The following is a 53,229-nucleotide window of genomic DNA, read 5'->3' as shown; positions in this document are numbered from 1 at the left end:
TCGACGCCGCGCTCGAAGTCGAAGCCGGCGATCCCACAGCCGATCGCGGGGAGGACGACCGACTCACAGTTCAGCGCGTCTGCCTCCGCGAGCGCGTTCCGCGTCGCGTCGCGGATGCTCCGGGCCGTCGACTGCCCGCCCGGCGGCATCGCGGCGGCGTGGATCACGTACTCGGCGTCGAGGTCGTAGGCCTCGGTCGTCGCCACGCCCCCGAGGTCGACCGGGCCTTTGGCGACGGCCTCGTCGGGCAGCCCCGATCCGGCGGCCCGCTTGAGCGCGCCTGCCACGCCCGAGCCCATCCGCAGGCTCGTGTTCGCGGCGTTGACCAGTGCGTCGGCCGATTGCTGGGCGATGTCGCCCTGGATGACCTCGAACTCCATGTATGGAGGCTGGATACGGGGACAAAAAGAGCTACTGGCGATCCTGTGACGCCCTCTCACGAAACCCCGAACCCGCTCCAGTCCCTCCCAACAACCATGGACCTGTTGCGTATGGACTGGCGTGACGTGGGGTTTCTGCACTGGGCGGTCGACCCCGGGACGGTCGCGGCGACGCTGCCCGACCGGCTGTCGGTCGACACCTACGACGGCGAGGCCTACCTCGGTGTCGTCCCCTTCCGGATGGCCGATATCCGACCCCGGGGGAGCCCCATCGGACGCTCGTTCGGCGAACTGAACCTCCGGACCTACGTCGAGGCCGACGGGGTCCCGGGCGTGTACTTCTACAACCTCGACGCCGACGACGCGCTCGGTGTCGGCGTCGCCCGGCGGCTGTTCCAGTTGCCCTACTACCGCGCCCGGATGCGGGTCGATCGGCGGGACGGGGCGGTACGGTTCCGAAGCCGACGGACCCACGACGGCGTCGCCCCCGCCCGGTTCGACGCCACCTACGAGCCGGACGGTCCCGCGGCGACGCCCGAACCGGGCTCGCTGCCCGCCTTCCTCGTCGAGCGGTACCGGTTCTACGCCGACAGCGACGCCGGCCGGCTCTACTACGCCGACATCGACCACGAGACCTGGCCGCTCCGGCCCGGACGCGCGACGGTCGAGCGGAACGATCTCTTTTCGGCGAACGGCTTCGAGGCACCCGGCGGCGACCCTCTCGTCCACGTCAGCGACGGGATCGAGGTCACCGCCGGCCGGCTCCATCGGCTCTGAGGCCGGCAGACTGATTGCCGGGCGCCACCCAGATCGACCGTGTTCTCGCTCACCCCGCTGTCGGCGACGCTCGGGCCGGTGTCGTTCTGTCACTGGCCGGTCGACCGAGCGAGCGTCGCCGGGAGCGTGCCCGAGTGGGCCGCGGTCGAGACGGCCGACGACACCGCCTGGGTGACGGCGGTCGGCTACACCGTCGAGTCGGTCCGGGCGTTCGGCCGGTCCGTCGGCGGCCCGACGGAGGTCGTGACCGTCCAGGTCCCCGTCCGGGGGCCGACGGACCAGCGGGGGGCCTACCCGCTCGCGGTCTTTTGCCAGCGTGGCTCTCTCTCGAACGCGCTCTCGCTGTTTTCGTTCCCGATCGAACCGTCGGCCGTCGATCGGTCGACCGTGGACGGGCGGCTCCGACGGACTGTCACCGTCGGCGGCCGACACCTGCTGACCGCCGAGCACGACACCGATCTCGACGCCGCGGCGACCGCGCCGCCGGACTCACTGTCGGGCTTTCTGGCCGACCGCGAGCGGTACTTCCTCGACAGTTCCCCGGGCGGACCGCTGGTCTGTAGCGTCGGCCAGCCGACCTGGAAGCTCCGGGCCGGAGCGGGGACCTGCCGACAGCAACTCCTGTCGTGGCTGGGACTTCCGACCCCCGAGACCGACCCGCTCGTCCACGCCAGTCCCGGCGGCTCGATCACCCTCGCACCGCCGGTGCCGGCGCAGTTTGACTGAGCAACGGACGGGTACAACTATTACTCCGTGGTCAGTTTATCGGATATGGTTGAGCGCGAACGGGCGAGTCTGTGGGCGGGCGTCGTCTCGGTGGTAGTGACGAACGCCGCCATCCTCTCGGCGGCGCTCGCGTCGCCGGGGTTCCGCTGGACCGGACACGCGCTCTCGAACCTCGGACAGCCCGGCCACGCCGTCGCGACGCCGCTGACGACGCTGCTGTTCGACGGCGGCCTCGTCGTCGGTGGACTGCTCGGCCTGGGCTTCGCGTACGCGCTCTGGACCGGTAGCGGGACGGTCGGGAAGGCCGCAGTCCCCGCGTTCGTCGCGGCGATGGTCGCGATGGCCGGGATCGGCGTCTTCCCGCAGTCCCAGCCACTGCACGCCCCGGTCGCCATCGGGTTCTACCTGCTGTCGATGGTGACGATGGCCCTGTCCGGTGTCGGCGGAGTCGTCGCCGGGGAGCGGCGGTACGCCGCCGTCACGCTCGCGCTGACCGCGCTCCACGTCGGCGTCTGGTACGGCTGGGTCACGGGCGGCCCGGTGTTCCGGGCGGGGCTGGCGATTCCGGAGGCCGTCGGCGCGGCCATCGTCGCCGGCTGGATCGGTCTGGTCGCGACGACACACCGGCTGTCACTGCGGCCACACACGGGCGAGTCGGCATCTGGTTCCGGCCCGCGACAGTGAACGCTAAGTTCGTGGCGCGGTATCGGGAAACACTGCCATGGTTGCCATCGAGACGACGGGCCTCGCCCGGCGGTTCGGCGACGTGACGGCGCTGGCGGACCTCACGCTGACCGTCGAGGAGGGCGCGCTGTTCGGGCTGCTCGGCCCGAACGGCTCCGGAAAGACCACGACGATCGAACTGCTGACCGGCCAGCGCGAGCCCAGCGACGGGAGCGCCCGGGTCGTCGGGGAGGACCCCGCCACCGATCCGCTCGCCGTCCGGCGGGCGATCGGTATCCTCCCCGAGCGCGAGGACCCGCCCAGTTTTCTCACACCCCGAGAGTACCTCACGTTCGTCGGCGAGGTCCGCGAGGTCGACGACATCGAGGCCCGGATCGAGGAGTGGGCCGAGCGCCTGGAGTTCGGCGGCGTGCTCGACGCTCTCTCGACCGGGCTCTCGGAGGGCGAACGACAGCGGGTGATGCTGGCGGCCGCGTTCCTCCACGATCCCGACCTCGTGTTCATCGACGAGCCGCTCGTCAACCTCGACCCGATCATGCAAGAGCAGGTCAAACAGCAGCTGGCGGCCTACTGCGAGGCGGGCAACACCGTCTTCCTCTCGACACACTACGTCGACGTGGCGGCCGAACTCTGTACCCACGTCGCGATCCTCGACGGCGGTCGACTCGTCGCCGAGTGTGACCCCCGCGGGATGTCCGAGGACGAACTGCTGGACTACTTCATCGCGGAGGTGGGCGCCCGGCCGGAGGCCACCGCATGACCGCCACCGTCTTCCGCTGGATGGTGCGCGAGGAGTGGCGCCTCCACAGCGACCTCTTCGGCGGCGGCCGCTTCGGCGCGTTCCCGGTCGCGATCGCGGCGCTGACGGGACTGGCGACGTGGCTGCTGGGTGCGACGGGCACCGACGCCGAAACGGTCGCCGGCGGGCTGGTCGCGCTGGTGGCCTTCTTCGGGCTCCAGGTCGGCACCATCGGCCTCGTCGGCCGCGACGCTCTACGGGACGTGCTCGGTGACGTGACCCTGCTGGTCTTCTCCGCGCGGACGCTCCCGCTCTCCTTTCGTCGCCTGCTCGCGACCTTTCTGGTGAAAGATGTCTGCTACTACGCCGCGCTCGTGTTGACGCCCGCCGTGGCCGGGTACGGCGTCGTCGCGGTCCTCGAAGGCGGGAGCGTCGCCGGCGTCGCGCTCCTGTGGGTCGCCGTCGTCGCGGCCTTCGCCTTCGGTGCGTCGCTCAGCCTGACACTCATCGCCGTCGCCGGCCGGGCGAAGACGGCGCTGCCCGCGGTGCTGGCGGTCGGCACCGTCGCAGTGCTTGCGGGCGGCCTCGACCCGGTGGCGTACACGCCCTACGCGCTCTACGCCGATCCCGGCCCGGCGACGCTCCTCCGCGGACTCATCCCGACGGCGCTGCTCGCGGTCGTCGGCGTCCTGCTGTTCGATCCGAGCCCCGACGGCGGAGGCGGCGGCTCCCGCCTGTTCGACGGCCTGTTCACTGCCGTGGACGATCCACTCGCCCGCCGGTCGCTGCTGGCCGTCGCCCGGTCTTCGGGGTCGGTGTCGAAGGTCGCGTTCTCGATGGGCGTCCTCGTCGTGGTGACGGCGCTGCTGTTGCGCCAGGTGACACTGGCGACGGGGATCGAGCCACACTCGGGCATCGCCTTCGGGACGTTGCTGGGACTTGGCGCGTTTACGACCTACAGCTGGGTCACGCAGTTCGACGAGCCACGGGAGTACCTGCGGTTCCCGGTCGCGTACGGTCGCGTCTTTCGCTCGCTCCGGCGGGCCTACCTCGCGCTGTCGCTTTCGACCGGCGTCGCGTATCTGGCGGCCGCGTCGGTCTGGTTCCCGGTCGAACGGCTCGCCGTCGGCGTCCTCGTCCTCCCGGGCGTGGCGGTGTACGTCTTCGGCGTGACGGCCTTCGTCACCGGGCTCTCGCCCAACGAGTTGCTGTTCGACACGCCGCTCTTCCTGGCGTTCGGCGCGGCGCTTGCGGCGCTGGCGATCCCGCTGCTCGTCGCCGCCCTGGCCGTCACTGTCGCGCCGACGTGGGTTCCCGTCGGCTCGGTGGCGCTCGCGACGGTCGCGGGCGCGGTCGGTCTGTGGCTGACCCGCCGGGCCGGACCCCGCTGGGATCGGCGGCTCCGGGGTGCGTGACTCGGCGGCGATCCCGCGTGAGACGGACTTTTGCCTGCCTAGTCCCAAGGTCCGGTGATGACACTCCGGGGCGTCGTACTCGACCTCGATGGGACGGTGTATCACGGCGACAACGTGTTGCCCGGCGTGGACGGACTCGTCGAGACCGTCCGGGCGCGTGACTGCTCGCTCTGTTTCTTCTCGAACAACCCGATCCACGACGGCGACGACTACGTCCAGCGGCTCCGGGGGCTCGGCGTCGACGCGCGCCCCGGCGAGGCCTGTTCGTCGGGCGTGGTCACGAGCGAGTATCTCCACGCCGAACACGCCGGTGACGACGTGTTCGTCATCGGCAGCGACGCGGTCCGCGACCAGGTCCGTGAGACCGCGGCGGACCTGATCGAGGAGCCGGCGGCCGCGGACGTGTTGCTCGCCTCCTGGACCGACGAGTTCCGGTATCGGGACCTGGTCGACGCCCTTCGGGTCGTCGGGGACGACACGACGTTTCTAGGGACCGACCCCGACCGGACGTTCCCCGACGAGAACGGCGACCCCGTCCCGGGGTCGGGGGCGATCATCCGGGCGGTCGCCGGCGTTCTCGACCGCGACCCCGACCGGATCCTCGGGAAACCCTCGGAGGTGGCCGTCGCGGCGGCGCTGGAGCGACTCGGCTGTCCCGCCGAGGACTGTCTCGTCGTCGGCGACCGCCTGGAGACGGACATCCGGATGGGCGAGCAAAGCGGCATGACCACCGTGCTGGTGACCACGGGAGTCTCCGATCGCGCCGATGTCGAACACAGCGACAGCCGGCCGGACTACGTCGTCGATTCCCTGGCGGCGATCACACCGATCGTCGAGGACCTGGCCGGGGTCTGACACTACTGACTCCAGTCGCCTCGACTACACGTTTATGCCGGAGCCCCGCGTAGGCGTGTGTGGTGATACCGATGGGTAAGAACATCCTGATGATCGTCGGCGACTTCGGCGAGGACTACGAGATCATGGTACCGTTCCAGACACTCCAGACAGTGGGCCACGAGGTCCACGCGGTCTGTCCGGAGAGGGAGGCCGGCGACACGATCAAGACGGCGATCCACGACTTCCGCGGCGACCAGACGTATCTGGAAGAGCGGGGACACAACTTCGAACTGAACGCGACGATGGCCGACATCGACCCGGCCGACTACGACGCGCTGGTCGTTCCCGGCGGGCGCGCCCCGGAGTACCTCCGTACGTACGAGTCGGTCATCGAGACGGTCCAGCACTTCTTCGAGGCGGACAAACCCGTCGCGGCGCTGTGCCACGGGCCACAGATCCTGGCCGCCGCGGGCGTGCTGGACGGCTACGAGATGACTTCGTATCCCGCCGTCCGGGCGGAGTGTGAAGCCGCCGGCTGTTCGTGGGTCGACGAGGTGACGACCGACGGGAACCTCGTCACCGGGCAGGCCTGGCCGGACCATCCCGAATGGGTCGCACAGTTCATGGAGCTGCTGGGCGACGAAGTGAGCCACGGCGACGCGGCCATCGCGGCCGACGACTGACGGAGCCTCCACCGGTCGACCGACTGCGCGGGCAGCGCCGGCCGCGAACGCGGGCCCTCGACACCGCCACAGGCGGGGGCTGGAACGGCCACGCCTTCGAATAAACTTACAACAATTTGTGAGTGGCCGAAAAACGAACAGTTTATGGGATCGGTCTCGTTAGTGCTAAGCGAATCATGGCCGACAAAGCGGACCTTCGCGAGCAGTTCACCGAGGCGTTCCAGGACGCAGACTACCCCATCTCCAGCCCGATGGACCTCGTACCGGCGCTGCCGGCCGGTCCGTCGACGAAGTTCGAGTCCGGGGATTTCTCGATGACTGCGATGGAACTCAACACCAAACTCGACGGGGAGTTCCCCTACGACAGCGTCGACGACTTCGTCGACGACGTGATGGCCTCGCTCGAAGACCAGGACCTCATCTGAGCGGCGTCGCCGTCGCCGCGACGGCAGTCACTGCGAGCACACCCAGCCCCAGCAGGAGATAGTTCGCCAGCGTGTTGTCCGCCCGGACGATGTCGAGCGTGTGGGTCCGGCCCGAGAGCGGCCACAGCGGCGCGATCCCGGCCGGCGTGATGATATCCGCGAGCAGATGTGAGAGGATACCGGTCGTTCCGACGAGGCCGCCGAACGCCGCGAGGACCAGCGCCGAGTGGGCCGCCGTCGAGGCACCGACCGCCCAGCCGAGCCCGGCGAACACACCACCGACGACACCGGCAAACAGGAACGTGTGGGTGACTCCCCGGTGGCTCACGAGCGGGAGTTGCTGGTCGTAGTCGGGCACGGGCGCGAGCCCCAGCGAGAGCGCGCCGCCCAGCACGGCGAGGTCCGGGAGGTCGGCGAGCACCAGTCCGAACCCGAGCGGCGCGTACACGAGCAGCGCCGACCCGTAGTGACCGAGTCGATACATGCCCGACAGGAGCGTCCCGAGTGGCTTGAAACTGGCGTCCCCGTCGTTTATCAGCGGGCCACCCGAAGAACGCCCATGGCAGTCACGTCGGTCGTCGAGACGCTGGTGGGGACGTTCGGACCGTTCTTGATCCCGGCGACGCTGTTCGTCTTCGGTGCGATCGGGTATTTCGCCCTCTGGTTCGTCACCCGCTTCCAGCGAGAGACGTACGCCGCCGACGAGTGAGCGCGATACCCGACAGCCGTTCTTTCGTTCCAAGACACTTTTCAATTAGACCCGTCTAATCATTCGTATGTTGAGTGCGAAGATGGAGGACTATCTGAAAGCGATCTACCGCCTCGAACGGGACGACGGGGCGCCGGTCGCCACCTCCACGATCGCCGAGACGGTGGGCGTGACTCCGCCAACGGCGACGAGTATGATCGAGAAACTGACCGACCGGGGGTTTCTCGAACGCGAGAAGTACAAGGGCGTCACCCTGACGCCGGAGGGTGAGACGATCGCACTGGAGGTCATTCGTCACCACCGGCTGCTGGAGACGTTTCTGACCGAGGAACTGGGCTACGACTGGGCGACGGTCCACGAGGAAGCCGAGATCCTGGAACACCACATCAGCGAGGAGTTCGAGCAGCGGGTCGCCGAGGCGCTCGACGATCCCGATGTCGACCCCCACGGCGATCCGATCCCCAACGACGCCCTGGAGCCGATCGAGGACGTGCCCGCGTCGATGCTCTCCGACCACACCGAGGGCGTCCGGCTGGAGGTCGCCCGCGTGCGGGACCGCGAACCGGACGAACTCACCTACCTCGACGAGGTCGGGATCACGCCCGGAACGGTCCTCACGATCGAGGAGGTGGCGCCGATCGGGCTGGTCACTGTCTCGCTCGACTCCGGCGAGTCGGTCTCGCTGCCCGACGGGATCGCCGACGCGATCCAGGTCCGGCCCCCCGAGGACGAACGCGCCGGAAACGGAGTGAGCAAGGTGTGAGCGAGGCCACGTGGCTGACGGTCGTCTTCGTCGCCGCTGGCACCCAACTCGCCGTGTTACCGGGCGAGAAGGTCCAGTTCATCATCGCCGGCCTCTCGACGCGGTTCAACCCCTACCTCGTCGTCGCCGCCGCGGGGACGGCCTTCGCCGGCTGGACGGCCGTCGAGATTTGGCTGGGGAGTACGGTCCTTCAGGTCCTCCCGGGAATCGTCCTGGACGCACTGACCGCGGTGTTGTTCCTGGTGTTTGCCTATCTGCTCGTTCGGACAGCACCGGGGAAAGACGCCGACCAACCCTCGCCGTCCAGCGCGATCCGGACCGACGGCGGCGAACTCGACGTTCGCGTCCCGGTCCTCGACTGGAAGGTCCCGAACGCGCTCGGCGGCTTTCTCCCGATCTTCGCGATGATGGCCTTGGGCGAGTTCGGCGACAAGACCCAGCTCGTCACCGTCTCGCTGGCCGCCCAGTACGCCGCCTACCCGACGGCGATCTGGAGCGGCGAGATGCTGGCGATCATCCCGGTCAGCCTCGCGAACGCCCTCTTTTTCCACCGGTTCTCACACTCGTTCGACCTCCGGAAGGCCCACTTCGCGGGTGCAGCGCTGTTCCTGTTTTTCGCCGTGGACTTCGGGCTGAAGGTGACGATCGGCGTCTCCGTGTGGGAACAGTTGGTGACGACCGCGGCGAGTGCGATCCCGGTCTGAGCGGCCGACGAAACGCCTTTCTCCGGGCTGTGACATTGTTGGCCCATGCGAGGCCTCGACGACACCGACCGCGAGATCCTCGATCTCCTGCTGGCGGACGCGCGCCGCCCGTACAGCGACATCGCCGACCAGGTCGGACTCTCGGCGCCGGCCGTCTCCGATCGGGTCGACAGACTCCGTGAGATGGGGATCGTCCGCGGGTTCACACTCGACGTGGATCGTTCGCTGCTCCGGACCGGGGTCCCCGTCCTGCTCGATATCGACGCGGCGCCCGGCCGGGGCGAGGCGATCGCCGCCGGCCTGGCCGACACCGACGCCGTCGAACACACCTTTCGGACGGCGGACGACCGCGTGCTCGTGACGGCGACGGTCCGGGGGACCGAGGTGGGTGCGTTGCTGGAGCGGGCGATCGAGAACGTGAGCGACGTGGCCGACTACGAGGTCCGGCTACTGGCCGACAGCGAGTGGCGGCCCGACCTTGCGGGCCCGGAGTTCGCGCCCGACTGCGCCGAGTGTGGCAACACCGTCGACGAGGAGGGCGTCGAAGAGAGCCTCGACGGCGACTCCTACTACTTCTGCTGTGAGTCCTGTGCGGACCGGTTCGTCGAGCAGTACGAGTCGCTGAAAGACGGGATCTAGCTCGCGACCAGTTTCGATTCGAATATCCTGGCCTAAAATTCACCCCAATCTCGAAACTTCGTTGTCGATTCGACCTTCGAATCATAGGCACAAACCGCATCAACCGGGAGGGCGTACTAGCACACGAGATGACGACTCGAACGGCCCGGCTGGAGCTGACGGGCATGAGCTGTGCGAACTGTTCGGCGACCATCGAGGAGCGGGTCGGCGAACTGGAGGGGGTCAGTCACGTCGACGCCAACTACGCCACCGACGAGGGGTCGGTCGAGTACGACCCCAACCGGGTGACGCTCGCCGAGATATTCGCTGCCGTCGAGGACGCGGGCTACGGCGTCGTCACGGAGACGGTTACCATCGGCATCACCGACATGTCCTGTGCCAACTGCGCGGAAATCAACGCCGAGGCTCTGGAGTCGACGCCCGGTGTCGTCAGCGCCGACGTGAACTACGCCACCGACGAGGCACAGGTCACCTACAACCCGGCCGACGCCTCGCTGTCGGACCTCTACGACGCGATCCAGTCGGCGGGCTACACGCCGGTCCGCGAGGACGACGACGGCGAGGACGGCCAGTCGTCCAGCGAGCGCCGGGACGCTGCCCGCGACGCCGAGACCCGGAGACAGCTCCGACTGACGCTGTTCGGTGCGGTGTTCTCGCTGCCTCTGCTCGTGATGATGGCCGACCACTTGCTCGGGCTCGGCCTCCTCTCGGGGACCGTCGTCGGCCAGTACCAGGGAATCGTTGCCTTCCTGCTTGCGACGCCGGTCCAGGCGCTACTCGGGCGGCCGTTCTACGAGAACGCCTACAAGGCACTCGTGAAGAACCGCCGGGCCAACATGGACGTACTGATCGCGCTCGGCTCCTCGACAGCATATTTCTACTCCGTGGCGGCCCTGTTCGACCTGATCGCCTCGACCGGGCTGTACTTCGACACCGCGGCGTTCATTCTGGTGTTCATCACGCTCGGGAACTACCTCGAAGCCCGCTCGAAGAGCCAGGCCGGCGCCGCAATCCAGCAACTGCTGGAGATGGAGGCCGACACGGCGACGGTCGTCCGCGAGGACGGCAGCGAGGAGGAGGTCGAACTCTCCGAAGTCGAGGTCGGCGACCGCCTGAAGGTCCGGCCTGGCGAGAAGGTCCCGACCGACGGGGTCGTCCGGGACGGCTCCTCGGCGGTCGACGAGTCGATGGTCACCGGCGAGTCCGTCCCCGTCGAGAAGGAACCCGGCGACGAGGTCGTCGGGTCGACGGTCAACCAGAACGGCGTCCTCGTCGTCGAGGCGACGAAGGTCGGCGAGGAGACTGCAATCCAGCAGATCGCCGAGCGCGTGCGGGCTGCCCAGTCGCGCCAGCCCGACATCCAGAACGTCGCCGACCGCATCTCGGCGTACTTCGTCCCGGCGGTCATCGCCAACGCCGTCCTGTGGGCGGCCGTCTGGGCGCTCGCGCCGGATCTGCTGGCGTCGTTCGTCTCCGGCCTGCCGATCTGGGGGCTGGCGGCCGGCGGTCCCGCCGCCGTCGGGGTCACCGAGTTCGCCGTCGTCGTGTTCGCCTCCGCGGTGTTGATCGCCTGTCCCTGTGCGCTGGGGCTCGCGACGCCGGCGGCGACGATGGTCGGGACCGCAATCGGCGCGCGCAACGGCGTCCTGTTCAAGGGCGGCGACATCCTCGAACGGGTCCGCGACGTGGACACCGTCGTCTTCGACAAGACGGGCACGCTGACCGAGGGTGAGATGGAACTGACCGACGTGGCGGTCGTCGGCCCGGCTACCGACGGCGGGGAACTCCGGTCGGAACGGGAACGGACCAGCGAGTTCGTCCTCGAAGTCGCCGCCAGCGCCGAGTCCGGCAGCGAGCACCCGCTGGCCGAGGCCATCGTCGAGGGCGCCCGCGAGCGCGGGATCGATGTCGAGGACCCCGAGTCCTTCGAGAACGTCCCCGGACAGGGCGTCAAGGCGACCACGAGCCACGGCGACGTACTGGTCGGGAACCGGACGCTGCTCGCCGACCACGGGGTCGATGTCGACCCCGCCGAGGAACGGCTGGACGAACTCGAACGCGAGGGGAAGACGGCGATGCTCGTCGCGCTTCGGGCCGACGGCGACGACGACTACCGGCTGCTGGGCGTCCTGGCCGACGCCGACACGGTCAAGGAGACCGCCGCGGACGCCGTCTCGCAACTGCGCGAGCGAGGCACTGACGTGTGGCTCGTCACCGGCGACAACGAGCGGACCGCCCGCGCGGTCGCCGAACAGGTCGGCATCGACCCCGACAACGTCAAGGCGAGCGTCCTGCCCGAGGACAAGGCCGACGCCGTCGACGACCTCCAGGCCGACGGTCGCCGGGCGATGATGGTCGGGGACGGCGTCAACGACGCGCCGGCCTTGGCTGCCGCCGCGGTCGGCTGTGCTATCGGCTCGGGTACCGACGTGGCAATCGAGGCCGCGGACGTGACGCTGCTGCGTGACGACCCCGCCGACGTGCTCAAGGCCATCCGCATCTCGGAGGCCACGCTCCGGAAGATCAAACAGAACCTCTTCTGGGCGCTTGGGTACAACACCGTGATGATCCCGCTGGCCTCGCTGGGCCTGCTCCAGCCGGCGCTGGCCGCGGGCGCGATGGCGGCCTCCTCGGTGTCGGTGCTGGCGAACAGCCTCGCCTTCCGCAGGTACGTCCCCGACAGCGACTACCGCCTGCTGGGCCGGGGGCGGCCGTAGACCGACCCCGAGATATTTGTCAATCGCGGGCGTCACGCCGGACGATGCCCTCCACCGTCGACGACGTGTTCTTCGGAGAGCCGGCCGGCCGACCGAACTCGCTGGTGCAGTTCGCCAGCGCGGTCGCCTTCCTATCGATCTATGGGTACTTCTACGTGTACCTGGGGGTCAGGGGTACGTCTGGCAGCTGGGTACTCGTGATGGCGTTCGCGACGACGCTCTCGGGCATCGCGGAGTCCCTGCCGATACACCGCCGGAAGATAGCCGGCGCGCTCCGTCTCACAGCGGTCCTCACGTTCGTCTGTCTGATCGTCGCCATCGTTCTCGCCCCCGACCTCGTGACCGGATAGGCGACGCCGCGTATCCAGTACGTTCATTTGCGCTGGACACTGAACGCCGGTCGTGAGTGAGTCCCAGCCGCTCCGGCGGCGCCAGCCCTCGGGCCTCGGTGTCCGACTGCGTGCGCTCTGGCGTGCGCTCGTGGTCGCCTGGCAGTTCGTGCCGCTCGTGATCGCGTGGCTCCGGGACAGACGGCGGTTTCTGGTCGTCGGCCGCTCGCGCTCGGTCACGAGCGCCGACCGGACTCGCCGCGCCGAGTTCCTCAAGGAGACGTTCGTCAGGCTCGGCCCGGCGTTCATCAAACTCGGGCAGATGCTCTCGACCCGGCCCGACGCCCTCCCGATCGAGTACACGGAGGTCCTCTCGGAACTGCAGGACAAGGTCCCGCCCGAGGACTGGAACGAGATCGGGCCGGCACTGGAGGCGGAACTGGGGCCTATCGACGAGCAGTTCGACAGCTTCGACCGGACGCCGATCAGCGGCGCCTCGCTCGGACAGGTCTACACCGCACAGCTCGACGGCGAGCGCGTCGCCGTCAAGGTTCTCCGGCCGAACATCCGTGCTCGCGTCGAGTCCGACCTGCGAGTCCTGGAGACGCTGACGCCGATTCTGGTCCGCGGGGCCGAGCCAGCCCAGGCCTTCACCCTGGAGAACCTCACCGAGGAGTTCGCCGCGACCATCCGCCGTGAGATGGACTACGCCCACGAGGCCCGGATGCTCACCGAGGTCGGCCGGAACTTCGCCGACGACGACCGGATCGCGATTCCGACGGTCGTCGAGAGCCACTCGACCGACCGCGTGGTGACGATGAGCTACGTCGACGGGGTGAAGATCGACGACGTGGAGCGCCTGGACGAACTCGGCGTCGACCGGCGCGAACTCGTCCAGCGGCTGGAAGAGGTGTACATCCAGATGATCGTCGAGGACGGGGTCTTCCACGCGGACCCACACCCCGGCAACCTGGCGGTCCAGCCCGACGGGACCATCGTCTTCTACGACTTCGGGATGACCGGCTCTCTCGGTCCCGGGACCCGAGAGCAGTTACTGGAGTTCTACGTCGCGCTGGCGGCCGACGACGTGGACCGCGTGATGGACGCCTTCGTCGCCATGGGCGCGCTCGACCCTGCTGCCGACCGCGAGGTGATGCGGGAGGCCTTCGAAATCGTCATCGATCAGTTCCGCGGCGAGGACATCAGCGACCTCCGCATCGAGCAACTGGTCGGTGAGTTCGAGAGCCAACTGTACGCGTTCCCGATGCGGCTCCCGCAGGACCTGGCGCTCGTGGTCCGCGTCTCGACGGTACTCGAAGGGGTCTGTCGCACGCTCGATCCGGAGTTCGACTTCATCGAGGTCATCACCGACTACGTCGCCGACCAGCAGCGGACCGAGGCCGGCAAGGCCATCGGCGCGGAGATCCGCGACGCCATCGTCGAAGGGGGTCGATCGCTCGTGACCGGCGGGCCGCGTGCGGAAGAGGCGCTGGAGCGGGCCGACCGTGGGAACCTCCACCTGCGGACGGTACTGGCCGACAGCGACGACCTGCTCAGACAGATGGCCCGTCGACTCCTGCTGGGGATCGCCGTCGCGGCCGGCGTCCCCCTTGTCGCCTTCCTCTATCTGGCCGGCGGTGTCCAGCCGGCGGCTGTCGCCGCCGGTGCGACGACGGTGGTGGCCGGCGCTCTGGCGTGGTCGTTCCGTCGGCGGGGCGGGCCGCAGTTCGGGACCCCGCAGTTCACCCGCCACGAGATGCGCCAGCGCCGGGACGACCGCAGCGAGCAGTGAGTCAGAGGTCGCCCCGGTCTGCCATCGCCCGCACTTCCTCGGCTCGCTCGCGGATCGCTGCCCACTCCTCGTCGTCCTTGTTGTCGACGTGGTTGTACATCAGCCCCATCCGGTGGTTCGACCGGAGGTCGTCCTCGTTACGTGTCAGGAACTCCCAGTACAGCGTGTTGAACGGGCAGGCGCCCTCGCCCGTGGTCTTGGTCTTGTAGTAGGGACAGCCCGAACAGTAGTCGCTCATCTTGTCGACGTAGTTCGCCGACGAGGCGTACGGTTTGGTGGCGAAGACGCCGGCGCCGTACAGCCCCATCTCGACCACGTTGGGCGTCGTGACCCAGTGGAAGGCGTCGACGTAGCCGGCGTGAAACCAGCGGTTGAGCTGTGCCGGCTCGACGCCGAACAGCAAGCCGAAGTTCGAGAGGACCATCAGCCGCTCGATGTGGTGTGAGTAGCCCCGCTCGCGGACGCCCTCGACCACGTCCGAGAGACAGGCCATGTCGGTCTCGCCGGTCCAGTAGAACTCCGGCAGGTCGGCCTCGGCGCCCAGTTGGTTCGCCGTCGCCAGGTCGGGCATCTCCCGGCGGTAGACGTGCCGGAGGAACTCCCGCCAGCCCAGGACCTGCCGGACGAACCCCTCGACGCTGTTCAGCGGGGCCTCGCCGTCCTCGTAGGCGGCGATCGCCCGCTCGATCACCTCCTCGGGGAGGAGGAGCCCGAGGTTCAGCGAGGTCGACAGCAGGCTGTGGCTCATGGCCCACTCCTCGCCCAGCATGGCGTCCTGGTAAGGACCGAACTCGGCGAGTCGGTGCTCGACGAAGTGGTCAAGCGCGCGGACGGCCTGCCGGCGGGTCACCGGCCAGCGGAACGGCTCGGGATCGGCCCAGGACCCGCCGTAGGGGGGGTCGTCGTAGCCGCCGTCGAACGTCGCCTCGACCCACTCGGCGACTTCCGCGGTCGTCCCGTCGGGCTCGAAGGTCGGCGGGTCGGCCGGTGTCCAGTCTTCGGGCGGCGTCTCGCGGTTCTGGTCGTCGTAGTTCCACTCCCCGCCGACCGGGTCGCCGTCGGCCATCAGATACCCCGTCTCGCGGCGCATGAACCGGTAGAAGTCCTCGTGGCGGTACCGCCCCTCGTCGGCCCACGCGTCGAACTGGTCGGGCGAACAGCAGAAGCGCTCGTCGGCGACGAACTCCAGCTCGCCGCCAGCCTCGGCGACGAGGGCTTCGATGCGATCTCGCCCGCCGTGGGCCTGGGGCTCCGTGGTCACGAGCGTGTCGTCGGGGTGGGCTTCGAAGTGGGCCGCCAGCCCGTCGGCGAACGTGTCGACCTGCCGGTAGTCGACGCGTCTCCCGTCCTCCCGGAGGGCGTCACGGAACTGTCGCATCGCGCTGAACACCAGCGTCAGCTTGTGCGGGTGATACGGGAGTTTCCGACCGAACGATTCGGCTTCGATCAGGAGCGCCCGCTCGTCCGGCCGGCGGGCCAGCGGGCCCCGCTGCCGGACCAAGTGGTCGCCACGCACCCAGACAGTCACGGAAGACACCTCGCGCTCATTTGCTCGTTCACAGGGTCCGACACACAAAGAAGCCCCCTCCGAACTGTGTTGGTAGTCGGTCGTCAGACTCCAGTCGGTTTCGGCAAAAGATGGCTTACATGTTCGGTGATTGGTTTACCCGTTCGCGTCCAAATGCCGCGATATAACGGGTCGAGAACCTCAATTATCGTTCGGGCGCTACTGTCACGATCGACTCACTTTTCAGTATACAGTCCCTCGTTCGGAACGTATGTCAGACGACCTGAATCGGCGGACGTTCATCCGTAGTACCGCAGTCGTCTCCGGTGTCGGCCTGCTGGCCGGGTGTGGCGGCTCCAGTGGGGACGGCGGCGCTGACGACGGCGGGTCCGGCGGCGAGTCGGACGGGGATGCCGGCGACGGTAGTTCGACCGAGACGACTTCCGGCGGCTCCGGCGACGGCGGGTCCGGCGGCCAGGTTCCCGCCGAGGTCAGCGACTACCTCTCGAACGTCGGGAACTTCGACGGCTCCGTCGTCGACGAGACCGGGAGCAGTTCCGTTGAGGTGACGGTCGGCGCCGAGGGCAACGGCGGCAACTACGCGTTCGCCCCCGCGGCGGTCCGCGTCAGCACCGGGACGACGGTCACCTGGACGTGGACCGGGCAGGGCGCCGGGCACAACGTCGTCGACGAGGGCGGCGCCTTCGAGAGCGAGACCGTCACCGAGGAGGGCCACGAGTTCACGCACACCTTCGAGTCGAGCGGCGTCTACCAGTACTACTGTCTGCCCCACAAGGGCCTGGGGATGAAAGGCGCCATCGTCGTCGAGTGACTACGGCCGCCCCGTCGACCCACTCGTCACGTACAGCGAGTAGGCGATGACGGCGAACCCGACCGCGGTGAGCGCGTTCTCGAAGATCAAGGCGGCGCCGGTCCCCAGCCCGAACGCCTGGTCGCCGATACCCGCCAGGAGCGAGCCGAAGGTGACCGTCGCGAACCCGAGCGCGAGGTAGGTCAACCCGTCCGAACCGCTCTTGCGCGCCGCTTTCGCCGCGAAGTAGGTGATGAGTCCGCCCAGCAGCAGCGTCACTGTCTTGAAACCGAGGACGACGACTGGAATCGTTTCGTTCATAGTTCCTCACTGATCCGCGTCCAGAGGCTCGCGAGGCGTTCGTCCGGCGTCTCCTGGTCCCGCAAGACATCAACGTCGAAGCGGTCCTCGTCCGTCAACGTGACGAAGACGCCCGAGCAGTCCCGGACGTACCGCGTCGCGTGGTGTCCGTCCGAACGGACCTCGGTCTCCTCGGAGACGAGGTCGGCCTCGCTGAGCTGTTCGAGTTTCCGGTACGTGCTCGTCTGTGCCATGTCACACTCGTCCGCGACCTGTTTTGCCGGCCGTGGCTGGTCGAGCGTCGCCAGGATCGCACGGCAGTCCGGGTCGGCCAGCGCGTCGAACACCGCCTGGGTGTCGAGTTCCTCGTCTCGTCTCACGACCGTGGACCTCCTGTCAGGGGGCTATGGGAGTCTGCGACGCCGACGTGACGGTGGACGGACGTGACCGTCGTGGTAGCTGTCCCACGGTACGGGTTTCAAGATGTCGGTCACGAGGGGGGTTCGGGTCCGTCCACCCGGTAATAAATGACCTGTATAGAAAGGGGTACTGTTGATTTCCAGATTCTGGAAAGCGGACCCGGGCTTTTGCATCCCCTGGTACCAACCTTCATACTGTCATGCGACAGCCCTCTACTCGGCGACGGTTCCTGCAGTGTACCGCCCTGGCTGGCCTGACGGCAGTGGCCGGTTGCACATCGACGGACGAGACGGCACAGGCGGCCGGTGCGACTCCCGACTCCGAGACGACTGCGGCGCCCTCGACGACGGAGACTGCGACTCCGACGCCCGAACAGACACCGCCGGAGTCGGTCTCGGAGTGGCTCACCGATGCCAACGGCTACGACGGGGAACGCCGCAGATACGGTATCCGTGCCCGCCCGACTATCGGCGTCGGACACCCGACCGACGACGGCCTCGCGTTCACGCACCCGGTGATCGAGGTCCCGCCGATGACGACGGTCGCCTGGGAGTGGACGGGTCACGGCGGCCAGCACAACGTCGTCGCACTGGACGGCACCTTCGACAGCGGGCGCACGAACGCACAGGACGGGACCTGTTACAAGTACTTCTTCGAGAAGACGGGCGTCTACCCCTACGTCTCCGAACCCCACCGCGAGGACGGGATGAAAGGCGCCGTCTTCGTCAGGGAGCCGCCGTCGACCGGCTACGAGGCGGTCGACGAGTGGCTCGCGGCCTCCGGCTCCTTCGACGGGACCGTCACCGACCACGACGGGAGCGGCCCGGCGACGGTCACCGTCGGTGCCGAGGGGAACGGCGGGCACTTCGCGTTCTCGCCGACGGTCCTCCGGATCAGCCCGGGGACGACGGTCCGCTGGAACTGGACCGGCGAGGGTGGCGCGCACAACGTCGTCTTCGAGGACCACGACATCCGGTCGGGGCAGGTCGACCACGAACCCTCGACGACGTTCGAACACACGTTCGAGTCCGACGGTATCTACCGGTACGCCTGTGCCCCCCACCGCGCGCTCGGCCAGCGCGGCGCGATCATCGTCGAGTAAGGCACCTCCCCTCGGAAGCCCCTTCGCTCGCCCGGTCCCCCACGGCCCTCCAGCAGTTCGCCCGGCCGGTTCCCGGCCCCCGCCCGCCTGCGTCTATATATCCGAACCGTTCACACGCGAGCGGTATATCACAACAATATAACGACTTTTTACCGGACAGGCCGTGGTTCGGAAAGAATGCTGGCAGATCCATCGCGGACACCGAGACGATCGATCACAGCACTGGCAGTCGCGCTGCTTGTCGTCCTGGCCACCGTCCCGGCAGGGGTAGCGGCGGCGGGACAGACCGGAGCGACCGAACGCACAGTCGCGATCAGCGAGATACAGACGCCCGACGGGAGCGGTGACGATTCCCCCTACGACGGACAGAACGTCACCACCTCCGGCACCGTCACCGCGGTCACCGGCAGCGGGTTCTTCCTCCAGAACGGGACCGGTCCCTACAGCGGCGTCTACGTCTACGGGAACAGTACCGTCTCGGCGGGCGAGGCGGTCACCGTCACCGGCCTCGTCAAAGAGTACAACGGCGTCACCGAGATCGACGTGAGCACCGATCGCGCGTCGGTCGCCGTCACCGGCACCGCACCGGTGCCCGACGAGAGCCGGGTCAGCACCGCCGACGCGGCGACGGAGGCCTACGAGGGGGTGCTCGTCACCGTCTCGAACCTCTCGGTGACCGCCACGCCCGGCCAGTACGGCGAGTGGGCCGTCGACGACGGCAGCGGCGAGATCGCCGTCGACGATGTCACACACGCGGCCGTCACGGTTCCCAACGAGACCGGGGGGAGCATCGACAGCCTCTCCGGGCCGGTCCACTACTCCTTCGGCGCGTTCAAGATCCAGCCGACCGCCGTGACCAACTACACGGCACCGACAGACAGCGGCCCGTCGACGCCGGCCGACGGGACGACGCTGACGGTCCTCTCGTACAACGACATCCAGACCGCGGCTTCGAACCCGACGAAGATGGGGCGACTCGTCGGCGCGGTCAACAGCCGTAAAGCGGCCATCGACAACCCGACCGTGGTCGTCGGCGGCGGCGACCAGGTCAGTCCGAGTTCGCTCTCGCCGGTCAGCAACCACACCGTCCCCGTGAAGACGCTGAACACGCTCGACCCCGCCGCGGAAGTCGTCGGGAACCACGACCTCGACTACGGCTTCGGGGCGGTCGAGGACTACAGCGACAACTCGGCGTTCCCGTGGCTCGTCGCGAACATTCAGCAAGAGAACGGCGGGAACATCCCGGGGACGAAAAACTACACCGTCGTCCAGCGCGGGAACGTGACCGTCGGCATCGTCGGGCTGGTCGACGACGCGATCAGGTCCAAGACCGCGGTCGACTTCGACGAGGAGGGGTACGAGGTCACCGACTACGTCTCGGCCGGAAGCCAGGTCGCCACGACGCTCAAGGAGGACGAGAACGTCGATGTCGTCGTCGCGGCGGCACACATCGGCGTCCCCGAGTCGAAGACGCTCGCGCGCAACACCGAGAACATCGATGTCGTCGTCACCGGTGACGACGAACGGACCTTCGGTCCGAAGACCGTCGACGGCACCGTCGTCATGGAGGCCCAGGCCCGTGCCGCCTACCTCGGCGAGGCGAACCTCTCGGTCGGCGGGACCGACACGACGCTGGACAGCGGCCGACTCATCACCCTGGACGGCTCTAACGGCTATCCGATCAACGAGACGGCCAACGACACCGTCGCCGACGCCCGCGGACAGTACCTCTCGACGGTCGCGGGCCGGACGACGGTCCCGCTCGACTCGACGTTCTCCTCGAACTACGCCGACGAAACGGCGTGGGGCAACACGGTCACCGACGCCTTCCGTAACCGCACCGGCGCCGATGTCGCCGCGACCAACGCCGGCGGCATCCGCGGGGACTTCGTCATCGACCGCGGACCGGTCACCTACAACGATGTCTACACCTCGCTGCCGTTCGGGAACTACCTCGTCACGAAGGCGATGACCGGCGAGCAACTGCGGGAACTGCTCGCCAGCCAAGTCACGCGACTGGACGCACAGTACGGCGCGCAGGCCCAACTCCAGGTCAGCGGCGTCACCTACGAGTTCGTCGACCGACCCGGCGCAGAGACCACTGTCCGTGATGTCGCCGTCGAGGGCGAGCCCCTCGATCCGACCGCTACCTACAGCGTCACGGTCAACTCCTACATGGCCGGGTGGACGTTCGGCCAGCGGTACGGCTGGAACATGAGCGAACTGCAGACCGTCGACTCGGACTACACGCTCTACGGGACGGCGACAGCCGAGTACATCAACGCCACCTCGCCCATCTCGCCCGACGGCGAGGACCGTATCCGACGCGTCACCCGGACGGTCTCCGGCGGTTCGGCGACCGAAACTGACGGGACGACGCGGCTCTCGATCGGCGTCCCCGACACCGTGGAGTCGGTCAACGCCTCGACCGTCCGTATCGAGAACGCGTCCGACGGCGTCGTCCGCGCGTCCGGTGCCAGCGTCTCGAACGACACGCTCACCGTCCGCTTCGAGAGCCAGGCCCTCACCGAACTCGACCGGTCCAGCGACACGCTCCAGTTGTACGCCGGCTACACCGACGGCGCGCTCGACACCCAGCGCAACGGCTTCGACCACTCCGTGCTCAACGCCGACGTGACCGCGACGCTTGGGACGAACTCGTCGCTCGCCCGTTTCGACACCGACGACAACGGCGGGATCGAACTCCCGGAACTCCGGGCAGCGATCGTCGCGTTCAACGCCGAGGGCCAGGTCGGCGGACAGCCCGTCACGACCCGTAATATCCTGGACCTCGTCGTCGCCTACAACGCCGAAGAGGCGGTCTGACACACTGGCGCTTACGTCCCCCGAGATTTTTTTGTCGTCGGTACCGACGTTCCGAACGTGCCCTCCTCCACATCGCCCGCACACCGTTGGTCCCGCCTCCGAGACGAGCGAACGCTGACGATCCTGACCGGGATCTGTCTGGCGGCCCCGCTGTCGTATCTCGCACAGACCGTCGTCGCTCTCGGCGACGGACTCGTCCTCCTCTTGCTGTTGGTCGGCGTGGGCGTCCCGACCGCGTACGACGAGTACAGTCCGGTCGACGGCGGCCCCGCGCGAGCCGTCGGCTGGGTCGCCGTCGCCAGTTGTGTGGTCACTGCCGAATTCGTCGCGCTCGTCCTCGTCTGTCGGCAGTTCCTCCCGCTGTCCGGGCTGGCCGTCGAGACAGTCGCCTTCCTCTGGGTGGCGCTGTTGAACGTGGCCTTCCTCACCGTCCGAGACCGGGTCTGAGCCGACGGCTCGCTTCTCGCAGTACAGCCGTTGGTCGCGCGAGCCCGTGGCTCGGAAACCGGGCGTGGCGGGATTCGAACCACGCTTGGAGCAAAGCCCCTCCCTGATTAGAATCCCGCCATGCCGGTTCGCTCCCTGCGGTCGCTGCACGGGCGTGGCGGGATTCGAACCGCCTGAACTTCGTTCGCTCGTTCCGTGCTTCGAGTCTCCGTGCCCGTTCGCTTCTCACGTTCGTCGCAGAACGGGCGTGGCGGGATTCGAACCCGCGATCTAGGGGTTAGGAACCTCTCGCCCTGATCCACTAGGCCACACGCCCTATCGGGGTGTCTCCGGTCGCGTGAAAAACGCTTTCGCTCGTGGTCGATCGAAAATCGGAGAGAATGTCCGGCTACTCGTCGGTCTCGGTGGCGCGTTCCGTCGAGGTGCTGGTGCTGCTACTGGTGCTGGTGCCCGAGGAGTCCTCGGCCTGTCCGGGTCCGTCGCGCATCTCTTCGAGTTCCTGCTCGACTTCTTCGCGCCCTTTCTGGAACTCGCCCATGGCCTCACCGGTCGACCGCGCGAGTTTCGGAATCTTGTTCGCCCCGAACAGCAGGACAGCGATGAGGAGGATGACCATCATCTCGGTCGTCCCCGGCATCCCTGGGAACAGTGGTACGAATGTCCCTGACATTGTAAACGAACGTAACGTGGTTGCTATTATAGTCTTTTTGCTCGGGCGGCTCGTTCGGGGCGTCGCTATCGCGAACTGCAGCCGTTCTGGCTTCTCCGGCGGCCTCGCCACTGTCTGCGTGATCGCGACCGTTCGTACACGTCCCACCATGCACTCAGCTACCTATCACGCGTTCCGAGGGTACGTCCCGGGTCCGTCTCGGAAGGGATTTGAACGTTCCGCCGATACTCTCGACCGACTATGGTCGAAGTAGGTGACGACGCACCGCGATTCACGGCACCGCTCGCAAACGGCGACGTTGACGAGGTCACGCTGGCGGGGGAACTCAACGACGGCCCGGTCGTCCTGGCTTTCTTCCCCGGGGCGTTTACCAGCGTCTGCAGCCACGAGATGAGCACGTTCCAGGACCGGATCGCAGAGATCGAAGACACCGGCGCGACCCTCTTCGGCGTCAGTATCGACACCCCCTTCGCACAGAACGCGTTCCGCGACGAACTCGACCTCTCGTTCGATCTGATCAGCGACAACGACCGGGACCTGATCAGCGCCTACGATGTCGGGATGGACTTCGCCGAACTCGGCGTCCACGATGTCGCAAAGCGCGCGGTGTTCGTCGTCGACAGCGACGGTATCGTCAGCTACGCCTGGGTCAGCGACGACCCCGGCGTCGAACCTGACTACGACGCCGTCGTCGACGCCGTCCAGTCGGCCTGATCGGGAGAGTTTTTTCCGTGGCCGTCGTCCGTGTCGTATGAGCTCCGCCGACGAGGCCGACAGCGGCCGGATTTACGACCCCGAAGCGTCGCATGCGTTCCCGGACGAGCGAGTCAACGACGTACTCGACGCGATCGAGGCCGACACGGAGATCCAGGCGTATCTGGGCGCACAGAACGTCAATCCGGTCACCAGAAAGCGGTACAACGACCACGGACGGAAACACATCAGCATCGTCCGCAACCGGGCGCTGTGTCTCTACGACCTCCTCAAACAGGGTGGGGTCGAGTTCAACGGCGCCGCCGACCAGGGGTTAGACGAGGCCGACGAAGCCGTCATCGTCGCGCTCGCGGCGACGCTGCACGACATCGGTCACGTCGTCCACCGCGACGAACACCCGTACTACTCGATCCCACTCGCTGCGGACCTGCTGGACGAGTTCCTCCCGGCGTTCTACGATGTCGCCGACGCGGTCCGTGTGAAAGGCGAGGTCCTGCACGCGATTCTCTGTCACCACACGGAGGAGATCCCGCTCACGCTCGAAGCGGGGGTCGTCCGCGTCGCCGACGCGCTCGACATGGAACACGGTCGCTCGCGGATCCCTTACGAACGGGGTGGTCGGGGGATCAACACCGTCTCCAGTCAGGCCATCGAACGGGTGACGCTGAAGCCCGGCGACGAGTCCGCGGTCCTCGTCGAGATCGAGATGAACAACGCCGCCGGCGTCTACCAGGTCGACAACCTCCTGAAGGCGAAGCTCCACGACTCCGGGCTGGAGGAGACGGTCCGAATCGTCGCGTTGAACACCCACGACGACGACGAGCAGATCGTCGAACGCATCGAACTCTGAGACTGATCGACCGCGATCTTCCGGGACGTACCGCCTCGGCGGGTGCGCTCGACTCGACACCGTCCGATCCTGTCGTCGACACAACCGTTTTATCCACCCACGCCGTAGCTGTGTGCATGAGTCTCACGCCCCTCGACGGGCGGCAGCAAGATCGGGCCGAGGCGGTGCGTGACGGGGCCTCGGCGGAGTCCCTGCGTTCGCGGCTCCGTGCACGGATCGGCGACCTGCTCGCCCGCGTCCCCCTCGCCCGCCGGCTGGTCGGAGCGGACGGCGACGCCGACCGACCTACTGCGACGGCCCCCGTCCCGACCGACCGATCGCCCGAGCACAGTGCCCGCGTCCTCGTCGAGGATCTCCCGCAGCGAGACCGGCCTTTCGTCACACCGGCCCGTCGAGCGGGGGATCGGAACCCGGTCGAACTCGACGTTTCGGAGGGCGACGACGGCCTGACGCTCTCGCTCGCCGACAACCCCGACGCGACGATCACCTCCGATACCTACCAGCGGGTCGAACGGTAAGCCGCCACGTGGCTCACGCCGCCGGAATCTCGACCGTCACCACGTTCCCGCCGTCGTAGCCGAACAGTAACGTCCCGTCGAGGACGTTCACGGCCCAGTTGGCGATCCAGAGCCCGATCCCCCGTCCGTGGCTGAGCGCCTCCACGGTCCCGGTCTCGATCGGCTCGGTCTCGATCTCGGGGATCCGCTCGTTCTCGTCGCGAACCTCGAAGACGATCACACCGTCCTCGCGCCGGAACGTGAGCTCCACGCGCTGTGTCTCACCGTGGCGGATGGCGTTCTCCGAGAGGTTCCGCAGTGCGTGTCTGAGAACCGCGGCCTCGGTCCGGACGTGAGCCGCCGCCGGGCCGTCGACAGTGATCTCCGCGTCGGGATACGTTTCGAGCAGCTCCGCGCTGATCTCCGAGAGCAGGTCCGCGACATCCACGTCCGTCCGCTGTCGTTCGGCGTCCCTGAGCTGTTCGAACGAGCGGATCTTTCCCGCGATCGAGAGCAACCGATCGCTCGCGTCGAGGATCGAGCCGGCTTGCGCTTCGAACTGTTGCTTGTCGGTCTGGTGCTTGATCGACTCCCCGTGTCCTCTGACGACGGTCATCTCGTTTCGAAGGTTGTGCCTGAGGACACGGTTGAGCACGGAGAGTTGCTGTCGCTGTTTCCGCTCGACCGTGATGTCGTGCAGGACCACGACACACCCCACGTCGGCCGCTCGGGAGTCGGTCAGCGGCGTCGACGAGACCGCGTACACGGTCCCGTCGGCCGCCTCAAGCTGTCCGTCTTCGCGTAACCCCGACAGCGTCACGCCGGTCAGTGATTCGATCGGGACCGGGAGATCGTCCTCGGCCGTCCCGAACAGCTCCCGCGCGCTGTCGTTGAGCCGCACGACCTGGGCCGACGTATCGAGAACCAGCAAGGGGTCCTGGAGCCCGTCGACGATCGTCTCCTCCGCGGCCCGCTGTGTCACGGGGTTCGTCTCGAACATGTGTGTGCCCGTGAACGCGTACGCGTCCAGTGCGACGTGTGTGAGCAACAACGCCGGCGTGAGATTCAGCGCCGGCCAGGGTCCGATCTGTCCGAGCCAGACCAACAGCGGCACCGTCGCGGGGACGGGGCTGAGCGCGACGGCGACCGCTTCGCGGCGGTAGAGCGGGCCGTAGGAGTACACCGTTTCGACGATCAGGAGCACGCCGATTCCCGCCAGTGTGAGGCTGGCGATAACTGTCGCGTACCCGAGCGGCTGGATCGCGTACTGTGCCGTCGAGAGCCCGAAGACCGGATCCATCCTGAACGCCTGCCACAGGAGGTCGTGATAACCGTGGGTCACTGCGAGCGTCGCGGTCACGATCGGCGATACCAGCAACACCGGGAGCCAGCGGTCCCCGGTCACCGTACTCCGCCCGGTGTACTCCAGAGCGAAGGCGAGAAAGAACGGGCCGATACAGTTCATCCCGATCCAGGCGAGCGCCTCGGCGTGGGCGCGGAGCGACGGGTCGGAAACGACCAGCCCGGCCCCGTACGAGAGCGTCCAGAGGGCCTGTGCGGCCAGCGAGAGCATGAACCACTTGGCGCCCGGCCGACCCAGCCGCCGCGACAGGTACCAGACGAGTCCGAGGCTCGCCACTCCCGAGCCGATCGATGCGAGAACGATCACCCGTCCGAGAAGCGTGGTGCTACTCAATCGTACGAGATTTCGTTAGCCTTCTCGTACTTAACGACGGTGGTCCCAACTCGACCGACCACTGGCTCAACTGCGCTCTAACGCACCCACCCGGGGGTCCGGCCGGCCTCGAACCGGTTGGGTGATTGTCAGGAACGGGGTTTCTACGTTCTGAGTGTCGGTCTTATTGATTTTCATGGTTGAGCTTTGACCGTTCGTAAAACCCCATTACGACGGCGGGTTTTTCGGTTAGTGTTAGGTGTGTTTTGATCGGTTTTAATTTACAAACCCACTGAAGGTGTAATTTTGGCGCAGAAGGGATGAGAGACGCGTTATGCGGCGACCGGGATTTGAACCCGGGCCATGAGCTTGGAAGGCTCAGGTCCTACCACTAGACCACCGCCGCAGACTCGCGCTGGTCGCGGCACGACACCGCTCAGAGCGGAAGCGTTCGATCATACACGCAAGGAGATTAAGGACCTTTCCCTTCGGACTCGACGACGGCGTAGCAGTTCCCGCTGGAGACCTCGAACGAAACCGTCCGGAGCGGGCTGTCGGCGAGTTCCCGCTCGAACTCGGCTGGCGCGTAGATGTGGTAGAATCGCGGCACCGTCTCGCCGCCGGGGAGCGTCCAGTCGACGGTCGTGTCGAACCCGTCGTCGGCGTCCGCGGCCGCATCGAACCGGTCGTGTGCGGTGCTCCAGACGCTGACCAGCGCCCGTCCATCCGGCGCGAGGACGCGGGCCAGTTCCGCGAGGCTCGCCCGTCTGGCCTCGGCTGTCGGGAGGTGATGGAGCGTGGCGACGTAGACGGCAAGCCCGACCACCCCGCCACGGACGGGGAGCCGCGAGGCGTCGCCACAGACGAGCGCGACGCACTCGGGCACTCGCTCGCCCGCGACCGCGAGGAGTTCGCGACTGGCGTCGACAGCGACTACGCGAGCGGCGACGCCTGCGAGTAACTCCGCGTGGCGGCCGTTACCACAGCCGATGTCGAGGGCCGTTCCCACGGCACGGTCCCCATGGTCATCGACGAACGCCTCGACCTCCGGCCAGGCGTACTCGCGGGTCTTCGCGAAGTGTGCCCCGATCGTCTCGTAGGTCTCGCGGACGCCGCGGCGGGAGCGATCGGTGTCCATGCCTGTGGCTACGCGAACACGGGGTTAGCGCTTTCGACCGAACGGCGCGAGCCGCCGACCCGGGCAGAACGGGGTCGCTACTGATCGTACTTCTCGGGGTAGGCCTCGGCGAGCAGGTCGGGGTTCGCGTCCAGTCGCTCCCGGATCGGGTCGATGACCTCGGAGATGGCGGCTGCCGCGGACGGCTTCAGATCCGCCGGGTGGAGTTCGCCGCTCAGGAAGTCCGCCTCCAGGTCGTCGTAGCCCTCGTAGACGAGGTCGCCGCCGTACTCCTCGGGGCGTTCGATCACGAGGTCCTCGGCGCGTTCGGAGAGCACCGGGAAGACGAGGTACTCCAGGTACTCCAGGACGCCGTTGCCCTCGACCTCGCCCTGGGGACAGTAGGCCTGCCCGATCTTCTCCTCGACGGTCTCGGGCGCGTCGTTGAGGTTGACCTTCGAGGCGGCGTCCGAGGCGCTCATCTTGCCGCCGCTGAGGCCCGACAGCAGCGGAGCGAACAGACAGACCGGCGACTCGCCGCCGTGGTCCGGGAGGACCTCCCGGGAGAGCATGTAGATCCCGCGCTGGTCGATCCCGCCGTAGGCGATGTCGGCGTCGAGCGCCTTCACGTCCAGTGTCTGCATCAGCGGGTAGATGAGCCCGCCCAGGTTGGGACTCTCGGACTCGCGGACGACCTCGCTCGCGGCCCGCTGCGAGCGGGCGATAGTCGTCTCGGCGGCCATGCGGTACATCTCCAGGGTGTACTCCTCGTCGAGCTGGAAGTCGGTCCCGCGGACGAACTCGATGTCGTCGGGGTCGGCGCCGGCGGCTTCGATCATCCCCTCGATGGCGACCTCGTAGTACTCCGAGCGGGCGTCCAGCAGGTCGAAGGGACTCTTCTCGTCGTCCAGGTGGGCGTGCAGATCCGCGATCAGTACCGTCACGTTGATGCCGGCCTGCAGGAAGTCCGCCAGCTTGCGCATCGTCGTGAAGTGGCCGATGTGCATCTCGCCGGTCGGCGCGTAGCCGATGTACGCCGACGGGTCACCCGCCTCGAACAGCGCCGCGAGTTCGTCCTCGGTGACGACCTCCTGCGTGTGGCGGGTCGTCAGCGCGAGGCGTTCGTCAGTATCCATACGGGCCGGTCCCCGCTCGGGGGAGTAAAACGTTCCTGTGTGGAGCCGGCGCTGTCGCGACCACGCCGTGTCGATCACGACGTGTGAGCGTCGGCGAGTCCACAGCGCGGCCTAGAGGAAGGCTTGAGAGGCTCCCTCCCGTAGAGGGTGTATGGATATCGACGGGCTGAAAGAGATCGCTCCCCACTACGTTGCACTGATGCTTCTCGTCGTTCTCGTCCTGACGGTCCTGCAAGCTGTCGTGGGCGAACTCGGGTTCTGGATCGAACTCGGGATCGTCCTCGTTCTCGCCGTGGCGTATCGACCGGTCGTGTTGCGACTGGGCATCGCACCCAGTGGCTGGAAGTAGCCCGACGAACCCACCTCGTTCGAACGGCGCGAGACAGCGCCGAGTCGTCAGGGCGCGCCGCGGTCCTCGGCCGTCCGGCTGGCTTCGGCGGATCCCCGGCCGAACAGCGAGAACGCGGCCACCTGACCGTAGAAGAGGAACACCGCGCCCACGAGGATGACCGTGAGGAGCGCGCCGACGCCGCCGACCACCACCAGGGCGACGTACGCCTCGACGATGGCGACCACGTAGATCGGGCGCCGGCCGGCGGCGGCGACCGCCCGGAGGTCGAACGCAGCCCGGAGCCGGCCGGTCGTCGCCAGCCTGGTCAACGCTGCCGGGAGGAGATAGAGCGCCGCGATCGTCAGGAGTCCGGCGACGCCCGTCACAGCCAGACCGAGCGCGGACGACGCCTCGACGCCGGCGACGACGAACCCGGCGAACAGCAGCCACACCGGGACGAGGACGTACGCGACCTGGACGGCGATCGCTCGGGCGCCGTCGGCGAACAGGTCCGGCCAGTCGCCGAAAGCCGGCGGACGGTCCCGCCCCTCGCTCGTCGCCCGGAGGACGCGAAGCAGGTACCCCTGCACCGGGATCAACGGGACGAACGTCACCGAACCCAACAGCGTCAGCACGCTCCCGACCGCGACGGTCTTGAGCCAGCCGGGGCCGCGCTGTGGGTACCTGAGTGCATCGCGGAGCATCCCTTCAGGCTGCTCGACGGATCGACTTATGTTCCGTGGTCGGCCGGGGGAGGACAACACCGAAGCCGCTCCGGCCCGTTGGACCACACATGTCGCGCAGCCGGCACGGACTCGCGGTCGTCGGTCTCGCACTCCTCCTGACGACCGCCGGCTGTGGCGCGTTCGCCGGCGGTGACACGCGAGCGGCCCCGGAGTCGGCCGTGACACCGGCTCCGGTCCCGACACCGACGGCGGCGGCGCCGAACGGCCCGAGCGCGGCCTACGAGTACTGGGGGAGCGTCACCGCGACCGGGAGCGAACTAAATCGGACGTGGCTGCGCTCGCTCGAACCGACCTGCGAGCGGCCGCCGGGACTGGTCGTCCACATCCAGGTGTCGGCCCTGCGGACAGACGACCCGGAGACCCACGCCGGCATCGAGACGGCCTGGCGGTTCGCGGCACCGTCGAACCGGGCGTCGTTTGCTTCCTACGAGTCGTTCGTCAGCGTCCTCACCGACGAGTACCGACCGCTGCTGGACGCCGAGTCGGTGACCTACGACTCTATCGACATCGATCGAGCACGCGGGGCCGCACGGCGTAACGTGACCGTCTACACGCCGAACGGGACCGCTCAGAGCTACACGTGGATCGTCGAGCGACAGACCACCGCTCCCCACGAGGGCTGCTGGATGACCACCGGCGTCGTCGAGACGTGACTACTCCCTGGGAAGGCCGTCGCCTGCCGCCGAGCGGACGCCGGCTTCGCCGGAGAGGGCGCCGACCAGCAACACTGCGGCCGCCAGCGGAACGACGGCACAGGCGGCGTAGATCGGGACGAAGCCCAGCGAGTCGACGATCGGCAGCGACACCAGCGGGCCGAGCGCGCCGCCGAAATCCCCCAGGACGTTGTTGGTCGCCGTCGCCCGTCCCATTCGCTCGCTCGGTGTGAGATCCGCAAGCAGTGCGACGAGCGGGCCGCTGGTCCCGCCCTGGCCGGCCCCGACGAGGAGACAGGCCAGCGCGAGGACCGGCAGCGACCGGGCGAGCGCGAGCGCGACGAAGCCAGCGAACGAGACGGCCAGGAAGGCCAACAGGACCGGGAGTCGGCCGCTGTCACCGTCGCTGAGTTTGCCGCCGCCGAGCATGAACACGGACGCGGCGGCGACGGTGAGTCCCATGAACAGCCCGGACATCCCCTGTGGGCCGTACCCCCAGGCGAGCAGGCCCCTGGCGTCGACGAGCAACACGAGCGTCGAGAACAGCGCGCCCAGATACGCGAAGTAGAGCCCGAAGTTGACGAGCCCGACCGTCAGCGTCGTCGCGCTGCACTCGATCTCCCACGGCGCGACGTTCTCCTGGGTCCCGTCGACGTGTGTCTCGGGGACCAGCAGGTAGGCGATGGCGCCTGCGAGCATGGCGAACCCGGCGGCCAGCGCGAAGGCAGTCGCCACGCTGTAGAGGTCACTGACGACCCCGCCCAGCAACAGGCCGACCGGGAACCCGAGCGTGATGCCGCCCCGGACGACGCCCATGTTCGCCCCGCGGGAGTCGGCGGTGCTGACATCGGCGGCGATGGTGTAGGCCGTCGCGAACACGAGCGCGCTGCCGATCCCCCACAGCACGCGGGCCGCGAGGAACCACGCTGCGGGCGCGCCGGCGTCCAGCGCGACCACGTAGCCCATCGTCGCCAGCCCCTCGACGAACAGGCCGACCACGAACGGGGTCCGCGTCCCGGTGCGGTCGATGAGCGACCCCGCCGGCGCGTTGGCGACGATCCGCGTGATCCGGTTGGCGCTGAGGATGAGGCCGACGACGAACGGCGAGATGCCCAGCAGCGCTCCGAGGTTCGGGAGGATCGGGAAGACGACGCCGCCGCCGAAACCGACGAAGAAGGTACTCGCGATGACCGCCAGGACGACGGTCCGCGAACCGCTCCGCTCCGACCCGTCCCGGTTCATACCGGGGCGAACGGCCGGACGCAATTAGGGGTGTCGTTGTGCCCGGTGGCAGCGAACGCAACGTGTTTCAGGCAGCGGTTCGACCCGACGCTCCATGACAGACGAAGGCCCGGTCCCCGACGACGCCTGGGCGACGATCGTCCGGAACGTCCCGATCGTCTCCGTCGATCTCGTCGTCCAGCACGAGGGCGTGGTCGCGCTCGGGAAGCGACAGAACGACCCCGCGAAGGGCGAGTGGTTCGTCCCCGGCGGCACCGTCCACAAGCGTGAGTCTCTCGACGACGCCGTCCACCGGATCGCGAGCGAGGAACTCGGCGTCTCGGTGCGGATCGAGCGCCGACTGGGCGTCTACGAGCACGTCTACGACGTGGCCGATGTCGACGCCGACGACGGGAAACACTACGTACCGATCGGCTACCTCGTGACGGCGGACTCGCGGGCGACCGAGACGGACGATCAGCACGCCGACGTACGGTGGGCGCCGACACCCGTCGAGGCGGGCGACCTCCACCCCTACGTCCGGGCGTATCTCTCGGACGCGGGACTCACGACCGACACGGCGTGAGACGACGGTCTTCTCGACGCCGGCCGGGGCGAACGCAGTACACAAGTCCGTCCAGCCCAACGTCTCGACATGTACACCGGGAAGCGAGAGACGGCCTGTTGCCTGTGTGGGAACCCGGACGTGGCGACGCGGCTGGACCTCCCGCCGCGGGCGGTCCCGCTGTTGAAACACGCCGGGCCGATCGCCTGGCAGGACATCGTCGGCGAGGTGTCGCTGTACTTCTGTGACGGCGACTGGGAGACGGTCCGTGACCTGGTGCTGGAGACCGGGATGAGCCCCCTCTCCCGGTGTAACGCGGCCCGGGCCGACTTCGATCTCCGGGAGGACTTCGAGGCGCTGCTCAACGACATCCGTGACGAACCGGACCACTCGGAAGTCGAGGCGCGGATGCGACGGGAGGCCGAGGCCGTCCTCGACGCCCCCGGCGACCCCCACGTCGAGGAGCGCGACCTCGTCGAGGCCCGGGTGGTCTCCTGGGTGTTCGAGGACACGGTCGAGGCCTGATCGCAGGCGGGGACGGCGGGGCGTATCCAAACTGTTTTGACCACCCACGGCCCTGTGTCAACCGATGACTGTACGCGTAGGTGTACTCGGAGCGACCGGAGCGGTGGGACAGCGGCTCATCCAGCTGCTCGACCCCCATCCCGAGTTCGAGATCGCCGCACTGACAGCCAGCGAGGAAAGCGCTGGCAAGAGCTACCGCGACGCCGCGAAGTGGCGCGTCGAGGCCCCGATCCCGGAGGACGTGGCCGACATCGAAGTCGGTGCCACCACACCCGAGGACGTACCCGACGATGTCTCGCTGATCTTCTCCTCGCTTCCCTCCAGCGTGGGCGCCGAGGTCGAGCCCGAGTTCTGTGAGGCCGGCTACGTCGTCTCCTCGAACTCCTCGAACGGGCGGATGGACCCGGACGTGCCACTGACCATCCCCGAGGTCAACCCCGAACACGTCGACCTCATCGAGGTCCAGCGCGACGAGCGCGGCTGGGACGGCGCCCTCCTGAAGAACCCCAACTGCTCGACGATCACGATGGTCCCACCCCTGGAGGCGCTCGACCGCGCGTTCGGGCTGACCGACGTGCGGGTCTCGACGCTGCAGGCCGTCTCCGGTGCGGGCTACTCCGGCGTCTCCTCGATGGAGATCATCGACAACGCCATCCCCCACATCGGCGGCGAGGAACAGAAGATGGAGACCGAGTCCCGGAAACTGCTGGGGACGTTCGACGGCGCCGAGGTCCACCTGCACGGCATGGACGTGGCGGCATCCTGTAACCGCATCCCGACGCTGGACGGCCACCTGGAGAACGTCTGGGCCGACACCGACGAGGCTGTCACCGCCGCCGACGCGGAGGACGCGATGGCGGAAGTCACCGGCGTCGACCTCCCGTCCTCGCCCGAACGGCTGATCAAGGTCTTCGACGAGCCGGACCGACCACAGCCCCGTCTGGACCGCAACACCGAGGGCGGCATGGGCGTCGCCGTGGGCGGGTTCCGCGAGACGACCGACGGCGTGCAGTTCAATTGCCTGGCCCACAACACGATGCGTGGCGCCGCCGGCGCGAGCATCCTCAACGGCGAACTGCTGCTGGAGAACGGCTACCTGTAGTCTGCCGGGCGTCTGACGGGTTTTCTTGCTGTTCGGTCCCCGAGTGACCGTATGGAAGGACGCGTCTGGTGACGATGGCCGACCACTCGGCCGCCGAACTCTGTGCCCTGGAGGAGTGGCAACTGCTCGACGGGCAGACGAGCGGACCGGTCCCGGACGCGGCGGTCGCGGAGGCCGTCGCGGCGGCCGGCTACTCTCACGAAGCGGCCGAGCGCGCCGCCGAGTGGCTCTACGAGGCAGACTACCGCCCTCCCGACCGGGACGGAGAGCGGGCGCACCCGGCGGCGACATCGGGACGTTGAAACCGGCGGACGCCGGAGCCACCCCATGCGCCAGTCCGAGCCGGCGGAGACGCTCACGGTCACGCGGGAGGTCCCGTTCCACGAGACCGACCGGGGCACGCTCCGTCTCGACGTGGTCGAACCGACAGACGTGACCGGTCCGCTCCCCGTCGTCGTCCTCGTCCGCGGGGGCGCCTTCCACGTCGGCGACAAGGGCGAGTTCGCCCGCCAGGCCATGGACTTCGCGAGCGAGGGCTACGTCGCCATCGAACCACAGTACCGCCTGGCGCCCGACTCGCAGTTCCCGGCGCCGGTCGTCGACGTGAAGGCGGCCATCGAGTGGGTCCGCAGCGAGGGCGACCGGTTCGGCGCAGACCCGAGCAGGATTTCGGTAGTCGGCCACTCCGCCGGCGCGAACCTCGCTGCGATGGCCGGGGTCACACAGAACGACCCCGCGTTCGAACCGGAAGTGTATCCGGGCACGTCCTCGGCGGTCGACGCGGTCGTCGGCTACGCCGGCGTCTACGACTTCCTGGCGATCGAGCGACAGCGCGACGAGGAGCCGGACGACCAGGTCGACAGCGGCTACCTCGGTGCCGCCCCGACCGACGACCCCGAGCGGGCCGAACTGGCGTCGCCGACGAGTCACGTCGACACCGACGCGGCGCCGACGCTGCTGGTCCACGGCACCGCCGACGAGGTCGTCCCCGCAGCCCAGTCCGAGCTGTTCCACGAGGTGCTGGAGCCGGTGACCGACGCCGAACTCGAACTCCGGGAGGAGGAACACGGGTTCCCGTTCCACGGCCACTGCTACGACGAGGTGTTCGAGCGGACGGCGTCGTTCCTCGACCGCCACCGCTGACCGTCTGCCTGTCGGCCGGCGCGTCGGTGACGGGTCCCGTCGTGGGGCGACAGCCGTCGACACGATGCCGCCCGCATCCGCCGACCGGGTACTGCCAGGCCGGAGCAGACACCCGGAGACACAGCAGCGGCCGAACGATTCCGTACCGCCTCGGCGGTCGGCAGTCGAACATTTAAGTAGGCTGCCGTGATGAGATTAGATAGCAATGGCCATAGACCCAGAGTTCGAGGAGAACCGTGACATCGTGGAACAGCACGACGGCCACAACGTCTGGGGCCCGGTCGAGGAACCCGAGACACTGGGAATCCACGGGACACACGTCGCCGTCGACTTCGACATCTGCCTGGCCGACGGGGCCTGTCTGGAGGACTGCCCGGTCGATGTCTTCGAGTGGGTCGACACGCCGGACCACCCCGAGAGCGAGATCAAGGCCGATCCTGCTCACGAGGACCAGTGTATCGACTGTATGCTGTGCGTGGACGTGTGTCCAGTCGACGCCATCGATGTCGACCCCGGCCGTGCCGGTCGTATCTGACTGTTCTCGCCGATCCGACCCCGTTACTCGGTCCCAACGTCGGATGAGTGTGCTCTCGGCCCGTGATCCAGGCACCGCCCACGAGCGGTCAGGACTGGGTTCGACATCCTGATCGGCCGCCTGAAATACCAGTTTTCGAGTCTGACGGCGGACTCCGAAACCGGGGGCAACACGACGGGCCTCTTCGATGCCGCTCCCGCAGTATTACGGGCACTTCTCGATCCAGACCGTGGTGACAACCTAGCTATGTAGTAGTTAATCGTGAGTAATATTATTAGCCTGCCCGTCAGAGAATCGTTCACGAGGTAGACAACAACATGCATACTGTGGTACTCACGAAGGGCGTCCCCGACTTCCGCGAGGGACAGGTCTCCTTCGACGAGGACGGCCACCTCGAACGGGGCAAGACCCCGACCGTGATGAACCCGAACGACAAGCACGCGCTCCGTGCGGCCTTCCAGACGAAGGTCCGCAACGGCGGACACGTCTCGCTGATGAGTATGGGGCCGCCGGGGTACAAGGAGGTGCTCCAGGAGGGGATGGCCGACGTGTACGCCGACGACCTCTATCTCCTGTCCGATCGTGAGATGGGGGCGGCCGACACGTGGGCGACGGCGATGACTGTCGCCACGGGGCTCCAGCACCTCGACGAAGAGCCCGATCTGGTGTTTGCCGGCTTCAAGACCGCCGACGGGGAGACGGGCCACACCGGCCCACAGACCGCCTGGTGTCTGGACTGGCCGACGATCACGCACGTCATCTCGCTGGACATCGACGAGGAAGCGCGACAGGTCCGGGCGAAACGGCTCGTCGACGGCGATGTCTCCGAGATCGAGACCGTCGAGGCACCGATGCCCTGTTTCGTCGTCGCCGATCCCGAGTTCGAGCCGACCTACCGGAAGGCCAGCCACCGGCTGAAACACAAGGATCTCCGGGAACAGACCCAGGAACGGGCCGAGAACTACGAGGAGCACGTGACGGTGTGGGATCACCAGGACCTCAATCTGGACCCCGATTATATCGGGCTGGACGGCTCGCCGACCATCGTCGCCGGCGTCGACCCGATCCCGAAGGCCCCGTCCGAACGGGAGGCCACTCACGTCACGGCCGACGACGACGCCGGCATGGAGCAGGTACTGGACGAACTCACGCCCTTTGTGGCAGGTGACTGACAATGGTCGAGATCGACCCCACCGAACACGAGATCGCCGAACTGGGACCGAAGATCAAGGACATCGACGACGAAGCCGTTCTCCGGGAGATGCTCGACCTGGAGGAAGACGGCGAGGACCGCACCCCCGTCAAGACGCTGATCCAGAGCCGCATCGACAAACTGGAAGACGAGGGCGGCGAGGTCGACCCCGAGACGGTCGACCTCTCGGAACTGACTGTCGCCGACATCGCGAACCTCGTCCGGGATGTCGACGACGCCGACGTGCTCCGGGACATGCTCGACCGGGAGCAGGACGGTCAGAACCGCAAGACGGCGATCTCCCGGATCGAGAGCCGAATCGAGTCGGTCGAGGGCAGCGAGGACGAGGACGGCGAGGTCGGCGAAGTCGAGTACGTCCCGCCCGAGGAGAAGTATCCCGAACTGGACCACCCCACCAACGACAAGCAGTGGGTCGAGGGGACCGTCGGCGCCGACTACCGGGACATGTGGGTCTACTGCGAGACCCAGGCCGGCGAACTCGTCGATGTCTCGAAGGAGATGCTCGGCAAGGCCCGCGAACTGATGGACCAGTACAACGACGACTACGGGGAGAGCGAGCGCGTCGTCGCGGTCCTGATCGGCGCCGACGCGAGCGACCACGTCGAGGACGTGATCGCCTACGGCGCCGACCTCGTACTGTACCACGAGGACGAGCAGCTCGAACGGTTCCGGCACAAGCCCTACACCGAGATCTTCGTCGACATGGCCCGCGCCGGCGGCGAACTGGCCAGCGAGGGCCACGAGGCAGTCGACTGGAAGGACTACCACGAACCGCGCTACACCGTCTTCCCGGCGACGAACAACGGCCGTGACCTCTCGGCGCTCGTCCAGGGAGCACTGGACTCCGGGCTGGCCTCGGACTGCTCGGGGCTGTACATCGAGGAGGCGATGATCTCGAACCCCGCAAAGACCGGCAAGGCCGGCGACAAGAAGGAGTTCGAGCGGGTGCTGCACATGAAGCGCCCGGACTTCTCCGGGTTCGAGTACTCGACGATCCTCTGTATCGACAAGCCCAACCGGGACTTCCACCCGCAGGGTGCGTCGGTGATTCCGGGGAGTTTCGAGGTCCCCGAACCGGACACCGAGCGTGAGGCCGAGGTGATTGACTACGAGATGGAACTGGACGACGAGTGGTTCCTCGTCGACGTGCCCGAGTTCGACCGGCTCTCCGGTGGGGTGGACCTCACCGGCAACGAGGTGGTCGTCGCCGTCGGCCGCGGCATCGGCGACGACCCGACGACGGGCGTCGAACTGGCGCTCGATCTCGTCGACGCCTTCGAGGACGCCGATCTGGGCCTCTCTCGGGGGGTCATCACCTCCTCGTACTCCTTCGACGGCCACGTCGAGCAGTACATCTCGGAGGAGCGCCAGATCGGCGAGTCCGGCCAGGAGGTCCAGCCCGATGTCTACATCGCCGCCGGCATCTCCGGGGCGATCCAGCACAAGGTCGGCTGTGACGAGTCGGACACGATCATCGCGATCAACACCGACGCCGACGCCGACATCGCGGACTTCTCGGACTACGTGATCGAGGGGGACCTCTTCGAGGTCCTGCCCCAGTTGACCGAGGCCGTCGAGCGCGGTGAACTGGCCGCGGCCGTGGAGGCCAGCGATGACTGAGTACGAGTCCTACGAGGCCGTCGTCGTCGGCTGTGGGCCCGGCGGGGCCGCCGCGGCGGCGACGCTCGCTCGGAACGGTGTCGAGACCCTCGTCCTCGAACGGGGCGTCGACGCCGGCTCGAAGAACGTCTCCGGCGGGCTGATCTACGCGGAGGAGTCCGCGCCCTACACCATCGACAGCCTGTTTCCGGCGTTCCGCGAGGAGGCCAGCGAGCGCCCGGTCACGGAGAACTACATCCACAACATCGCCGGCGATCAGGTCAAGTCCTTCGACATCGTCGACCTCCACCACCACGACACCGAGTGGGCCGACGCCGTGTTGCGCCGGAAGATGGACTCCTGGCTTGCCCAGCGAGTCCACGAACTCACTCGCGAGACCGGCGGCGGTCTCCTGACGGAAGTCCACGTCACCGGCTTGCTCCGCGAGCGGGGCGAGATCGTCGGGGTCACCTGTGAGGAAATCGACCCAATCGAGGCCGACATCGTGATCGCCGCAGACGGCGTCAACTCCGAACTCGCACGCGACGCCGGCCTGATGGACTGGGACGACCCCGAGGAGTGGTTCCAGGGCGTCAAGGCCGTCGTCGAGATGGACCCCGAGCGGATCAACGAGCGGTTCGACATCGACGACGACGAGGGCGTCGCTCACCTGTTCTCGGGTGACCTCTTCGACGGCGTTCGGGGCGGTGGCTTCCTCTACACGAACGAGGCGTCGCTCTCCATCGGCACCGTCTTCCACTTGGACTCGATCGCCGAGGAGGAAGCCGAACCCCACGAACTGCTAGACAGCCTGCTGACCCACCCGCTGATGGCCCAGTGGCTCGGCGACGACTACGAGGAACTGGAGTACAGCGCGAAACTCGTCCCCGATTCGAAGAAGGTGGCCCACACCTCGCCCCACCGGGATCGGCTGGTCCTGGTGGGTGACGCCGCCGGCCAGATGCAGGCCCAGGGGCCGATCATCAAGGGGATGAACCACGCCGTGACGGCGGGCGCCCTCGCCGCGGAGGCGTTCACCGAGGCCCGAGCCCGGGGCGACCCACACACGGCCGGCGATCTCTACGAGAAGAAACTGCACGACGAGGGCGTGATGGACAAGCTCCGGCCGACGACGTACAACGTGGTCGGGAAGCTCGGCGAACTCGGGCCGCTGGACGACCTCTCGAACGCCGTCGCCGAGTCGGCCGTCGGTCGATTCGGCGTCCGGGCGGCCGGCGGCCTGCTCGAACGGGCCTACTCGTCGCCCACGCTGGTCTCGATGATCCCCGACACCAAGCTCCCCTACGTCACCCTGCCGACAGTCATCGCCGAGGAACTGGGTGAGCGCGTCACCGACGAGAACACCGTCCAGCCGCCGGAACTGGACGACCGTATCGGCGACCTGACCTACGACGTGGGCGAGCCACACATCGAACTCGTCGACAACTCCTTCGAGGCCTCCGGAACGGCCGTGACGGCCTGTCCGGTCAGCGCCAAGGACTTCGGCGGCGGCTGTTACCGCGACGAGATGGTCCAGACCAACGGTCACGAGGAACACCTGGTCAGCCTGGACACCCAGCCCTGCGTCGAGTGTGGGACCTGTGCCGTCGTCGCCGACACCGACTGGGAACACCCCGCCGGCGGGAAGGGGGTCGACTACAAACAGGGATGAGCCACCAGTACCGCGACCGCATCCGGGCGCTGGAGCAACGGGCCGAGCGGGCCGGGGAGTCGCTGGACCCGGAGCCGCCGGCCGAGGAACGGGCGATGGACCTCCTCCGGGAGGGGTTCGGGCCGACCGTCTCGCTGTACTGCGAGGCCCGGACCGGGGAGTCGTGGGTCCGCTTCGGCGAGTCGGAGTTCGACCGCCTGGAGGCGACGATGAACGACTGGCTGGAACTGTACGCCCGGTGTTACGGCGTCGACCTGGACACCACCCACACCATCCGTGAAGCCGCCGAACTGCTCGTGGACACCCACAACATCAGGGATGTCGCCGTCGTGTTGACCGGCGTCCCCGAGCGGGAACGTGTCACCGAGTAATTAGCGTGATAAAAGATTAAGTTCTGGGTCGTGGTACCAGTACCCATGGAGCTCACTGAACCGTTGCAGTTCGACCACGCCGACCGGAAGGACATCTACCAGTACGTCGAGTCACACGGCTCGGTCGACCCCGAAGAGGCACGCAGGGCGCTCCGGATGGAGGCTCACCCGTTCGGCCACCACGTCGCGATCATGAAACGCGACGGCGTGCTCAGAGAGGAGGGCGGCGAACTCCGTATCGCCTACGAAGACGGCGGCGAGGAGGAGTTCGAGGTCGACGACGTGGAGTTCACGATCCGGCAGGCCCGCCAGGAGGACCTGACCGGACTCGTCGGGGCGATCCGGGCGGCAATCGGCAGCGGCGAGTACGTCGACGCCGAGACGGTCGCCGACGTGATCGACACCGAGGGCGTCCTGTTGCGGCACAACGAACTGGAGTCCCGGATCTTCTTCGTCGCCTGCATCGACAACGACGTGGTCGGCTGGGTCCACCTCAAACACCCCGAGATCGCGAAACTCAACCACACCGCCGAACTCACGCTCGGAGTGCTGGCCCAGTACCGCGGCCACGGCATCGGTTCGCAACTGCTGACCCGCGGCACCGAGTGGGCCAGCGATCACGGCTACGAGAAGCTGTACAACTCAGTCCCGTCCTCGAACGAGACCGCCATCGAGTTCCTCGAAGGCCACGGCTGGCAGACCGAAGCGATCCGCGAGGACCACTACAAGATCGACGGCGAGTACGCCGACGAAGTGATGCTCGCCAAGTCCCTCTAGGGCCACTCGTCCTCGTGACCGTCGAGCGGCTCCGGGACCACGCCGTCTTTCTGAGCCCACACCCGCGCGTGAGCCGTACAGACCCGGCGGTTCTCGGCCCAGGGAACGTGGAGTTCCACGGCGGCCTCGTTCGTACAGCCCGACTCCGCACACGTCGTCATAGGAGCGCGACGGCCAGCATCGCCACCAGCATCGACCCGGTGAGCATCGCCTGGACGATCCCGGAGGCGAGCATCCCGGCGGTGGTGACCAGTGCGGCCTTGAGTCCTTTGCGGGCGTCCTCCTGGCGATAGAGTTCCAGCGCGAAGACGGTGAGCGCGACACCCAGCAGGATGCCCAGCGGGCCGGTCACGAAGAACAGCACCAGGCCGACCAGCCCGGCCGCGACGGCTGTCTTCGTGGAGGCGCCACCGACGCGAGCGGCGACGGCACCGCCGGCGAAGTCGACGACCCAGGTGAGCGCACCGACCATGGTGAGTACAGCCAGCAGGACGACGCCGGGTTCGGTCATCCCGCTTCCGACCCAGTAGACGTAGACGCCGGCCAGCGAGAGGGGCGCACCGGGGACCTGTGGCACGAGACTTCCGACGACGCCGGCGATCAGCAAGACGAACGCGATGACGACCAGCGTCGTCTCGAAACCGAGGACCGGGAGCGGCAGGGGCAAGTTCATCTGTCGAGTTCCTCCTGTACGCTGCTGTCTCCGTACAGGCGCGTCAATCTTTCGACGGCTCCGCCAAGCGCCCGCATACACTGCCGGCGGGAGGGGAACCCTAACTCCTCGGACACCTCCGTCCAGGGACGTGCCTGGAGCGCCTTCCTGACGAGCAGCCGTTCCTCCCGGTCGGTCAGGGCGTCCGTGTCCTCGGGCGCGACCAGATGCCGGAGCGCCAGCCGCCGGAACGGGTCGGGATCGGTCTCCATGACCGACGCGCCGCGTGGGACGCCGGCGACGACGCGCCACTCCCAGTCCGAGAGGTCGGGGTCGGGGCTGGCGTGGATCGCGGCCAGTAGTTCGCGGATCACGTCCGGGTCGGCGTCGTCGAGTGGGTCCGTGAGGACTGCGACGGCTCGGTCACAGAGCCACCCCGCGTGGCGGGCTGCGAGCGCCTCGCCGGCGTCCGAAGACGGCGAGAGCATCACCGCGGAGTACTCCCCGCTCTCGTCGTTTCGCGAGGTCGAGATGTGGACGGTTCCGTAGCCGTTCGCCCGCCAGAACCGGGCGAGTTCGGGGGTCGCGCCGTAGCCGACGCCGAGCCAGTCGACGGGCTCCCCTGCGTGTGCCTCGATCTCGCCGAGCAGCGCCGAGCCCAGCCCGCGGGATCGCACGGCGGCGTGGGTCGCGATGCGCAGGATCCGCCGACCGACCGGAACACCGGCGGCCTCGTCCCGTAGCTGGGTCGTCAGCACGTCGGGGATCAAGTTTCCCCGGACGCGGCGGCCGGCGTACATCTTCGCCCTGGTGTCCGCGGGGAGGCCCCCCTCGCTGGCGAGCAGCGCCACCGAGACGACGTGTCCCTCGTGGACGAGCGCGTGGACCGAGAGGTTCGGCGCGTCTAACAGGCGCGCCAGATCTGCCGGCTCGGTCCGGTAGTGGGCCAGGACGAGCAGGCCGAACACCTCCCGGAGCAGGTGCTCGTCGCCCACCAGTTCGGCCGTCGTCAGCCGCCGGTAGCTGACCGTCTCCGGTGTCGCGTCCGCGACGAGCTGGTCGACGGCGGGTCGGGCGTCCAGCAACAGCGCCCGGAACGCCCAGGTCTCGACCGGATCGGCCGATGCGTACCGGATGGGGGCCGTCATCGTCACGTCGGTCACCTCGTGATCGCTGTCGGCCAGGTGGTCCCGAAAGCGCACGTCGAAGCTGCGGCCCGCCCCCTCGTAGCCGTGGACGGTCGTCGTGAACGCCACGGCCGGCGCGTCGAGGAACCCTTCGAGGCGGTGGACCGGGAGCGCGGCGGCCTCGTCGACGATCACCACGTCGGCTCCGTCGACGGCTGCCAGGGCCGCCTCGGGTGGTTCGAAACGGATGGACCCGCCGTCGACGGTCAGGCGTCGCGGTGTGTCGCTGTCGTCGGACTCGACGGCCACGCCGAGGGTTTCGAACAGCGCCCGCGCCCGGGCGAACACTTCCGACGCGCTGCGGTACTGCGGTGCGGTCACGAGCACGCCCGACCCCGTCAGCGCGAGGTTCGCGGCCGCCAGTCCGGCCGCGCTCGACTTGCCGCGTCCCCTGTCGGCCTCGACCACGACGGCGTGTCCGGGCGCGCACAGTGCCTCGAAGGCGTGGACGGCCGTCACCTGGTCGTCGGTGAGACAGGCCTCGTAGGTCGCCGGCCGGAACGTCGCGTCGGGGGCGCCGCCGGCGGTCGTCGCGGCCGTCGCGGGGCCGGATCGGTCAGCCCGTCGCGTTCGATCCGGTCCGCGTCGACATCGACGATCGCGATTCCGGGGTGTGCCCGCAGCGTCTCGACGACCCGGCGTCTGAAGTGGCCGCTCACGTCCGCAACCTCGAACGGTGGGACGGCGAGGGACTCGTCGAAGCCGTCCCGACGCTCGGGCCACTCGTCCAGCGGCGGCGTCAGCAACACGAGCAGGCCGCCGCCGTCGACGGCCCCGACGGTCCGGCCCAGCGCGTTCGGCCGGAACTCCTCGTGACAGTCGAGCACGACCGCCGAGCGGGTCCGGCCCAGCAGTTCGTCGGCCCGCGACTGGGGGTACCGCTCGCAATCGAGGAAGTCGACCGGCCCGACGACGGTCGTCGCCGCGGGCGGGATGTCGGCCGCGTCGAGTGCATCGGCCGCCCGCTCGCGGGTCCGCTCGGGGCTGCCGGCCAGGACGAGGACCCGCCGCTCGTCGGCACCCGACGCCTCCGCCCGCAGCGAACGCGCGATCTCCATATCGGTGCTGGTAGAGCCGCCGATATGGGCCTGACGGTCGTCCCCGCCGCTTTTGCCCGAGGGAGGCACAGAACCACCTATGTCCTCCCTACGAACCCCGCTGTGTGACGCTATCGGAACCGACCACCCGATCGTCCAGGCGCCCGTCGGGAGCGTCTCGACGCCCGAACTGGCCGCCGCCGTGGCCGACGCCGGCGGACTCGGGCTGCTCGCGATGTCCTGGCGGGACGCCGAATCGATCGTCGAGAGCTACGAACGGGCTACCGATCTGACCGACGGCGTCGTCGGGGTCAACGTCGTACTCGACGAGTCGACCGGCGTCGACGACCCCGAGGCGTGCCTGGAGACGTGTCTCGACGCCGGCGCGAGCGTCGTCTCGTTTTCCTTCGGCGACGCCGCCGACTCCGTCGAGCGGGTCCACGAAGCCGGTGGAACGGCGATGGTGACCGTCGGGAGCGCACAGGAAGCCAGGGACGCGGCCGCCGGCGGGGCGGATGTCGTCGTCGCACAGGGTGCCGAGGCCGGCGGCCACGTCCAGAGTGACGTGACGACGATGTCGCTCGTCCCGCGTGTCGCCGACGCGGTCGACGTGCCGGTCGTCGCCGCCGGCGGGATCGGGGACGGCCGGGGACTGGCCGCCGTCCTGGCACTCGGCGCGGACGGCGCGTGGCTTGGGACCCGGTTCGTCGCCACCCGGGAGTCCGGCGCCCACGACGCCTACCGCGGGGCGCTCGTCGACGCCAGCGAGACGGACACCCGGGTGACCGAGGCGTTCGACCGCGGGTGGCCCGGCCAGCCACACCGGGCGCTCGCGACCCCGGAACTCCGGCGTGGGGAGCACGACGACCGACCGGGCGAGGGCGAACCGGTCGCACACACGCCCGGCGGCGACCCGGTCGAACGGTACGCCGACCTCCCGCCGATCGAGGGGGTCGAGGGTGACATCGAGGCCCTGCCTCACTACGCCGGACAGAGCGTCGGCCTGACCGACGACGTGCCCGCCGCCGGTGCGGTCGTCGACGCGCTGGTCGGGGAGGCGAGGACCGCCCTCGGCGCGCTCCCGGACGCGAGGTAGGACCACCGGACAGCGACCGTGTGGCGGCCTGGCACGTCGTTTCGGCTTCGAAAGCGCTTTTAGGGGTGGTAGCACAGAATGGGATACAGCCTGTGCCGGGTTGATGATGCTCCCAGCCTTCTCAGGAAACCGCGTACTGTCGGGGTGCGCCGCGGAACGCCCGCGAACGGCGGGGGAGCCTGAGCCCGCGCGCAGGAGGTGCAACATACCAATGCCAGTATACGTAGATTTCGACGTTCCGGCCGACCTCGAGGACGACGCCCTCGAAGCGCTGGAAGTCGCACGAGACACGGGCACAGTCAAGAAAGGAACCAACGAGACGACCAAGGCCGTCGAGCGCGGCTCGGCCGAACTCGTCCTGATCGCCGAGGACGTTCAGCCCGAGGAGATCGTCATGCACATCCCCGAACTCGCCGACGAGAAAGGGGTCTCGTTCATCTTCGTCGAGCAGCAGGACGACCTCGGTCACGCCGCGGGGCTCGAAGTCGGGTCGGCCGCCGCCGCCATCGTCGACGCGGGCGAGGCCGAGGCCGATGTCGAGGACATCGCCGACAAGGTCGAGGAGCTTCGGTGAGGTGACGACGGATGAGTGCTGAGGAATCCGAAGGCAGCGGTTCCACGCCCGCCGAGGTCATCGAGATCGTCGGCAAGACGGGGATGCACGGCGAGGCCATGCAGGTCAAGTGCCGCATCCGCGAGGGCGAGAACCAGGGGCGTATCATCACCCGGAACGTGCTGGGCCCGGTCCGCGAGGGCGACGTGCTCCAGCTCCGTGAGACCGCCCGCGAGGCCGACGCGATCGGAGGTCAGTAACCGATGCCCCGAACACGAGAATGTGACTACTGCGGTGCCGACATCGAGCCCGGGACGGGCACGATGTTCGTCCGCAACGACGGCTCGACGATCCACTTCTGTTCCTCGAAGTGTGAGAACAACGCCGACCTGGGCCGGGAGGCCCGCAACCTCGGCTGGACCGAGGCCGGCCGCGAGGCCGACGCCGCCGAGACGGCCGCCGCCGAGGCTGCGGCGGAGTCTGCGGCCGCCGAGGACGAGGCCGAAGACGAGGAACCGAGCGCCGCACCGGACCTCGAAGCCGCCGAGGAAGCGGCCGAGGAGTCCGAGACGACGGACGACGAGGACAACGACGAGGAAGCCGAGGAGGCTGAAGCCTGATGGCCGACACCGAGCGAACCTTCGTGATGGTCAAGCCCGACGGCGTCCAGCGCGGTCTCATCGGGGACATCGTCTCCCGCTTCGAGGACCGCGGGCTGAAGATGGTCGCCGGGAAGTTCATGCAGATCGACCAGGACCTCGCCGAGGAACACTACGGCGAGCACGCCGACAAGCCCTTCTTCGACGGGCTGGTCGACTTCATCACGTCCGGTCCGGTCTTCGCGATGGTCTGGGAGGGCCAGGACGCCACGCGGCAGGTCCGCGCCATGATGGGCGAGACCGATCCCGCCGAGTCCGCACCCGGGACCATCCGTGGTGACTACGGTCTCGACCTCGGTCGGAACGTCATCCACGGCTCCGACCACGAGGACGAGGGCGCCAACGAGCGCGAGATCGCCCTCTTCTTCGACGAGGAGGAACTCGTCGACTGGGACCAGATCGACGAGTCCTGGCTGTACGAGTAATCGCGCACTGCGGTTTCTGCGGTCTTTCCACCCCGTCCAGTCACAACGCCCATCAGCCGTCGGCTCGTACCGGAGAGCGTGACACGAACGCTCTACCAACTCGACGGCTGCCCGTACTGCGAGAAGGTCGCCGACCGGCTGGACGAACTCGAGATCGACTACGAGAGCGTCTGGGTCGACGCGCTCCACTCCGACAGGGACGAGGTCAAGCGAGTGTCGGGCCAGCGCGGCGTCCCGGTGCTCGTCGACGACGACTACGGCGTGACGATGGCCGAATCCGACCGCATCCTGCAGTTCGTCGAGCGCAGCTACGCCTGACTCCGGTACGCGAGCGCCGCTCCCAGCGAGACGAGTACCATCGGGAACAGGACGAACGTGACGGCCGTGAAATACAGGTCCGGCTGTTGCGTGAGGACGCCGTCGGCGCCGTCGATCGGGACCCGCTGGACGAGCGTCATCGCCCCCAGGACGCCCACGGCGAGGTAACCGACGGTGAATCCGGAGCCGACGAGCGCGGCCTCGGTGAACCGACCGGTCGCGGGCGACTCCCGGTGGCGCTCGAAGACGGCGCCCGCCATCAGGAGCGAGACGACCGGGAGCAGGAAGTAGACGAGGGGGTGTGTCGCGGCGCCCCCGCCGAGCAACGCCAGCCAGAGGTCGTTGGTAAACGGCTGCTGAATCTGGACGGTCGGGTTGGTCGTCCCTTTGACGATCCAGACGAAGTGTGCGTTGTACAGGATGTGTGCGTACTGGAGCAGGACGGCCGCCGTGGAGTTGATGATCGCCGTCGACCGGTTGACCGACGACGGACCCAGGACGAACAGCGCGGCGACGAGCAGATACTCGACGACGAAGGTCGCGGCGGCTGCACCGATGGCCCACGGCCAGGGGAACTCACGGATGCTGGGCGCGAAGAAGTGGTCCTGGGCACCTGATTCGGCGTCTCCCTCCGGCTCGGCTTGGGCAGTCACTGACACACCTACAGCACGGCGGAAAATGAGTCTGGTGGTGGCTACTCGCCGGGTTCGAAGTCCAGGGCGGCGCCGTTGATACAGTAGCGCTTGCCGGTCGGTTCCGGCCCGTCGTCGAAGACGTGTCCGAGGTGGCCGCCACAGTTCGCACAGACGACTTCGGTGCGGCGCATCCCGTGACTCTCGTCGAGGCGTGTCTCGACGTTGCCCGCCTCGTAGACATCCCAGAAGCTCGGCCAGCCGGTCTCGGAGTCGAACTTCTCGTCGCTGTCGAACAGCTCCGCGCCACAGCCGGCACACGTGAACACGCCTTTGTCTTTCACGTCCAGCAGATCGCTGCTGAACCGGGGCTCTGTGCCGGCCTCGCGGAGGATGCGGTACTCCTCGTCTGTGAGGAGCTCACGCCACTCGTCGTCGTTTTCGGGGAGGTCACTCGCTTGTTCGCTCATACCCCCTGATAGGGTCCGGAGCGGCATAAGCCTCCGGCGTCGACACCGTTCAGCGTCGGCCTCGGTCGTGACCGGCTCGGGCGAGTTCGTGAGCCCGGTCGTTCGCCTGTCGCGGGACGACCCGGTAGGTGACCACGGGAATGTCTGCGAAACAGGACCGGATCGTCTCGACGCGACGGCGGGCCACGTCGCTGGACGGCGTCGCCGGGTGGGTCGGGTCGGCCACGTGGACGGCCGCGTCGGCGTCGCCGGAGACGTGGACCGAACTCGCTGTCGGCGCGATCTCCGAAACCATTCGGGCGGCCTCGACCAGCGCCCGGAGTTCGAGCGCGGCACTGGAGACGAACGCCTCGACCGGTACCGACCGCTCGGCGAGTGACTCCAGACCGTCCGTGACGACGTACCCCACGGCGGCCGAGGTGGGGGTGGCGTTGTCGGCGGCGTACCGGAGGCTCGCGTCGAACGACACCAACAGCGGACCGCTCGGCCCGGACATGCCTGTCACTCCGCGGCGGCGGCAAAAACTCCGTCGGTGCTGTCACGGTCGATATGAGTCGCGGCCGGTCGCCCGTCGGTTTCACAAAGTATTCACCGACGGTTCCGGTAGCTTGTCACGTGACTCACAGATTGGTCCTCGCGTTCGGGTCACTCCTCCTGCTCGCCGCCCTCGGTGGCTGCTCCGCGGCCGGGAGCATCTCCATGACGCCGGTCGACGACAGCGAGTCGCTGGCGGCCGAGGCGAGCCGTGACCTACCCGCCGAACAGAGCACGTACGACCGCTACCGCTTTCGCGACATCGAGCGCGCGATCCAGGCCGGGTCGACGACGGTGAACGCGACACAGCCGACAGTCGACCCGGGACTCCCCTACGAGCACGACGGACGGTACTACAACGTCTCGACGGCCATCGTCGGCCAGGAATCCGGCTACAGCGGCGAGGTCGGGATCGACTACAACACCAGTTCCGTCGACGGAACGGTGGTCGCCTACGGGGAGTTACCCGCCCGTGACCGGCGCGCACTCGAACCACTGCTGGCGCCGCCCCGGAAGGGCGGCGAGCCGGGAACCGACATCGACGTTCCGGTGGCCTACACCGACGCCGACGCGAACGCCTCGGCGCTGGTCCCCAACCAGACCTACGACGGGATTCGGTATCAGGGGACAACCTACGCGATCGATGTCCACGTCGAACGGACGACACTGAACACCTACCGATACGACGCGACCCTGGTCGCAGAGAGCGACCGGACCTACGCCAGGACACTCGACCGGGAGTACGCGTTCACGCTGTCGACCCTCTCGGAGAACGAGTCGGCCATCGTCGAGCAAGCGGTGGGGGATACACACTACATCGAACAGACGGGAGATCCGGGCTTCGCGTCACTGGTCGACCGGTTCCGCCACCGGCGCCCGGTGACCGCCTCGGAGTACGACGGTGCCTGGCTCGTCCGGTACGACGGGCGCCGCTACTGGACAGAGGTCCGCTTCGGCCAGTACCTACCCGAAGACGAACCGGTCATCGTAGCCACCCGGACGGCGGACGGCACGGCCGGCTAACGACGGCCCCACCCACGTCGGTTGTGAACACATACCGAACGCTCAAGCTCGTCGAGTCCCAACAGCCGAGTATGCGATTGAACGCCGCGGTTCTCGTGCTCGCATTCGTCGTTCCGCTCGTGGTTACCGGGGCCGTCGCCGCCCAGACGGGCGGCGGTGGCGTCTCCGGCCTCATCGAACTGCTCGAATCGATCATCAGCGTCCTCGAATCCTTGCTCGATTTCCTGCGATCGATCGGGTCCGGTATGTAGCGACTGGTCGATCGTCAGTAGCGTATCCTTGGCAAAGCTACATTATCCTGGCTGGTGTACCGGCAAACGGTGACCGACAATGTGTCCGTCAGGCGGTCCAGATCTGGAGACTGATTTCGAGACAGCGACGTTCGAGAGTGCTGATTCGGTCCCTGCGCCGGACGCACTGTTTCGTGCACTCGCCCACCGGCAGCGTCGCCGACTGCTCGCGACGCTCGTCTCGACGGATCGATCGGCCGTAGCGGATCTCGTCGACGTGCTCGCAGGGTGGGAGTCCACCGAAGACGGCCCTGTCGGCCCGGACGACTGGCGGACGCTCAGGGCGCAACTGCTGCACTCGCATCTCCCGTTGCTCGACGAAGCCGGGTTGATCGACTACGATGGAGCGGCCGGTGTCGTCACGCTCGCGTCGGTTCCGGAGCCGGTGACGGAGCTGTTGCTCTTCGCCAACACTTACGAGCGGACGACTTCACAGCTCCCCAGCGTGCCGACGGATACGGACTCGGCATGACCCTCTCGGCGATCATCGAGGCCGTCGCAAGTGATCGAAAAGACGTGGTCGTGTACGCGCCCGACGACACGGGTGTCGATCTGGCGACGCAGTTGCTGACGCGGAACGTCACTGTCGACCACCGGCGGCTCCCGACGATCAGTGCCGACGCGTTCGTCGTCGTTCGGGACGACGGTCGGTTCCGCGGTGCCGTCGCGCTCAGCGACCTGCTCGCGTTCGTCGAGCCGCCCGTTCGGCGGCCCGCCGACCGAGACGACCTCGATCCGGCCGTCAGGGCGATCTACGAGCTACTCGACAACACCGTCTTCGTCGCGCTGACGAGACGACAGTTACTGGCGACTTCACGGGAGCTAGAGGACCGTGCCTGGCGAACCGGCCGGGGGACGCTCCACGTCGGGTTCCAGTCGGCGGCGGCCTTCGAAGCCCAGGCGGATCTCTACGAGGAACTGGCTGCGACGACCGACATCGAGATCCACCTCTACATGGCGGACGCTCCGGCTCTCGACCGGTTCGACGGAACCGAAGTACACGTCCACACCGGGCCGAGCCCGGAGGTGGGACGGTTCTGGTTCATCGTCTTCGACGACGGTGCCGACGGGACACAGAACTGCGCGCTCATCGCGGAACAGACCGACACAGACGAGTACCGTGGCCTCTGGACGTACGACGCGTCACTGGTCGACCGCGCCCTCGATGCACTCGGGTAATCCGTCCTGGCGCGTTAGGCCCTCCGACAGTCGCTCTCGACCGCCGTGCCGGCCGTGGAAACCGCCGGTCCCAGTCCCGATATTCGATGTTTGTTATTGAATCCGATAAAAGCTGTAATTTACCACGATACGCGGCGAAATAGGCAGAATAAAGTACGATGTGGAGGAATAATTTTGCATGACCTCGACGGAACCGATGGCGCTTGAAGAACACCTCGAAACGGCGCTGGAACACGCCGAGAGCGACACCGCACGGTATCACCTCCGCGAGTCGCTCCAGATGGTGTACGGCCGGACCGACGACTGAGTGCACTATCGGGGGCCGCCAACGACAGCGGTCGCTGTGTTTCTCCCGTTCGACTCGATGGGTACGCGCCAGCACTGGGCCGAAGCGGATTTCTCCGGTGGAATCTCCGCGCCCGAACCCGGCGTGCGGTCGGGCGCCCCCTGAACCGTTGGGCCGCCTGGCTCACTCCCGCCTGGAGCGGTCGATCCAGTCGGACTCCTGTTTCCGTTCGGCGGCGTGTCGGAGCCCGTTCGCCACCTCGCCGGTCACGCGCTCGCCGAACGCGACGATATCGGCCAGGAACGTGTCCTGGAACGTCTCCAGGATATCGTAGGACCACCGGCCGCCGAAGGCGTCGTCCGAGTCACGCTCGGCGACGACGCCCCGCGGCAGATACTCGTCACGGAGTTCGTCGGCGAACTGGTCGTAGCCACACTCCCGGAGCAGTCCCTCGGCGGTGTCGAGGTGGTCCATCGCTCGGCCCGTGCTGTGATGGAAGCTCACGAGATGTCCGTGTGCCCTGTGGAGGTTCTCGACCCCCAGTTCGACCTGGTGGAGCGCGTCCCGTTCTCGGTCGCTCAGATCATCTGGATACCGAATTGTGTCTGTTCCCATGTGTGTTGGTAGCACCTCACGAAAAATACGCCTTTCGCGACAGCCACCGGTGTGAATCGATGCTGTCCGCACGATGCCTGACGTGGCCGGGACGGTCCCGGCGTGGCTTCCCCTCCGAGTCGTCGGTCACGCGTCCGGGCCGGCACTCCGACCGAGCGTCGCGGAGGTATCCCCGCTCGCGCCCTCGAAGACGATCCGAACATCGTAGCTGGATTCGACGGCGACATCGACGCTCGTACCGGCGGACACCTCGGAACCGACTCCGGCGGTGCTCCAGTCGCCGGCCGTCCCGGAGCCGATGTCGAAGTCACTGGCCGAGAGCCCCGAAGTGCTCCCGTCGGTCGCTAACCCGCTCCCCCTGATGTACAGCGTGTTCGCGGCGATGGTGTCACCGCCGTCGTGTGTCACGGTCAACACACCGTACCCGCTGTTCCCCACACCGGCCTCGTAGTCGAAGGCGAAACTGGCCTGCGGTGCTGTCTGCTGTGTCTGATCTCCCAAGCCGAGCACGAACGACGCGATGACGGCCGCGAGGATCACGGTGATCGCGACCATCAGGATGACGCCGATGACCGGCGACACTGCGTCGTCGTCCTCGAAGAGGTGTTTGAGTCGCATTACACTCCAGCGATACCCGCAGTCCGGTGTAGTAATGCACCGCCGGATTATCGGCCGATCGCGTTCAGGGGCCCGCTGAACGAACGAAGACGGTGACTACTCCGCCGCCGTCGATACCGTATCTGGCCCGTCTCTCGCAGATAGCTTCATGCTGTCAGCGCACGTCTAGCGAGTGTCATGACCGAACCGATCAAACTCACCGAGATTACGGCGGTCCTCTCGACGTTCGACTACCCCACGACACCCGAAGAAGTCGCGGCCGACCACGGCGATATCGTCGTCGAACTCGCAGACGGGTCCGTCACCCTGGGCGAGACGATCCAGGACGCCGACACGGACTCGTTTACGAACGCCGAAGACCTCGAACTGACTGTCCGGTCGCTACTCCCCCGGAACGCAGTCGGCGAGCCCTACCAGTCGGAGGGCGACGCATGACTCCAGTCACGGAATCGGGCGGCCACCCCATCCGATACCGGGATATCACCGGTACGGCCTACGGGATGTGGCGCTGTTCCGTCTGTGGTGAACTGGGTCGGCTTCACGCGGCGCTTCCACGGGCCTGTCCGGACTGTGGATCGCCACGGGAAGCCCTCTACTACTGGGCGGAGGACTGAACTGGAACAGCCGGGACACGGGCACGGTTATCGCCACCGGCGAGCCAGCCGATAGGCGATCGTCATCGGGAGCGTGACGGCCAGGAGGACGAACACGATCTCGTCGACAGTCGGGCCGGCCCCTGTCAGGGCACTGCGGAACACGAGCACGCCAACCGCGAGCACGCCGACGACGGTGGCGACGTAGGTCGGAATCG

67 protein-coding genes, 2 tRNA genes and 1 pseudogene (2 of these 70 running past the window's edge) are annotated in these 53,229 nt (G+C 67.7%); 48 read left to right on the top strand and 22 right to left on the bottom strand.

The features are described 5' to 3' along the window. Positions 1–380, bottom strand: partial view of a macro domain-containing protein gene (locus tag P1L40_RS01820; RefSeq protein WP_284009607.1) — the 5' portion only. The gene continues 121 nt to the left of window position 1, outside the view; the window shows 380 of its 501 coding nt (coding positions 1–380); the start codon lies at positions 378–380; its stop codon lies off the left edge, out of view. A gap of 96 nt (positions 381–476) precedes the next feature. Here P1L40_RS01820 and P1L40_RS01815 point away from each other — a divergent pair, with 96 nt between their 5' ends. The 8 genes from P1L40_RS01815 to P1L40_RS01780 all read left to right on the top strand — a co-directional run bounded on the left by P1L40_RS01815 (position 477) and on the right by P1L40_RS01780 (position 6,666). After that, complete coding sequence (locus P1L40_RS01815) at positions 477–1,157, top strand: YqjF family protein (protein WP_284009606.1); 681 nt, start codon at positions 477–479, stop codon at positions 1,155–1,157. 39 nt (positions 1,158–1,196) lie between these two features. Beyond that, positions 1,197–1,883 (top strand): DUF2071 domain-containing protein, encoded by a 687-nt coding sequence (locus P1L40_RS01810; protein WP_284009605.1) that lies wholly within the window; start codon positions 1,197–1,199, stop codon positions 1,881–1,883. 45 nt (positions 1,884–1,928) lie between these two features. Next, positions 1,929–2,567 (top strand): DUF998 domain-containing protein, encoded by a 639-nt coding sequence (locus P1L40_RS01805; protein WP_284009604.1) that lies wholly within the window; start codon positions 1,929–1,931, stop codon positions 2,565–2,567. A gap of 37 nt (positions 2,568–2,604) precedes the next feature. After that, positions 2,605–3,327, top strand: a complete 723-nt coding sequence (locus tag P1L40_RS01800; protein ID WP_284009603.1) for an ABC transporter ATP-binding protein — start codon at positions 2,605–2,607, stop codon at positions 3,325–3,327. Then, entirely contained in the window at positions 3,324–4,721 is a 1,398-nt protein-coding gene (locus P1L40_RS01795; protein ID WP_284009602.1) for a hypothetical protein, read from the top strand. Before P1L40_RS01800 ends, P1L40_RS01795 begins: the two co-directional genes overlap by 4 nt. A gap of 57 nt (positions 4,722–4,778) precedes the next feature. Continuing rightward, the gene (locus P1L40_RS01790; protein WP_284009601.1) at positions 4,779–5,576 is read left to right on the top strand and encodes an HAD-IIA family hydrolase; all 798 of its coding nucleotides are present in this window, start codon (positions 4,779–4,781) and stop codon (positions 5,574–5,576) included. Positions 5,577–5,647: 71 nt separating this feature from the next. Continuing rightward, the gene (locus P1L40_RS01785) at positions 5,648–6,241 is read left to right on the top strand and encodes a DJ-1/PfpI family protein (RefSeq protein WP_284009600.1); all 594 of its coding nucleotides are present in this window, start codon (positions 5,648–5,650) and stop codon (positions 6,239–6,241) included. A 176-nt stretch (positions 6,242–6,417) separates the two neighbouring features. Further along, the gene (locus P1L40_RS01780) at positions 6,418–6,666 is read left to right on the top strand and encodes an MTH865 family protein (RefSeq protein ID WP_284009599.1); all 249 of its coding nucleotides are present in this window, start codon (positions 6,418–6,420) and stop codon (positions 6,664–6,666) included. On the opposite strand, the gene P1L40_RS01775 is transcribed toward P1L40_RS01780, so the two are convergent. Continuing rightward, on the bottom strand, positions 6,659–7,150 hold the full coding sequence (locus tag P1L40_RS01775; protein WP_284009598.1) for a metal-dependent hydrolase: 492 nt from the start codon (positions 7,148–7,150) through the stop codon (positions 6,659–6,661). The genes P1L40_RS01780 and P1L40_RS01775 overlap by 8 nt on opposite strands. Before the next feature lie 75 nt (positions 7,151–7,225). On the opposite strand from P1L40_RS01775, the gene P1L40_RS01770 reads away from it, so the two are divergent. From P1L40_RS01770 to P1L40_RS01740, 7 genes are all read left to right on the top strand, one after another. Beyond that, positions 7,226–7,375 (top strand): hypothetical protein, encoded by a 150-nt coding sequence (locus tag P1L40_RS01770; protein ID WP_284009597.1) that lies wholly within the window; start codon positions 7,226–7,228, stop codon positions 7,373–7,375. Positions 7,376–7,442: 67 nt separating this feature from the next. After that, positions 7,443–8,138: a metal-dependent transcriptional regulator gene (locus P1L40_RS01765; protein ID WP_284009596.1), complete on the top strand. Its 696-nt coding sequence runs from the start codon at positions 7,443–7,445 to the stop codon at positions 8,136–8,138. After that, the gene (locus tag P1L40_RS01760) at positions 8,135–8,842 is read left to right on the top strand and encodes a TMEM165/GDT1 family protein (RefSeq protein ID WP_284009595.1); all 708 of its coding nucleotides are present in this window, start codon (positions 8,135–8,137) and stop codon (positions 8,840–8,842) included. Before P1L40_RS01765 ends, P1L40_RS01760 begins: the two co-directional genes overlap by 4 nt. 45 nt (positions 8,843–8,887) lie before the next feature. Continuing rightward, positions 8,888–9,481 carry an AsnC family transcriptional regulator gene (locus P1L40_RS01755; protein WP_284009594.1) on the top strand — a complete coding sequence of 198 codons (594 nt, stop codon included), beginning with the start codon at positions 8,888–8,890 and terminating at the stop codon, positions 9,479–9,481. A gap of 128 nt (positions 9,482–9,609) precedes the next feature. Continuing rightward, entirely contained in the window at positions 9,610–12,198 is a 2,589-nt protein-coding gene (locus P1L40_RS01750) for a heavy metal translocating P-type ATPase (RefSeq protein ID WP_284009593.1), read from the top strand. Positions 12,199–12,242: 44 nt separating this feature from the next. After that, on the top strand, positions 12,243–12,548 hold the full coding sequence (locus tag P1L40_RS01745; RefSeq protein WP_284009592.1) for a DUF8011 family protein: 306 nt from the start codon (positions 12,243–12,245) through the stop codon (positions 12,546–12,548). A 52-nt stretch (positions 12,549–12,600) separates the two neighbouring features. Next, the gene (locus tag P1L40_RS01740; RefSeq protein WP_284009591.1) at positions 12,601–14,319 is read left to right on the top strand and encodes an ABC1 kinase family protein; all 1,719 of its coding nucleotides are present in this window, start codon (positions 12,601–12,603) and stop codon (positions 14,317–14,319) included. Position 14,320: 1 nt separating this feature from the next. Here the strand turns inward: P1L40_RS01740 and P1L40_RS01735 are convergent, their stop codons facing one another. Beyond that, positions 14,321–15,847 carry a cryptochrome/photolyase family protein gene (locus P1L40_RS01735; RefSeq protein ID WP_284009590.1) on the bottom strand — a complete coding sequence of 509 codons (1,527 nt, stop codon included), beginning with the start codon at positions 15,845–15,847 and terminating at the stop codon, positions 14,321–14,323. Positions 15,848–16,097: 250 nt separating this feature from the next. Here P1L40_RS01735 and P1L40_RS01730 point away from each other — a divergent pair, with 250 nt between their 5' ends. After that, positions 16,098–16,658, top strand: coding sequence for a halocyanin domain-containing protein (locus tag P1L40_RS01730; protein ID WP_284009589.1), 561 nt, complete (start codon positions 16,098–16,100; stop codon positions 16,656–16,658). Here P1L40_RS01730 and P1L40_RS01725 read toward each other — a convergent pair whose 3' ends face one another. Together P1L40_RS01725 and P1L40_RS01720 are read right to left on the bottom strand one after the other, a co-directional pair. After that, the gene (locus P1L40_RS01725) at positions 16,659–16,958 is read right to left on the bottom strand and encodes a DUF7521 family protein (protein ID WP_284009588.1); all 300 of its coding nucleotides are present in this window, start codon (positions 16,956–16,958) and stop codon (positions 16,659–16,661) included. Beyond that, positions 16,955–17,317 carry an ArsR/SmtB family transcription factor gene (locus tag P1L40_RS01720; RefSeq protein WP_284009587.1) on the bottom strand — a complete coding sequence of 121 codons (363 nt, stop codon included), beginning with the start codon at positions 17,315–17,317 and terminating at the stop codon, positions 16,955–16,957. The genes P1L40_RS01725 and P1L40_RS01720 overlap by 4 nt, the downstream gene beginning before the upstream one ends. Before the next feature lie 239 nt (positions 17,318–17,556). Between P1L40_RS01720 and P1L40_RS01715 the strand changes: the two genes are divergently transcribed. The 3 genes from P1L40_RS01715 to P1L40_RS01705 all read left to right on the top strand — a co-directional run bounded on the left by P1L40_RS01715 (position 17,557) and on the right by P1L40_RS01705 (position 21,732). Next, positions 17,557–18,459 carry a halocyanin domain-containing protein gene (locus tag P1L40_RS01715; RefSeq protein WP_284009586.1) on the top strand — a complete coding sequence of 301 codons (903 nt, stop codon included), beginning with the start codon at positions 17,557–17,559 and terminating at the stop codon, positions 18,457–18,459. 177 nt (positions 18,460–18,636) lie between these two features. After that, complete coding sequence (locus tag P1L40_RS01710; protein WP_284009585.1) at positions 18,637–21,285, top strand: 5'-nucleotidase C-terminal domain-containing protein; 2,649 nt, start codon at positions 18,637–18,639, stop codon at positions 21,283–21,285. Between the two features lie 57 nt (positions 21,286–21,342). Then, complete coding sequence (locus P1L40_RS01705; RefSeq protein ID WP_284009584.1) at positions 21,343–21,732, top strand: DUF7987 family protein; 390 nt, start codon at positions 21,343–21,345, stop codon at positions 21,730–21,732. Positions 21,733–21,974: 242 nt separating this feature from the next. Here P1L40_RS01705 and P1L40_RS01700 read toward each other — a convergent pair. Both P1L40_RS01700 and P1L40_RS01695 read right to left on the bottom strand, forming a co-directional pair. Beyond that, positions 21,975–22,048: transfer RNA gene (locus tag P1L40_RS01700), tRNA-Arg, on the bottom strand. Between the two features lie 72 nt (positions 22,049–22,120). Beyond that, complete coding sequence (locus P1L40_RS01695) at positions 22,121–22,369, bottom strand: twin-arginine translocase TatA/TatE family subunit (protein WP_284011096.1); 249 nt, start codon at positions 22,367–22,369, stop codon at positions 22,121–22,123. 273 nt (positions 22,370–22,642) lie between these two features. Between P1L40_RS01695 and P1L40_RS01690 the strand changes: the two genes are divergently transcribed. The 3 genes from P1L40_RS01690 to P1L40_RS01680 all read left to right on the top strand — a co-directional run bounded on the left by P1L40_RS01690 (position 22,643) and on the right by P1L40_RS01680 (position 24,484). Continuing rightward, entirely contained in the window at positions 22,643–23,116 is a 474-nt protein-coding gene (locus P1L40_RS01690) for a redoxin domain-containing protein (protein WP_284009583.1), read from the top strand. 37 nt (positions 23,117–23,153) lie between these two features. After that, positions 23,154–23,966 carry an HD domain-containing protein gene (locus P1L40_RS01685; protein WP_284009582.1) on the top strand — a complete coding sequence of 271 codons (813 nt, stop codon included), beginning with the start codon at positions 23,154–23,156 and terminating at the stop codon, positions 23,964–23,966. 116 nt (positions 23,967–24,082) lie between these two features. Next, positions 24,083–24,484, top strand: coding sequence for a hypothetical protein (locus P1L40_RS01680; RefSeq protein WP_284009581.1), 402 nt, complete (start codon positions 24,083–24,085; stop codon positions 24,482–24,484). 13 nt (positions 24,485–24,497) lie between these two features. Here the strand turns inward: P1L40_RS01680 and P1L40_RS01675 are convergent, their stop codons facing one another. The 4 genes from P1L40_RS01675 to P1L40_RS01660 all read right to left on the bottom strand — a co-directional run bounded on the left by P1L40_RS01675 (position 24,498) and on the right by P1L40_RS01660 (position 28,391). Further along, on the bottom strand, positions 24,498–26,132 hold the full coding sequence (locus tag P1L40_RS01675) for a histidine kinase N-terminal 7TM domain-containing protein (protein ID WP_284009580.1): 1,635 nt from the start codon (positions 26,130–26,132) through the stop codon (positions 24,498–24,500). A gap of 341 nt (positions 26,133–26,473) precedes the next feature. Further along, a tRNA-Gly gene (locus tag P1L40_RS01670) sits at positions 26,474–26,544 on the bottom strand. A 66-nt stretch (positions 26,545–26,610) separates the two neighbouring features. Further along, positions 26,611–27,276 (bottom strand): class I SAM-dependent methyltransferase, encoded by a 666-nt coding sequence (locus P1L40_RS01665; protein WP_284009579.1) that lies wholly within the window; start codon positions 27,274–27,276, stop codon positions 26,611–26,613. A gap of 77 nt (positions 27,277–27,353) precedes the next feature. Next, positions 27,354–28,391 (bottom strand): tyrosine--tRNA ligase, encoded by a 1,038-nt coding sequence (locus P1L40_RS01660; protein ID WP_284009578.1) that lies wholly within the window; start codon positions 28,389–28,391, stop codon positions 27,354–27,356. Positions 28,392–28,542: 151 nt separating this feature from the next. Here P1L40_RS01660 and P1L40_RS01655 point away from each other — a divergent pair, with 151 nt between their 5' ends. Further along, positions 28,543–28,740, top strand: a complete 198-nt coding sequence (locus P1L40_RS01655; protein ID WP_284009577.1) for a hypothetical protein — start codon at positions 28,543–28,545, stop codon at positions 28,738–28,740. A 47-nt stretch (positions 28,741–28,787) separates the two neighbouring features. Here P1L40_RS01655 and P1L40_RS01650 read toward each other — a convergent pair whose 3' ends face one another. Continuing rightward, on the bottom strand, positions 28,788–29,426 hold the full coding sequence (locus tag P1L40_RS01650) for a DUF4013 domain-containing protein (RefSeq protein ID WP_284009576.1): 639 nt from the start codon (positions 29,424–29,426) through the stop codon (positions 28,788–28,790). Positions 29,427–29,515: 89 nt separating this feature from the next. Here P1L40_RS01650 and P1L40_RS01645 point away from each other — a divergent pair, with 89 nt between their 5' ends. Next, a complete protein-coding gene (locus tag P1L40_RS01645) occupies positions 29,516–30,121 on the top strand; it encodes a DUF4864 domain-containing protein (RefSeq protein ID WP_284009575.1) in 606 nt (201 codons plus the stop codon). Here the strand turns inward: P1L40_RS01645 and P1L40_RS01640 are convergent, their stop codons facing one another. Beyond that, on the bottom strand, positions 30,122–31,363 hold the full coding sequence (locus P1L40_RS01640; RefSeq protein ID WP_284009574.1) for an MFS transporter: 1,242 nt from the start codon (positions 31,361–31,363) through the stop codon (positions 30,122–30,124). 94 nt (positions 31,364–31,457) lie between these two features. Here P1L40_RS01640 and P1L40_RS01635 point away from each other — a divergent pair, with 94 nt between their 5' ends. The 11 genes from P1L40_RS01635 (at position 31,458) to P1L40_RS01585 (ending at position 40,844) form a co-directional block, all read left to right on the top strand. Beyond that, the gene (locus P1L40_RS01635; protein ID WP_284009573.1) at positions 31,458–31,928 is read left to right on the top strand and encodes an NUDIX domain-containing protein; all 471 of its coding nucleotides are present in this window, start codon (positions 31,458–31,460) and stop codon (positions 31,926–31,928) included. Between the two features lie 69 nt (positions 31,929–31,997). Beyond that, on the top strand, positions 31,998–32,432 hold the full coding sequence (locus tag P1L40_RS01630; protein ID WP_284009572.1) for a DUF7960 family protein: 435 nt from the start codon (positions 31,998–32,000) through the stop codon (positions 32,430–32,432). A 64-nt stretch (positions 32,433–32,496) separates the two neighbouring features. Next, a complete protein-coding gene (gene asd, locus P1L40_RS01625) occupies positions 32,497–33,534 on the top strand; it encodes an aspartate-semialdehyde dehydrogenase (RefSeq protein ID WP_284009571.1) in 1,038 nt (345 codons plus the stop codon). A gap of 74 nt (positions 33,535–33,608) precedes the next feature. Then, positions 33,609–33,836 carry a hypothetical protein gene (locus P1L40_RS01620; RefSeq protein ID WP_284009570.1) on the top strand — a complete coding sequence of 76 codons (228 nt, stop codon included), beginning with the start codon at positions 33,609–33,611 and terminating at the stop codon, positions 33,834–33,836. Between the two features lie 25 nt (positions 33,837–33,861). Beyond that, positions 33,862–34,677 (top strand): alpha/beta hydrolase fold domain-containing protein, encoded by an 816-nt coding sequence (locus P1L40_RS01615; protein ID WP_284009569.1) that lies wholly within the window; start codon positions 33,862–33,864, stop codon positions 34,675–34,677. Positions 34,678–34,882: 205 nt separating this feature from the next. Continuing rightward, the gene (locus tag P1L40_RS01610) at positions 34,883–35,212 is read left to right on the top strand and encodes a 4Fe-4S dicluster domain-containing protein (protein WP_284009568.1); all 330 of its coding nucleotides are present in this window, start codon (positions 34,883–34,885) and stop codon (positions 35,210–35,212) included. 317 nt (positions 35,213–35,529) lie between these two features. Further along, positions 35,530–36,384, top strand: a complete 855-nt coding sequence (locus P1L40_RS01605) for an electron transfer flavoprotein subunit beta/FixA family protein (RefSeq protein ID WP_284009567.1) — start codon at positions 35,530–35,532, stop codon at positions 36,382–36,384. 2 nt (positions 36,385–36,386) lie between these two features. Next, positions 36,387–38,045, top strand: coding sequence for an electron transfer flavoprotein subunit alpha/FixB family protein (locus P1L40_RS01600; protein ID WP_284009566.1), 1,659 nt, complete (start codon positions 36,387–36,389; stop codon positions 38,043–38,045). Continuing rightward, entirely contained in the window at positions 38,038–39,696 is a 1,659-nt protein-coding gene (locus tag P1L40_RS01595; RefSeq protein ID WP_284009565.1) for an FAD-dependent monooxygenase, read from the top strand. Before P1L40_RS01600 ends, P1L40_RS01595 begins: the two co-directional genes overlap by 8 nt. Next, positions 39,693–40,067, top strand: a complete 375-nt coding sequence (locus tag P1L40_RS01590; protein WP_284009564.1) for a DUF8055 family protein — start codon at positions 39,693–39,695, stop codon at positions 40,065–40,067. The genes P1L40_RS01595 and P1L40_RS01590 overlap by 4 nt, the downstream gene beginning before the upstream one ends. A 45-nt stretch (positions 40,068–40,112) precedes the next feature. After that, positions 40,113–40,844: a GNAT family N-acetyltransferase gene (locus tag P1L40_RS01585; RefSeq protein WP_284009563.1), complete on the top strand. Its 732-nt coding sequence runs from the start codon at positions 40,113–40,115 to the stop codon at positions 40,842–40,844. Here the strand turns inward: P1L40_RS01585 and P1L40_RS01580 are convergent. The 3 genes and pseudogenes from P1L40_RS01580 to tmcA form a co-directional block, all read right to left on the bottom strand. After that, the gene (locus tag P1L40_RS01580; protein WP_284009562.1) at positions 40,841–41,005 is read right to left on the bottom strand and encodes a DUF8014 family protein; all 165 of its coding nucleotides are present in this window, start codon (positions 41,003–41,005) and stop codon (positions 40,841–40,843) included. The genes P1L40_RS01585 and P1L40_RS01580 overlap by 4 nt on opposite strands. Continuing rightward, positions 41,002–41,517 (bottom strand): DUF456 domain-containing protein, encoded by a 516-nt coding sequence (locus P1L40_RS01575; RefSeq protein WP_284009561.1) that lies wholly within the window; start codon positions 41,515–41,517, stop codon positions 41,002–41,004. The genes P1L40_RS01580 and P1L40_RS01575 overlap by 4 nt, the downstream gene beginning before the upstream one ends. Beyond that, positions 41,514–43,741: pseudogene (tmcA, locus tag P1L40_RS01570) on the bottom strand (tRNA(Met) cytidine acetyltransferase TmcA). The gene P1L40_RS01575 and the pseudogene tmcA overlap by 4 nt, the downstream one beginning before the upstream one ends. Before the next feature lie 79 nt (positions 43,742–43,820). Here tmcA and P1L40_RS01565 point away from each other — a divergent pair. The 6 genes from P1L40_RS01565 to P1L40_RS01540 all read left to right on the top strand — a co-directional run bounded on the left by P1L40_RS01565 (position 43,821) and on the right by P1L40_RS01540 (position 46,771). Then, positions 43,821–44,816, top strand: a complete 996-nt coding sequence (locus tag P1L40_RS01565) for an NAD(P)H-dependent flavin oxidoreductase (RefSeq protein WP_284009560.1) — start codon at positions 43,821–43,823, stop codon at positions 44,814–44,816. 211 nt (positions 44,817–45,027) lie between these two features. Beyond that, positions 45,028–45,390, top strand: a complete 363-nt coding sequence (gene rpl7ae, locus P1L40_RS01560) for a 50S ribosomal protein L7Ae (protein ID WP_284009559.1) — start codon at positions 45,028–45,030, stop codon at positions 45,388–45,390. Between the two features lie 11 nt (positions 45,391–45,401). Further along, complete coding sequence (locus P1L40_RS01555; RefSeq protein WP_284009558.1) at positions 45,402–45,629, top strand: 30S ribosomal protein S28e; 228 nt, start codon at positions 45,402–45,404, stop codon at positions 45,627–45,629. Positions 45,630–45,632: 3 nt separating this feature from the next. Continuing rightward, entirely contained in the window at positions 45,633–45,989 is a 357-nt protein-coding gene (locus P1L40_RS01550; RefSeq protein ID WP_284009557.1) for a 50S ribosomal protein L24e, read from the top strand. Then, positions 45,989–46,453, top strand: coding sequence for a nucleoside-diphosphate kinase (gene ndk, locus P1L40_RS01545; RefSeq protein ID WP_284009556.1), 465 nt, complete (start codon positions 45,989–45,991; stop codon positions 46,451–46,453). Before P1L40_RS01550 ends, ndk begins: the two co-directional genes overlap by 1 nt. Before the next feature lie 78 nt (positions 46,454–46,531). Then, positions 46,532–46,771 (top strand): glutaredoxin family protein, encoded by a 240-nt coding sequence (locus P1L40_RS01540; RefSeq protein ID WP_284009555.1) that lies wholly within the window; start codon positions 46,532–46,534, stop codon positions 46,769–46,771. Here P1L40_RS01540 and P1L40_RS01535 read toward each other — a convergent pair. From P1L40_RS01535 to P1L40_RS01525, 3 genes are read right to left on the bottom strand one after another with little or no spacing between them, the layout of a single operon-like run. Continuing rightward, entirely contained in the window at positions 46,762–47,424 is a 663-nt protein-coding gene (locus tag P1L40_RS01535; RefSeq protein WP_284009554.1) for a DUF7978 family protein, read from the bottom strand. The two genes, P1L40_RS01540 and P1L40_RS01535, sit on opposite strands and share 10 nt — an antisense overlap. A 41-nt stretch (positions 47,425–47,465) precedes the next feature. After that, complete coding sequence (gene msrB / locus P1L40_RS01530) at positions 47,466–47,873, bottom strand: peptide-methionine (R)-S-oxide reductase MsrB (protein WP_284009553.1); 408 nt, start codon at positions 47,871–47,873, stop codon at positions 47,466–47,468. A 49-nt stretch (positions 47,874–47,922) separates the two neighbouring features. Continuing rightward, on the bottom strand, positions 47,923–48,369 hold the full coding sequence (locus P1L40_RS01525; protein WP_284009552.1) for a hypothetical protein: 447 nt from the start codon (positions 48,367–48,369) through the stop codon (positions 47,923–47,925). Positions 48,370–48,488: 119 nt separating this feature from the next. Here P1L40_RS01525 and P1L40_RS01520 point away from each other — a divergent pair, with 119 nt between their 5' ends. From P1L40_RS01520 to P1L40_RS01500, 5 genes are all read left to right on the top strand, one after another. Beyond that, entirely contained in the window at positions 48,489–49,430 is a 942-nt protein-coding gene (locus P1L40_RS01520; RefSeq protein ID WP_284009551.1) for a hypothetical protein, read from the top strand. 71 nt (positions 49,431–49,501) lie between these two features. After that, a complete protein-coding gene (locus tag P1L40_RS01515; protein ID WP_284009550.1) occupies positions 49,502–49,681 on the top strand; it encodes a hypothetical protein in 180 nt (59 codons plus the stop codon). A 79-nt stretch (positions 49,682–49,760) separates the two neighbouring features. Next, positions 49,761–50,192: a DUF7344 domain-containing protein gene (locus P1L40_RS01510; RefSeq protein ID WP_284009549.1), complete on the top strand. Its 432-nt coding sequence runs from the start codon at positions 49,761–49,763 to the stop codon at positions 50,190–50,192. Beyond that, positions 50,189–50,899, top strand: a complete 711-nt coding sequence (locus P1L40_RS01505; protein ID WP_284009548.1) for a DICT sensory domain-containing protein — start codon at positions 50,189–50,191, stop codon at positions 50,897–50,899. Before P1L40_RS01510 ends, P1L40_RS01505 begins: the two co-directional genes overlap by 4 nt. Before the next feature lie 178 nt (positions 50,900–51,077). After that, a complete protein-coding gene (locus tag P1L40_RS01500; RefSeq protein WP_284009547.1) occupies positions 51,078–51,206 on the top strand; it encodes a hypothetical protein in 129 nt (42 codons plus the stop codon). 162 nt (positions 51,207–51,368) lie between these two features. On the opposite strand, the gene P1L40_RS01495 is transcribed toward P1L40_RS01500, so the two are convergent. Both P1L40_RS01495 and P1L40_RS01490 read right to left on the bottom strand, forming a co-directional pair. Further along, positions 51,369–51,800, bottom strand: coding sequence for a hypothetical protein (locus tag P1L40_RS01495; RefSeq protein ID WP_284009546.1), 432 nt, complete (start codon positions 51,798–51,800; stop codon positions 51,369–51,371). Positions 51,801–51,926: 126 nt separating this feature from the next. Further along, positions 51,927–52,418, bottom strand: coding sequence for a type IV pilin domain-containing protein (locus P1L40_RS01490; RefSeq protein ID WP_284009545.1), 492 nt, complete (start codon positions 52,416–52,418; stop codon positions 51,927–51,929). A gap of 177 nt (positions 52,419–52,595) precedes the next feature. Here P1L40_RS01490 and P1L40_RS01485 point away from each other — a divergent pair, with 177 nt between their 5' ends. Then, positions 52,596–52,853 carry a DUF5789 family protein gene (locus tag P1L40_RS01485; protein ID WP_284009544.1) on the top strand — a complete coding sequence of 86 codons (258 nt, stop codon included), beginning with the start codon at positions 52,596–52,598 and terminating at the stop codon, positions 52,851–52,853. Further along, positions 52,850–53,032, top strand: a complete 183-nt coding sequence (locus P1L40_RS01480; protein ID WP_284009543.1) for a DUF7130 family rubredoxin-like protein — start codon at positions 52,850–52,852, stop codon at positions 53,030–53,032. Before P1L40_RS01485 ends, P1L40_RS01480 begins: the two co-directional genes overlap by 4 nt. A 27-nt stretch (positions 53,033–53,059) precedes the next feature. On the opposite strand, the gene P1L40_RS01475 is transcribed toward P1L40_RS01480, so the two are convergent. Further along, a protein-coding gene (locus tag P1L40_RS01475) for a hypothetical protein (protein WP_284009542.1) crosses the window boundary here: on the bottom strand, positions 53,060–53,229 show its 3' portion. The gene runs 31 nt beyond the window's last position; only the last 170 of its 201 coding nucleotides appear in the window; its start codon lies beyond the right edge, outside the window; it ends in the stop codon at positions 53,060–53,062.

Source organism: Haloarcula pelagica (assembly GCF_030127105.1).
Lineage (GTDB): Archaea > Halobacteriota > Halobacteria > Halobacteriales > Haloarculaceae > Haloarcula > Haloarcula pelagica.
The sequence above is the reverse complement of the archived record's forward strand: the minus strand, read 5'-3'. Positions and strand labels throughout refer to the sequence as shown.

Coding starts and splice junctions, on each gene's coding strand:
- P1L40_RS01815 (WP_284009606.1), top strand. CDS start 477: ATGGACCTGTTGCGTATGGACTGGCGTGACGTGGGGTTTCTGCACTGG.
- P1L40_RS01805 (WP_284009604.1), top strand. CDS start 1,929: ATGGTTGAGCGCGAACGGGCGAGTCTGTGGGCGGGCGTCGTCTCGGTG.
- P1L40_RS01800 (WP_284009603.1), top strand. CDS start 2,605: ATGGTTGCCATCGAGACGACGGGCCTCGCCCGGCGGTTCGGCGACGTG.
- P1L40_RS01795 (WP_284009602.1), top strand. CDS start 3,324: ATGACCGCCACCGTCTTCCGCTGGATGGTGCGCGAGGAGTGGCGCCTC.
- P1L40_RS01790 (WP_284009601.1), top strand. CDS start 4,779: ATGACACTCCGGGGCGTCGTACTCGACCTCGATGGGACGGTGTATCAC.
- P1L40_RS01785 (WP_284009600.1), top strand. CDS start 5,648: ATGGGTAAGAACATCCTGATGATCGTCGGCGACTTCGGCGAGGACTAC.
- P1L40_RS01780 (WP_284009599.1), top strand. CDS start 6,418: ATGGCCGACAAAGCGGACCTTCGCGAGCAGTTCACCGAGGCGTTCCAG.
- P1L40_RS01775 (WP_284009598.1), bottom strand. CDS start 7,150: ATGTATCGACTCGGTCACTACGGGTCGGCGCTGCTCGTGTACGCGCCG.
- P1L40_RS01770 (WP_284009597.1), top strand. CDS start 7,226: ATGGCAGTCACGTCGGTCGTCGAGACGCTGGTGGGGACGTTCGGACCG.
- P1L40_RS01765 (WP_284009596.1), top strand. CDS start 7,443: ATGTTGAGTGCGAAGATGGAGGACTATCTGAAAGCGATCTACCGCCTC.
- P1L40_RS01755 (WP_284009594.1), top strand. CDS start 8,888: ATGCGAGGCCTCGACGACACCGACCGCGAGATCCTCGATCTCCTGCTG.
- P1L40_RS01750 (WP_284009593.1), top strand. CDS start 9,610: ATGACGACTCGAACGGCCCGGCTGGAGCTGACGGGCATGAGCTGTGCG.
- P1L40_RS01745 (WP_284009592.1), top strand. CDS start 12,243: ATGCCCTCCACCGTCGACGACGTGTTCTTCGGAGAGCCGGCCGGCCGA.
- P1L40_RS01730 (WP_284009589.1), top strand. CDS start 16,098: ATGTCAGACGACCTGAATCGGCGGACGTTCATCCGTAGTACCGCAGTC.
- P1L40_RS01725 (WP_284009588.1), bottom strand. CDS start 16,958: ATGAACGAAACGATTCCAGTCGTCGTCCTCGGTTTCAAGACAGTGACG.
- P1L40_RS01715 (WP_284009586.1), top strand. CDS start 17,557: ATGCGACAGCCCTCTACTCGGCGACGGTTCCTGCAGTGTACCGCCCTG.
- P1L40_RS01710 (WP_284009585.1), top strand. CDS start 18,637: ATGCTGGCAGATCCATCGCGGACACCGAGACGATCGATCACAGCACTG.
- P1L40_RS01695 (WP_284011096.1), bottom strand. CDS start 22,369: ATGCCGGGGACGACCGAGATGATGGTCATCCTCCTCATCGCTGTCCTG.
- P1L40_RS01690 (WP_284009583.1), top strand. CDS start 22,643: ATGGTCGAAGTAGGTGACGACGCACCGCGATTCACGGCACCGCTCGCA.
- P1L40_RS01685 (WP_284009582.1), top strand. CDS start 23,154: ATGAGCTCCGCCGACGAGGCCGACAGCGGCCGGATTTACGACCCCGAA.
- P1L40_RS01680 (WP_284009581.1), top strand. CDS start 24,083: ATGAGTCTCACGCCCCTCGACGGGCGGCAGCAAGATCGGGCCGAGGCG.
- P1L40_RS01665 (WP_284009579.1), bottom strand. CDS start 27,276: ATGGACACCGATCGCTCCCGCCGCGGCGTCCGCGAGACCTACGAGACG.
- P1L40_RS01660 (WP_284009578.1), bottom strand. CDS start 28,391: ATGGATACTGACGAACGCCTCGCGCTGACGACCCGCCACACGCAGGAG.
- P1L40_RS01655 (WP_284009577.1), top strand. CDS start 28,543: ATGGATATCGACGGGCTGAAAGAGATCGCTCCCCACTACGTTGCACTG.
- P1L40_RS01650 (WP_284009576.1), bottom strand. CDS start 29,426: ATGCTCCGCGATGCACTCAGGTACCCACAGCGCGGCCCCGGCTGGCTC.
- P1L40_RS01645 (WP_284009575.1), top strand. CDS start 29,516: ATGTCGCGCAGCCGGCACGGACTCGCGGTCGTCGGTCTCGCACTCCTC.
- P1L40_RS01640 (WP_284009574.1), bottom strand. CDS start 31,363: ATGAACCGGGACGGGTCGGAGCGGAGCGGTTCGCGGACCGTCGTCCTG.
- P1L40_RS01635 (WP_284009573.1), top strand. CDS start 31,458: ATGACAGACGAAGGCCCGGTCCCCGACGACGCCTGGGCGACGATCGTC.
- P1L40_RS01630 (WP_284009572.1), top strand. CDS start 31,998: ATGTACACCGGGAAGCGAGAGACGGCCTGTTGCCTGTGTGGGAACCCG.
- asd (WP_284009571.1), top strand. CDS start 32,497: ATGACTGTACGCGTAGGTGTACTCGGAGCGACCGGAGCGGTGGGACAG.
- P1L40_RS01620 (WP_284009570.1), top strand. CDS start 33,609: ATGGCCGACCACTCGGCCGCCGAACTCTGTGCCCTGGAGGAGTGGCAA.
- P1L40_RS01615 (WP_284009569.1), top strand. CDS start 33,862: ATGCGCCAGTCCGAGCCGGCGGAGACGCTCACGGTCACGCGGGAGGTC.
- P1L40_RS01610 (WP_284009568.1), top strand. CDS start 34,883: ATGGCCATAGACCCAGAGTTCGAGGAGAACCGTGACATCGTGGAACAG.
- P1L40_RS01605 (WP_284009567.1), top strand. CDS start 35,530: ATGCATACTGTGGTACTCACGAAGGGCGTCCCCGACTTCCGCGAGGGA.
- P1L40_RS01600 (WP_284009566.1), top strand. CDS start 36,387: ATGGTCGAGATCGACCCCACCGAACACGAGATCGCCGAACTGGGACCG.
- P1L40_RS01595 (WP_284009565.1), top strand. CDS start 38,038: ATGACTGAGTACGAGTCCTACGAGGCCGTCGTCGTCGGCTGTGGGCCC.
- P1L40_RS01590 (WP_284009564.1), top strand. CDS start 39,693: ATGAGCCACCAGTACCGCGACCGCATCCGGGCGCTGGAGCAACGGGCC.
- P1L40_RS01585 (WP_284009563.1), top strand. CDS start 40,113: ATGGAGCTCACTGAACCGTTGCAGTTCGACCACGCCGACCGGAAGGAC.
- P1L40_RS01580 (WP_284009562.1), bottom strand. CDS start 41,005: ATGACGACGTGTGCGGAGTCGGGCTGTACGAACGAGGCCGCCGTGGAA.
- P1L40_RS01575 (WP_284009561.1), bottom strand. CDS start 41,517: ATGAACTTGCCCCTGCCGCTCCCGGTCCTCGGTTTCGAGACGACGCTG.
- P1L40_RS01565 (WP_284009560.1), top strand. CDS start 43,821: ATGTCCTCCCTACGAACCCCGCTGTGTGACGCTATCGGAACCGACCAC.
- rpl7ae (WP_284009559.1), top strand. CDS start 45,028: ATGCCAGTATACGTAGATTTCGACGTTCCGGCCGACCTCGAGGACGAC.
- P1L40_RS01555 (WP_284009558.1), top strand. CDS start 45,402: ATGAGTGCTGAGGAATCCGAAGGCAGCGGTTCCACGCCCGCCGAGGTC.
- P1L40_RS01550 (WP_284009557.1), top strand. CDS start 45,633: ATGCCCCGAACACGAGAATGTGACTACTGCGGTGCCGACATCGAGCCC.
- ndk (WP_284009556.1), top strand. CDS start 45,989: ATGGCCGACACCGAGCGAACCTTCGTGATGGTCAAGCCCGACGGCGTC.
- msrB (WP_284009553.1), bottom strand. CDS start 47,873: ATGAGCGAACAAGCGAGTGACCTCCCCGAAAACGACGACGAGTGGCGT.
- P1L40_RS01525 (WP_284009552.1), bottom strand. CDS start 48,369: ATGTCCGGGCCGAGCGGTCCGCTGTTGGTGTCGTTCGACGCGAGCCTC.
- P1L40_RS01515 (WP_284009550.1), top strand. CDS start 49,502: ATGCGATTGAACGCCGCGGTTCTCGTGCTCGCATTCGTCGTTCCGCTC.
- P1L40_RS01510 (WP_284009549.1), top strand. CDS start 49,761: ATGTGTCCGTCAGGCGGTCCAGATCTGGAGACTGATTTCGAGACAGCG.
- P1L40_RS01505 (WP_284009548.1), top strand. CDS start 50,189: ATGACCCTCTCGGCGATCATCGAGGCCGTCGCAAGTGATCGAAAAGAC.
- P1L40_RS01500 (WP_284009547.1), top strand. CDS start 51,078: ATGACCTCGACGGAACCGATGGCGCTTGAAGAACACCTCGAAACGGCG.
- P1L40_RS01495 (WP_284009546.1), bottom strand. CDS start 51,800: ATGGGAACAGACACAATTCGGTATCCAGATGATCTGAGCGACCGAGAA.
- P1L40_RS01490 (WP_284009545.1), bottom strand. CDS start 52,418: ATGCGACTCAAACACCTCTTCGAGGACGACGACGCAGTGTCGCCGGTC.
- P1L40_RS01485 (WP_284009544.1), top strand. CDS start 52,596: ATGACCGAACCGATCAAACTCACCGAGATTACGGCGGTCCTCTCGACG.
- P1L40_RS01480 (WP_284009543.1), top strand. CDS start 52,850: ATGACTCCAGTCACGGAATCGGGCGGCCACCCCATCCGATACCGGGAT.